This is a genomic window from Actinomadura gamaensis, assembly GCF_042652125.1.
GTDB lineage: Bacteria > Actinomycetota > Actinomycetes > Streptosporangiales > Streptosporangiaceae > Spirillospora > Spirillospora gamaensis.
Genome location: NZ_JBHSIT010000008.1, coordinates 396,876 through 453,712, shown reverse-complemented (window position 1 = coordinate 453,712; position 56,837 = coordinate 396,876). Strand labels below are relative to the sequence as shown.

Annotated in this window: 51 protein-coding genes (2 of these 51 cut by a window edge); 20 read left to right on the top strand and 31 right to left on the bottom strand. The window is 72.8% G+C overall.

The window, feature by feature from the left end; translation table 11 throughout:
* The 11 genes from ACFPCY_RS27845 to ACFPCY_RS27795 all read right to left on the bottom strand — a co-directional run.
* Positions 1-262 carry the 5' portion of a type IV secretion system protein gene (locus ACFPCY_RS27845; protein ID WP_378259795.1) on the bottom strand. Its footprint begins 2,690 nt before the window's first position, so only the first 262 of its 2,952 coding nucleotides appear in the window; it begins with the start codon at positions 260-262; the stop codon falls past the left edge of the window.
* Positions 259-2,763, bottom strand: coding sequence for an ATP-binding protein (locus tag ACFPCY_RS27840; protein WP_378259794.1), 2,505 nt, complete (start codon positions 2,761-2,763; stop codon positions 259-261). Before ACFPCY_RS27840 ends, ACFPCY_RS27845 begins: the two co-directional genes overlap by 4 nt.
* A 52-nt stretch (positions 2,764-2,815) precedes the next feature.
* The gene (locus ACFPCY_RS27835) at positions 2,816-7,252 is read right to left on the bottom strand and encodes a TcpE family conjugal transfer membrane protein (RefSeq protein WP_378259793.1); all 4,437 of its coding nucleotides are present in this window, start codon (positions 7,250-7,252) and stop codon (positions 2,816-2,818) included.
* Between the two features lie 95 nt (positions 7,253-7,347).
* Positions 7,348-7,638 (bottom strand): hypothetical protein, encoded by a 291-nt coding sequence (locus ACFPCY_RS27830; protein WP_378259792.1) that lies wholly within the window; start codon positions 7,636-7,638, stop codon positions 7,348-7,350.
* 63 nt (positions 7,639-7,701) lie between these two features.
* A complete protein-coding gene (locus tag ACFPCY_RS27825; RefSeq protein ID WP_378259791.1) occupies positions 7,702-8,715 on the bottom strand; it encodes a conjugal transfer protein in 1,014 nt (337 codons plus the stop codon).
* Between the two features lie 627 nt (positions 8,716-9,342).
* A complete protein-coding gene (locus tag ACFPCY_RS27820) occupies positions 9,343-10,335 on the bottom strand; it encodes a hypothetical protein (RefSeq protein ID WP_378259790.1) in 993 nt (330 codons plus the stop codon).
* Positions 10,332-11,636 (bottom strand): MFS transporter, encoded by a 1,305-nt coding sequence (locus tag ACFPCY_RS27815; RefSeq protein WP_378259789.1) that lies wholly within the window; start codon positions 11,634-11,636, stop codon positions 10,332-10,334. Before ACFPCY_RS27815 ends, ACFPCY_RS27820 begins: the two co-directional genes overlap by 4 nt.
* A gap of 77 nt (positions 11,637-11,713) precedes the next feature.
* Positions 11,714-12,649, bottom strand: a complete 936-nt coding sequence (locus tag ACFPCY_RS27810; protein WP_378259788.1) for an alkaline phosphatase family protein — start codon at positions 12,647-12,649, stop codon at positions 11,714-11,716.
* 227 nt (positions 12,650-12,876) lie between these two features.
* Positions 12,877-13,869 (bottom strand): helix-turn-helix transcriptional regulator, encoded by a 993-nt coding sequence (locus tag ACFPCY_RS27805; RefSeq protein ID WP_378259787.1) that lies wholly within the window; start codon positions 13,867-13,869, stop codon positions 12,877-12,879.
* Positions 13,870-14,273: 404 nt separating this feature from the next.
* The gene (gene ychF / locus ACFPCY_RS27800) at positions 14,274-15,365 is read right to left on the bottom strand and encodes a redox-regulated ATPase YchF (protein WP_378259786.1); all 1,092 of its coding nucleotides are present in this window, start codon (positions 15,363-15,365) and stop codon (positions 14,274-14,276) included.
* A gap of 115 nt (positions 15,366-15,480) precedes the next feature.
* Positions 15,481-16,452 carry an alpha/beta hydrolase gene (locus tag ACFPCY_RS27795; RefSeq protein ID WP_378259785.1) on the bottom strand — a complete coding sequence of 324 codons (972 nt, stop codon included), beginning with the start codon at positions 16,450-16,452 and terminating at the stop codon, positions 15,481-15,483.
* Positions 16,453-16,685: 233 nt separating this feature from the next.
* On the opposite strand from ACFPCY_RS27795, the gene ACFPCY_RS27790 reads away from it, so the two are divergent.
* Both ACFPCY_RS27790 and ACFPCY_RS27785 read left to right on the top strand, forming a co-directional pair.
* Entirely contained in the window at positions 16,686-18,029 is a 1,344-nt protein-coding gene (locus ACFPCY_RS27790) for a DNA recombination protein RmuC (protein WP_378259784.1), read from the top strand.
* A 56-nt stretch (positions 18,030-18,085) separates the two neighbouring features.
* Complete coding sequence (locus tag ACFPCY_RS27785) at positions 18,086-18,625, top strand: DUF6542 domain-containing protein (RefSeq protein WP_378259783.1); 540 nt, start codon at positions 18,086-18,088, stop codon at positions 18,623-18,625.
* 379 nt (positions 18,626-19,004) lie between these two features.
* Here the strand turns inward: ACFPCY_RS27785 and ACFPCY_RS27780 are convergent, their stop codons facing one another.
* Complete coding sequence (locus ACFPCY_RS27780) at positions 19,005-19,964, bottom strand: 4-hydroxy-3-methylbut-2-enyl diphosphate reductase (protein ID WP_378259782.1); 960 nt, start codon at positions 19,962-19,964, stop codon at positions 19,005-19,007.
* A 307-nt stretch (positions 19,965-20,271) separates the two neighbouring features.
* Between ACFPCY_RS27780 and ACFPCY_RS27775 the strand changes: the two genes are divergently transcribed.
* Positions 20,272-21,153: a DUF8129 domain-containing protein gene (locus tag ACFPCY_RS27775; RefSeq protein WP_378259781.1), complete on the top strand. Its 882-nt coding sequence runs from the start codon at positions 20,272-20,274 to the stop codon at positions 21,151-21,153.
* A 279-nt stretch (positions 21,154-21,432) separates the two neighbouring features.
* Here ACFPCY_RS27775 and ACFPCY_RS27770 read toward each other — a convergent pair whose 3' ends face one another.
* Complete coding sequence (locus ACFPCY_RS27770) at positions 21,433-22,395, bottom strand: ArsR/SmtB family transcription factor (RefSeq protein ID WP_378259780.1); 963 nt, start codon at positions 22,393-22,395, stop codon at positions 21,433-21,435.
* A gap of 56 nt (positions 22,396-22,451) precedes the next feature.
* Between ACFPCY_RS27770 and ACFPCY_RS27765 the strand changes: the two genes are divergently transcribed.
* Complete coding sequence (locus ACFPCY_RS27765) at positions 22,452-23,717, top strand: MFS transporter (RefSeq protein WP_378259779.1); 1,266 nt, start codon at positions 22,452-22,454, stop codon at positions 23,715-23,717.
* A gap of 247 nt (positions 23,718-23,964) precedes the next feature.
* Here ACFPCY_RS27765 and ACFPCY_RS27760 read toward each other — a convergent pair whose 3' ends face one another.
* Complete coding sequence (locus ACFPCY_RS27760; RefSeq protein WP_378259778.1) at positions 23,965-25,194, bottom strand: MFS transporter; 1,230 nt, start codon at positions 25,192-25,194, stop codon at positions 23,965-23,967.
* A gap of 47 nt (positions 25,195-25,241) precedes the next feature.
* Positions 25,242-25,679, bottom strand: a complete 438-nt coding sequence (locus ACFPCY_RS27755) for a MarR family winged helix-turn-helix transcriptional regulator (protein ID WP_378259777.1) — start codon at positions 25,677-25,679, stop codon at positions 25,242-25,244.
* 115 nt (positions 25,680-25,794) lie between these two features.
* On the opposite strand from ACFPCY_RS27755, the gene xseA reads away from it, so the two are divergent.
* Both xseA and ACFPCY_RS27745 read left to right on the top strand, forming a co-directional pair.
* On the top strand, positions 25,795-27,018 hold the full coding sequence (xseA, locus tag ACFPCY_RS27750) for an exodeoxyribonuclease VII large subunit (RefSeq protein ID WP_378259776.1): 1,224 nt from the start codon (positions 25,795-25,797) through the stop codon (positions 27,016-27,018).
* A 32-nt stretch (positions 27,019-27,050) separates the two neighbouring features.
* A complete protein-coding gene (locus ACFPCY_RS27745; protein ID WP_378259898.1) occupies positions 27,051-27,299 on the top strand; it encodes an exodeoxyribonuclease VII small subunit in 249 nt (82 codons plus the stop codon).
* 85 nt (positions 27,300-27,384) lie between these two features.
* On the opposite strand, the gene ACFPCY_RS27740 is transcribed toward ACFPCY_RS27745, so the two are convergent.
* Together ACFPCY_RS27740 and ACFPCY_RS27735 are read right to left on the bottom strand one after the other, a co-directional pair.
* Positions 27,385-27,981: a DUF4245 domain-containing protein gene (locus tag ACFPCY_RS27740; RefSeq protein WP_378259775.1), complete on the bottom strand. Its 597-nt coding sequence runs from the start codon at positions 27,979-27,981 to the stop codon at positions 27,385-27,387.
* Positions 27,982-28,340: 359 nt separating this feature from the next.
* The gene (locus tag ACFPCY_RS27735; RefSeq protein WP_378259774.1) at positions 28,341-28,961 is read right to left on the bottom strand and encodes a TetR/AcrR family transcriptional regulator; all 621 of its coding nucleotides are present in this window, start codon (positions 28,959-28,961) and stop codon (positions 28,341-28,343) included.
* Positions 28,962-29,101: 140 nt separating this feature from the next.
* Between ACFPCY_RS27735 and glpX the strand changes: the two genes are divergently transcribed.
* On the top strand, positions 29,102-30,136 hold the full coding sequence (gene glpX / locus ACFPCY_RS27730) for a class II fructose-bisphosphatase (RefSeq protein WP_378259773.1): 1,035 nt from the start codon (positions 29,102-29,104) through the stop codon (positions 30,134-30,136).
* A 169-nt stretch (positions 30,137-30,305) separates the two neighbouring features.
* Here the strand turns inward: glpX and ACFPCY_RS27725 are convergent, their stop codons facing one another.
* The gene (locus ACFPCY_RS27725) at positions 30,306-30,581 is read right to left on the bottom strand and encodes a hypothetical protein (protein WP_378259772.1); all 276 of its coding nucleotides are present in this window, start codon (positions 30,579-30,581) and stop codon (positions 30,306-30,308) included.
* A gap of 216 nt (positions 30,582-30,797) precedes the next feature.
* On the opposite strand from ACFPCY_RS27725, the gene ACFPCY_RS27720 reads away from it, so the two are divergent.
* A complete protein-coding gene (locus ACFPCY_RS27720) occupies positions 30,798-31,208 on the top strand; it encodes a DUF4260 family protein (RefSeq protein WP_378259771.1) in 411 nt (136 codons plus the stop codon).
* Positions 31,201-31,716, top strand: a complete 516-nt coding sequence (locus tag ACFPCY_RS27715; RefSeq protein ID WP_378259770.1) for a TetR/AcrR family transcriptional regulator — start codon at positions 31,201-31,203, stop codon at positions 31,714-31,716. Before ACFPCY_RS27720 ends, ACFPCY_RS27715 begins: the two co-directional genes overlap by 8 nt.
* Here ACFPCY_RS27715 and ACFPCY_RS27710 read toward each other — a convergent pair.
* Positions 31,698-32,663: an undecaprenyl-diphosphate phosphatase gene (locus ACFPCY_RS27710; RefSeq protein WP_378259769.1), complete on the bottom strand. Its 966-nt coding sequence runs from the start codon at positions 32,661-32,663 to the stop codon at positions 31,698-31,700. The two genes, ACFPCY_RS27715 and ACFPCY_RS27710, sit on opposite strands and share 19 nt — an antisense overlap.
* Before the next feature lie 116 nt (positions 32,664-32,779).
* Between ACFPCY_RS27710 and ACFPCY_RS27705 the strand changes: the two genes are divergently transcribed.
* Positions 32,780-33,325, top strand: coding sequence for a hypothetical protein (locus ACFPCY_RS27705; protein WP_378259768.1), 546 nt, complete (start codon positions 32,780-32,782; stop codon positions 33,323-33,325).
* A gap of 99 nt (positions 33,326-33,424) precedes the next feature.
* Positions 33,425-34,771: an SMI1/KNR4 family protein gene (locus tag ACFPCY_RS27700; protein WP_378259767.1), complete on the top strand. Its 1,347-nt coding sequence runs from the start codon at positions 33,425-33,427 to the stop codon at positions 34,769-34,771.
* On the opposite strand, the gene ACFPCY_RS27695 is transcribed toward ACFPCY_RS27700, so the two are convergent.
* Entirely contained in the window at positions 34,740-35,498 is a 759-nt protein-coding gene (locus ACFPCY_RS27695) for a DUF1707 SHOCT-like domain-containing protein (protein WP_378259766.1), read from the bottom strand. The two genes, ACFPCY_RS27700 and ACFPCY_RS27695, sit on opposite strands and share 32 nt — an antisense overlap.
* Before the next feature lie 194 nt (positions 35,499-35,692).
* Here ACFPCY_RS27695 and ACFPCY_RS27690 point away from each other — a divergent pair, with 194 nt between their 5' ends.
* The gene (locus ACFPCY_RS27690) at positions 35,693-36,943 is read left to right on the top strand and encodes an MFS transporter (protein WP_378259765.1); all 1,251 of its coding nucleotides are present in this window, start codon (positions 35,693-35,695) and stop codon (positions 36,941-36,943) included.
* Positions 36,944-37,178: 235 nt separating this feature from the next.
* Here the strand turns inward: ACFPCY_RS27690 and ACFPCY_RS27685 are convergent, their stop codons facing one another.
* Both ACFPCY_RS27685 and ACFPCY_RS27680 read right to left on the bottom strand, forming a co-directional pair.
* Positions 37,179-37,412, bottom strand: coding sequence for a hypothetical protein (locus tag ACFPCY_RS27685; protein WP_378259764.1), 234 nt, complete (start codon positions 37,410-37,412; stop codon positions 37,179-37,181).
* Between the two features lie 96 nt (positions 37,413-37,508).
* A complete protein-coding gene (locus ACFPCY_RS27680) occupies positions 37,509-39,110 on the bottom strand; it encodes an aminotransferase-like domain-containing protein (protein ID WP_378259763.1) in 1,602 nt (533 codons plus the stop codon).
* Between the two features lie 71 nt (positions 39,111-39,181).
* Between ACFPCY_RS27680 and ACFPCY_RS27675 the strand changes: the two genes are divergently transcribed.
* The 6 genes from ACFPCY_RS27675 to ACFPCY_RS27650 all read left to right on the top strand — a co-directional run bounded on the left by ACFPCY_RS27675 (position 39,182) and on the right by ACFPCY_RS27650 (position 46,221).
* Positions 39,182-40,090 (top strand): DMT family transporter, encoded by a 909-nt coding sequence (locus ACFPCY_RS27675; protein WP_378259762.1) that lies wholly within the window; start codon positions 39,182-39,184, stop codon positions 40,088-40,090.
* A gap of 44 nt (positions 40,091-40,134) precedes the next feature.
* Positions 40,135-41,775, top strand: coding sequence for a fumarate hydratase (locus ACFPCY_RS27670; RefSeq protein WP_378259761.1), 1,641 nt, complete (start codon positions 40,135-40,137; stop codon positions 41,773-41,775).
* 342 nt (positions 41,776-42,117) lie between these two features.
* Complete coding sequence (locus tag ACFPCY_RS27665; protein WP_378259760.1) at positions 42,118-43,428, top strand: serine/threonine-protein kinase; 1,311 nt, start codon at positions 42,118-42,120, stop codon at positions 43,426-43,428.
* 111 nt (positions 43,429-43,539) lie between these two features.
* On the top strand, positions 43,540-44,931 hold the full coding sequence (locus ACFPCY_RS27660) for a class II fumarate hydratase (protein ID WP_378259759.1): 1,392 nt from the start codon (positions 43,540-43,542) through the stop codon (positions 44,929-44,931).
* A gap of 116 nt (positions 44,932-45,047) precedes the next feature.
* A complete protein-coding gene (locus tag ACFPCY_RS27655; protein ID WP_378259758.1) occupies positions 45,048-45,371 on the top strand; it encodes a hypothetical protein in 324 nt (107 codons plus the stop codon).
* 256 nt (positions 45,372-45,627) lie between these two features.
* Positions 45,628-46,221 (top strand): lytic polysaccharide monooxygenase auxiliary activity family 9 protein, encoded by a 594-nt coding sequence (locus ACFPCY_RS27650; RefSeq protein ID WP_378259757.1) that lies wholly within the window; start codon positions 45,628-45,630, stop codon positions 46,219-46,221.
* A gap of 733 nt (positions 46,222-46,954) precedes the next feature.
* Here ACFPCY_RS27650 and ACFPCY_RS27645 read toward each other — a convergent pair.
* On the bottom strand, positions 46,955-47,290 hold the full coding sequence (locus tag ACFPCY_RS27645) for a hypothetical protein (RefSeq protein ID WP_378259756.1): 336 nt from the start codon (positions 47,288-47,290) through the stop codon (positions 46,955-46,957).
* 270 nt (positions 47,291-47,560) lie between these two features.
* On the opposite strand from ACFPCY_RS27645, the gene ACFPCY_RS27640 reads away from it, so the two are divergent.
* Positions 47,561-48,109, top strand: coding sequence for an NUDIX domain-containing protein (locus ACFPCY_RS27640; protein WP_378259755.1), 549 nt, complete (start codon positions 47,561-47,563; stop codon positions 48,107-48,109).
* 105 nt (positions 48,110-48,214) lie between these two features.
* Here ACFPCY_RS27640 and ACFPCY_RS27635 read toward each other — a convergent pair whose 3' ends face one another.
* The 8 genes from ACFPCY_RS27635 to ACFPCY_RS27600 form a co-directional block, all read right to left on the bottom strand.
* Positions 48,215-48,856, bottom strand: a complete 642-nt coding sequence (locus tag ACFPCY_RS27635; protein ID WP_378259754.1) for a hypothetical protein — start codon at positions 48,854-48,856, stop codon at positions 48,215-48,217.
* A 140-nt stretch (positions 48,857-48,996) separates the two neighbouring features.
* Positions 48,997-49,614, bottom strand: coding sequence for an aggregation-promoting factor C-terminal-like domain-containing protein (locus ACFPCY_RS27630; protein WP_378259753.1), 618 nt, complete (start codon positions 49,612-49,614; stop codon positions 48,997-48,999).
* 235 nt (positions 49,615-49,849) lie between these two features.
* Positions 49,850-50,299 (bottom strand): aggregation-promoting factor C-terminal-like domain-containing protein, encoded by a 450-nt coding sequence (locus ACFPCY_RS27625; protein ID WP_378259752.1) that lies wholly within the window; start codon positions 50,297-50,299, stop codon positions 49,850-49,852.
* A 431-nt stretch (positions 50,300-50,730) separates the two neighbouring features.
* Positions 50,731-51,990: an aggregation-promoting factor C-terminal-like domain-containing protein gene (locus ACFPCY_RS27620; RefSeq protein ID WP_378259751.1), complete on the bottom strand. Its 1,260-nt coding sequence runs from the start codon at positions 51,988-51,990 to the stop codon at positions 50,731-50,733.
* Between the two features lie 451 nt (positions 51,991-52,441).
* Positions 52,442-53,839 (bottom strand): PhoH family protein, encoded by a 1,398-nt coding sequence (locus tag ACFPCY_RS27615; RefSeq protein ID WP_378259750.1) that lies wholly within the window; start codon positions 53,837-53,839, stop codon positions 52,442-52,444.
* A gap of 132 nt (positions 53,840-53,971) precedes the next feature.
* On the bottom strand, positions 53,972-54,844 hold the full coding sequence (locus ACFPCY_RS27610) for an isoprenyl transferase (protein WP_378259749.1): 873 nt from the start codon (positions 54,842-54,844) through the stop codon (positions 53,972-53,974).
* Between the two features lie 45 nt (positions 54,845-54,889).
* A complete protein-coding gene (locus ACFPCY_RS27605) occupies positions 54,890-55,507 on the bottom strand; it encodes a hypothetical protein (protein WP_378259748.1) in 618 nt (205 codons plus the stop codon).
* A 249-nt stretch (positions 55,508-55,756) separates the two neighbouring features.
* Positions 55,757-56,278, bottom strand: a complete 522-nt coding sequence (locus tag ACFPCY_RS27600) for a hypothetical protein (protein WP_378259747.1) — start codon at positions 56,276-56,278, stop codon at positions 55,757-55,759.
* Positions 56,279-56,393: 115 nt separating this feature from the next.
* On the opposite strand from ACFPCY_RS27600, the gene ACFPCY_RS27595 reads away from it, so the two are divergent.
* A protein-coding gene (locus ACFPCY_RS27595; protein WP_378259746.1) for an MFS transporter crosses the window boundary here: on the top strand, positions 56,394-56,837 show its 5' end (the start). The gene runs 1,068 nt beyond the window's last position; 444 of the gene's 1,512 nt are visible here — the first part of the coding sequence; its start codon is at positions 56,394-56,396; the stop codon falls past the right edge of the window.

Sequence of the window (56,837 nt, the reverse complement as noted above, 5' to 3'; positions counted from 1 at the left end):
TGATCATCCCGTCCGCCCCGGCCCCATACTGCTCCGGCGCCGGACTGTCGGAGGGACGGCAGGGGTCTCCGCCGAACGGTCCCGCGCTCGCGATCGGGGTGAGCCCGAACATGAACAGCGCCAGGACGAGCGTCAGCAGCGACGCCCGGCGCGGGCCGCGCCGGCGCCTGCCGTTCTTCCGGCCGAGATCGAGCCCCTTCGCGGGGCTCTGCTGGATGGGGAGGCGGGAGGGGCCGGGGGGGCGGGGGGGGCGGGCGGTCATGGGGCGGCCTCCTCGGTGTGGGCCCCCGCGGTGGTCAGGTCGGTCGAGCCGGGGTGTTGCCGGGTCGGGTTGGTGTCGAGCCAGGCGCGGAGCTCCGGGGAGACGAGGTCGACGCCGATGCGGCCGGCGCGGCCGTCGAGGTCGCGGAAGACGCACTCGCCGTTCCCGAGGTTGCGCAGGACGGCCTTGTGCTCGTCGGACGGCTCCACCCCCAGCAGGGCCATCACATTCTCGACCTCGACGCGCTCGGTCGAGCGGAAGGAGAACACCGAGGACAGGCAGTTGGTCACCTGCTCATTCAAGAGGTCTCCGGCGTTCTGCGAGACCAGGATCAACGCAGTGTTGCGAGAACGACCCATTCGCGAGACTTCCGGCACCAACTTCGCACCTTCCGGTGTCGATGTGATGGCCCACGCCTCGTCCAGGAAGATGGCCTTCGGGAGGCGGCGGTCGAGGCCGTGCATCAGGCGGCGCGCGAACTGGGAGACCAGGTACATGAGCGCCACCGAGAGGCGCTGCTCGTAGGAGTAGTCCTCGCGGCTGATCGACACGTCCGGGAGGGTGAGGCCGCCGAGGGTGAAGACGGTCGTCCAGCCCTCGGTGTCGATGCGCTCACCGCCGGACGGGTCGAAGCAGAGCCGCGCGAGGCGCATCTCCGACATCGACCGCAGCACGGCGCCGAGGTTCTTGGACGCCGGGTCGGGGGCGGACTCCAGGTGGTCCACGACCTTGCCGAGGGACGGCCGCTCGGCGTTCGCGACCGCGCCGACCGCCTGGATCATCGCGGACTCGCGCTCCTCCGACATGCGCGGCAGGAGCAGGCGGAGGGTCTCGGTCGCCATCGTCTTCTTCGCGGCCAGGTCGTCCCCGAAGGAGAACGGGTCGAGCAGGCCGGGCGCGGCGGAGCCGAGGGGCAGCGTGCGCGCCTTGCGTCCGCGCGCCTTCAGCAGCTGGACGAGGGACTCGGCGTCGCCCTTCGGGTCGATCGCGGCGACCGTCACCCCGCGCAGCGCCATCTGGTAGATCAGCAGCAGCGCGAGGGTGGTCTTGCCGCCGCCGGGCTCGCCGGTGATCGCGACGGCGGTCGGACGGTTCCGGGCCGCCGCGACCAGCGGGTCGAAGTGGACGATCGACCGCGCGCGACCCAGCGTCTCGCCGATGTACGGGCCGATCCAGCCCTCGTTCGCGTCGTCCGGACGGTCGCCGAGGTCGACCGTCGCGGTCGGCATCCCGCCCGCGATCGTGCGGAGCGGCTGCCGCTGCGCGTACGCGTTCAGCCGGATGCGGTCGCCGGGCAGCGACTCGCTGAACAGGCTGAACTGGTCGCCGGTCGAGTTGACGACGTCGATGCCGATGTCGCGGTAGTGCTCGACCACGGTGTCGACGCGCTGCGCGAGGAGTTCCGCTGTCGGCGCCGACACGATCAGCCGGTGCCAGCCGTACACGAACGGCAGGCGCTCCTTGGTGATGCCGTGCTCCAGCATGCGCGCCGCGTCGATCTGCTCGGCGAGCGCGATGGGCGCCTCGGCGCCGGCCTCGCGGATGTGCTGGTCCATGTCGCGCGCGTGCGCGAGCTTGCGCGAGACGTCCTTGGACGCTTTCGCGGGCGGGATCAGCTTCATCCGCGCGCTGATCTCGACCGGGAAGGACAGCGCGTCCGCGTAGTGGAACCAGGGCTCGCCGTCCGGGAAGGGCATCAGGTCGGGGAACCGCGCGAACGACAGGTACGCGACGAACGACTCGGCGGTCGCGCCCACGCCCGCGCCGTTGAAGTTCGGCTGCTCCATGCGCAGGTACGAGCGGCCGTTGTGGATCGCTCCCTCCACCAGCGCCTCGATCTCGCCGCGTCCCCACGTCCGGCGCTGGACGGCCGACGGCGGCGGATCGGTCAGCGACCCCGTCACCGCGTGCTGGAACAGCCACGCGACCTCGGTGGACGTCGCGTGCCGGGCGTACAGCGCCGAGCCGCCGAGCGCGCGGCCGATGCGCTCGGCCTGCTCGGTCCAGCGCGCGATCTCCTTGGCGTCGATCGCGTCGTCCTCGATGCCGAGCACCGACTCGCTGCGCTTGTAGAAGTTCAGCAGCTGCGCGATCGCGCCGCCGGACAGCTGCGCGCCCATGCCGCGCGGGCCGAGCCGCACGCCGAGGTAGATCTCCTTGGTCCAGAAGACCTTCGCCCAGACGTGCCGGTAGGTCTCCTCCAGGTACTCCGCCCAGCCGGGGCCGCCGTCGGACGTCCGGTCCAGCGCGCGCGCCCACTCCGCCGCCGGGTAGGTGCGGTGCGCGATGCGCAGGTGGATCTCCGCGTCCTGCATGCGGATGCCCGCGAGCGCGATGGTGATGTTCGTGGCGAGGGCCTCGCGCTCCTCGCCGGTGGTGAACTCGTACGACACGGTGGGCAGCCGGAAGTACGCCCACGCGGCCGTGTCGGTCAGCAGCACCCGGTCGTCGAAGTAGCGGACGGGAAGCCGGGTCGACCGCGCCTTCGTCATCCGGCTCATCGCTCGTGCCTCCGGTCCGGTCGCGCTCGTCCGGCCGGACCTGGCTCGGGGCTCATCGGGCGGCCTCCTGCTCCTGCTGCTGCTCGGTGTAACGCTCGGGCACCACGGCGAACCCACCGGCGACCACACCGGCGAGGGCGAGATAGGCACGCCGCGTCGGCGCCCGCAACGCCTTCAGCTCGTTGCGGGGCGCACGGTCCATGCTGAGGTGATCGTCCCACGGGATGCGGACGAGCGCGCGGCAACGCCCTCGCGCGACGGCCTCGGCTTGTTCAACATCATCCATGCTGCGGCGGCTCACCCCGTTGATCACCGTCACCGCCCGCCGGCGCAGGTCGGCGTAGCCGTGGCCGTCCAGCCACTCGTAGGTCATCGCGACCGCGCGCGGGGCGTCCGCGCTGGCCGGCGCGACGAGGACGACCTGGTCGGCGTACGGCAGGACGCGCGCGACGACGGCGGCGGCGGCGTCCAGCAGGGTCACCGAGTAGAACCGGTCGATGGTGCGGATCGCGAGGGCGTAGTCGCGGTCGTCCAGCGCCTGCAGCGGGTTCTTCCCGGCCGCGATGACGTCGAGCCCCGACTTGGCCTGCGAGGTGTACCGGCGCATCGCGGTCAGGCTGCCGATCTGGTCGGCGCGCGTGATGAGCCCGGTCAGCGTCTCGTTGGTCTCGCTGCGCGTCCTGCGCGCGAGCGCGCCCGGCCCCGGGTTGACGTCCACGGCCACGACCGGCTCGCCGTTGTGCTGCGCGAACGTGTGCCCGAGCATCAGCGCCGTCACCGTCTGCCCCGCGCCGCCCGTGCAGCCGAGGACGACGATGTGCCGCGACCCCTGGAACGGCTGCTGGAGACGCTGCTCGTACTCGGCGTCCGCGTCCGCGTGCCCGCCGCCGACGGCGTGGAACAGCCTGCGCAGCCCGCCGCTGGTGAGCTCGTGCTCCGGATCGGGCGGCGTGATGGCGGGCTCCGGCGCGCGCGGCGCCTCGGGAGGCGGCGGCAACGGCCGCGGCCGCACCGGCGAAGCGGGCCCCGACCGCCCCGCCCCGACCGGCGGCGCGTCCTGCGCACCCGACGCCCCCTGCGAGTACCCCGCAGCCTGCCCGGACGAGGGCCCCTGCCCCGTCCTGGTCTGCCCGTACGGCGTAACCTGCCCGGCAACCGCGGCCTGACCGGACGCCGCCGCCTGACCGTGCGGCGCGGCCTGACCGTGCGGCGCGGCCTGACCGGACGGCGCGGCCTGACCGGACGGCGCGGCCTGACCGGACGCCACAGGCTGGCCGGACGGCGCGGCCTGGGGAGACGGGTCGGCCTGACCGTGCGGCGCGGGCCGGCCAGACGGCGCGGGGTCCGGGTTCGGCGGCGGAGCGGGCGGCGGCACGTCCTGCCGCTGCACCGGCGGCCACGGCGCGGGCCGCGACAGCTCCTCCGACCAGGGCCGGGGTTCGCGCGCCCGGACCGGCCGCCACTCCCCCTCGCCCTGCACGCCGTCAGCCCGCTCACCTTGCGCGCCGTCAGCCCGTTCGACGTCCCCGGCTTCCGGCACGGCCTGCCCGAACGCGCCAGGCACCGTCCGCTCCGGCTGCGGTTCCGTCCGGCGGACGATGTTGCCGCGCGCGACGAGCTTGTCCCCCTCTTCAGGGACGGCCCGCGGCGTCAGTTCCTGACCGTCCGCGACCTCCTGCTGCGGAATGTCAGGCCGAGTAGCAGCCGCCTCGCGTGGTTCATCCTTCCGCTGTCCACCAAACGAAACAGGAACCCCCTGAGCACCGCCATCACCCCGCGCACCAGCCGCGCCCTCACCCGAGTGCGCAGGGACGCGAGCACCCGCCTGAGTGCGCAACTCAGGCGCCTCCGGCGTGCCCGTACTCTGCGCAGACACGTCACCACGCGCGCCGGGCTGGGCCTCGCTCCCAGGCGCGACAGGCCGCCAAGGCGTGGCAGGACGCGCGGTCGGCGCGGCCCCCTCCACACCACCCCTGCCCTGCACCCCACGCTCCTGCGCGGCAGCCCGTGCACTCTCCACAGACGCGTCGCTCTGCGCGTCCGCGGTGTCCTCATGCGTGTGCGCGGCGGGGCGTGCACTCTGCGCGGACGCGTCGCTGTGCGCGTCCGTCGCACCCTCGTGCGGGTGCGCGGCAGGGCGTCCAGGCTGCGCGGAAGCGGAGGCACCCGCGGTGGGTTGCGGCTCATCAGCGCGCTGCGGCACCTGCGCAGACTCCTGCGCGCGCGAAGCGCTGGGCCGCGCGGAAGAATCACCGCGCACCTCGCTCCAACGTGCTGCGGCACGCACCTGCTCAGGCGAGCCCTCATCTGCGGACGCGGCAGGGCGCACCGGCTCGGGCGTGCTCTCGGACGAGGACGCGGCAGGGCGACCAGTCTGCGCGGGCGCCGGGGTACCTGTGGTGGGTTGCGGCTCATGAGAATGCTGCGGCGCCTGCGCGAACTCCTGCGCACGCGAAGTACTGGCCTGCGCGGAAGCATCACCGCGCCCCTCACCCTGCACCTCGCTCCACCGCGCCACGGCGCGCACCTGCTCGGTCGCGCCGTCGTGCGAGGGCGCGGCGGGGCGTGCGCTCTGCGCGTCCGCGGCGCTCTGCGCGCCCGCGTCGCTCTGCGCGTCCGCGGCGTCCTCGTGCGGGTGCGCGGGCTGTGCGGAGGCCTGACCGCCTGGCACGGGCTGTGGCCCCCACGGCCGTTGCGGCACCTGCTCGGGGGCTGGGACGCTGGAGGCAGGGCGCGCGGTAGACGCGGACGCTTCCGCGCTGGCGGCGGTCTGCTGCTCGCGCGGCTGCGGGGCCGGGCGTGCGCTTGGCGTGGACGTGTCGCCGCGCGCCTCGGGGTGTGCCTCGCTCCAACGCGCGGGGGCGCCCGCTACCTGGTCAGGCGTGTCGGCGGGCTGCGCCTCTTGCGGGTGCGCGGCGCGATGCGCGCTTTGCGCGGACGCGTCGCCGGGCACGGCGGGCTGGGCCTCGTTCCAATGCGCGGCGGGGCGCTCGGTGTGCTCGGGCGTGACCTCGCCCGCGGTGGGCTGCGGCTCCTGCGGGTACGCGGTAGGGCGGGCGCTTGGCGCGGGGGCCTCGCTGCGCGCGGCGGGCTGGCGCTCGTTCCAACGCGCGGCGGCGCGTCCAGACTGCTCGGGCGCGTTCTCGCCTGCGGCGGGCTGCGGCTCCTGCGGGTGCGCAGCAGGGGGTGCGCTTTGTGCGGACGCGTCGCTGGGCACGGCGGGCTGCGGCTCGTGCGGGTGCGCGTTCTGTGCGAGGGCAGAGGGCGTGCTGGCCTGCGCGGGGGGCTCGCTGCCCGAGGTGGGCTGGGTGGCGGCGGGGGGTGTGGTCTCGCCTGCGGCCGGCTCCGGGGTGGGGTGGGGGGTGGACGGGGCGGGCGCGGGGGGCGGGAGTTGGGGGATGTCGGGACGGGTCGGGGGTGGGGGTTGGGCGGACGTAGGTTGGACGGGGATGTCGGGCCGGGTGGACGGGGCGGGGGTGGACGGGCGGCGGGGGCGGCCGAACGTGGACGGGGGGCCGTCCACGTTTCGGGGGATGCCCGGTTCCCGCTCGGGCGTGGCGTCCGGGGACGGCTCCCCGGTGGGCGAGGGCTCGGTTTCGGACGGACCGTAGGGAAGGTTCTTGGTGATGCTCGTCCAGAAGTCGGCGGGGGCGCCGGGGCGGCGGACGCCGGAGGCGAGGGCGCGCTTGCCGGAGCCTCGGGCGGGCGTCTCCGGCGCGGGCGGGGCCTCCTGGTGGAACGTCGCGCCCGCGACGTGCACGTCGGTGCCCAGGGTTTCGGGGGCGGGCTGTGGGAGTGGCTGCGGCTCGGGGAGGGCTTCGGCTCGGGAGTGGGTCTCCACGAGCGGCAGGGCCTCGGGCCCGGAGTGGGTTTCGGTTCGGGAGGGGGTTTCGGTCAGGGGTGGGGCCTCGGCCGGGGAGGCGACCTCGCCCAGGGGGAGCGCCTCGGGCACGGGGATCTCCGCCGCCGGCGCCTCGTACTCCGCCAGGGACGGCGCCTGCGACGGGACGCGGTCGACGGCCAGTCCGGCGGGGAGCGCGACCGGGGTGGGCGCGGGCTCCTCGATGCGGGTCTTGCGGGCACGCCGGGCGGCCTTCGTGGCGACGCGTTCGGCGACGGCGTCGCCGCGCCGCCAGACGCGGGCCACGACGATGACCTCGCGCGGTTCGCGGATCGGGGTGAGGCGGCACCAGGTGCGCGGCTCGGCGAGGTAGCGGGTGTGCGAGAGCAGCAGTTCGGTGAGCCGCTTGCCCTCGATCACCGGACGCGTCGCGAGCCAGGTCAGGACGCCGGGCGGGACGATGTACAGGACGTGCCAGGGCGTCTTGAACGGGACGCCGACCAGCCGCAGCATCAGGATCCAGGGGATGAAGACCCCGGCGAACACGCCGATCTGGACGAGCGGCAGCGGCATGGGCAGCCGCAGGTCGTACAGCTTGTACAGCCGCTTCTCGATGCGCCAGATGTTCGTGTACGTGGGTAGATCCACGCCCCTACTCCCCTTTTGCTGCGCCGGGCACGGTGTCGCCTGCCGGGTCCCGGACGGTGCGGGACCCCTGGACCTCGGTAACCGTCCTCGCGGGACTAGGTCAGGTTCACCCCCAGCGCCTTCGCGATCGCCTTGGCCGTGGTCTCGATGATGTTCGGCACGTAGAAGACCACGCCGATCGCGATCGCCAGCACGATGAACTGGACGAAGCGGGTGATCTCCCGGGTGAACAGAAAGAAGATGGCGACAATGGAGACGATCACCAGAAAGAGCGGACCGAAGATCTGGCGCAGCCAGTCGGCGAGCTGATCGGTTCTGAGCTGGTCGTTGTTCGCGGGCGCCGCCAGAATCTGGTCGGGAATCGACGCCATGAGGTGGTGCAGCATCGACTGACTACCTTCCTGGTTCGGCCGGGGTCGGAACTGGTGTGAGGGTCACTTCGGGGGCTTTCATGATGCGTTCGGTTGGGCCGTGCCGCGAATGTCGTGCACGTACCAGGTGCCGTTCTTCTTCACCATGGACAGGTCGTAGGTCTGGTCGAGCTCGCCGCCGACGGCGCCGCCGCTGGCGGGCATCTGCCAGCCGACGGTGACGGTGACGGTGCGGCTGTCGGCCGGCCCCTTGGGCGCGATGACCTCTCTGACCTGCACGAAGGTGACCGAGTCGGCGAGCCCTCGGATCGGGGGACCGTCCGAGAAGCGCTGCAGCGCGGCCTGGTCGCCGTGCGCGTAGGCGGGGAAGAAGGCGGCCATGACCGAGCCGAGCTCGGTCTCGAGGGCGCTGTCGCGGTCGCGCACTCCGGCCTGCGGAAGGCCGGCCTTGGCGGGCGGGGGAAGCAGCGCCGGGCGCGCGGAGACGACCATCGCGCCGTTCTTGGCGTACACCGGGACGGCGAGCCGGAACCACTTGCCCTGCGCGCCCGCGAGAACGGTCACGATGGCGTCGTTGGCGTCGCGGACGTCCACTCCCGCGACCTGGACCGACTGCACCTGCAACTGGCCGACGTTGTTCCAGCCGAATTGCGCGGACGCGCCGTCCGGCACGAAGGCCTGCAATTGCTGCGCGCGCGCGTCCGCGGTGCGCGGATCGTAGTTCAGGTAGACGTTGGCGAACTGGAGCGCGAACGCCCCGGCGGCGGTGGTCGGGAAGCCGCTGCCGGACGCGCCGGACCCGCCGCCGGACGAGGTGTCCTTGGCGGTGAACCGCTCGAACGGCGCGCGCACGCCGTTCACCACGATGACGACGATCAGGGCCCAGAGCACGGCGCGGCCGAGCCAGACCCACCAGCGGCCGCCGGAGCCGCCCCAGCGTCCGCCCCGCGCCGGGCCGCCGCCGCGCCGGGGACGGCGGCCGGAGGTCGCCTCCCACGGGTCGTCGGCCGGTCCGAGGGCGTGCTCGGACAGTCCGGCGTCGTCGACGCCGACGGGCTGGTGGCCGTCTCTCACGGCCGACCTGCGAGCCATCCTGCCTCCGCTCGCGCCTCCCCTCGGACGGCGCGCTCTGTGTGTGCCTGACCCTGCCGATGTGGGCCATTCCGAACCCACCTCGGGCCCAGCGTAACCACGAGCGTCAATTGTTCCAGCGCATCGCGGTGAAGCACAGTCCCGGCACGCGGTTGTGGATAATGCAATCCACCTCAGCAGGAACGGGGAAGATTGCCAAACGGTGACGATCCCGTATCGCCGACTCCGAACGGCGCGCGAGGACCCGTTTCGGACAAGCACCCCGGTACGGGAGGTGCTTGGTTACCCTCGGGCATCCCGCCACGAAATCTCTTTGCGGAAAACCCGGCACCGTGTCCGTTACGCGACAGAGCGCACCGGAGGGCTGTTCGGAGGCACGCTTCGCGCGCCCGCGCGACGCGTCCCGCACGCGCCCCGAAGGTCCCCGCTACGGACGGCTTTGGACCGTTACTCCCCAGATCAGCCGCAGGACGACGGTTTGGCTAGACCTTGCGCACCCCGCCCGTCCGAGCTGTCCCCGCGGCCTCGCCGTCGTCACCTCCGAGGCAGGAAGACCACGCCGGTTCAGCCTGCTCAGTTCAGGAGGGCCGGGGATCCTGCTCAGCTCAGGGAGGCCGGGGAGGCTCCTCAGTTCAGGGAGGCCGGGGAGTAGGCGTCGTGCAGCAGGAGGGCCGGACGGCCGGTGCCGTCCGCCGCGACCGTCCAGACGTCGGAGCGTCCGCGTCCGCGCGCGATCGCGTAGGCCACGGAGTGGTCGTCGAGCCAGGCCGCCTGGTCGTCCACGGAACGCGTTTCGGCGAGCGGCGTCTCGCGCATCGTGGCGAGATCCAGGACGGACAACCGCCATCCCCGCGACGGGTCACCGCCCAGCGCCGACTTGAACGCGATGCGCGTGCCGTCCGGCGAGAGCGAGGGGCACTCGACGTTGTCCCGGATCGTCCGGATCGTCCGGGCGAACAGATCGCCTTCGACGAGGTAGCGTCGTCCGCCGGTGGACATCGTCGCGTAGAAGCGCCGGTCGTCGCGGGCGAACGTGACGCCCCAGAAGTTGGCGTCGGGCACGCGACGCCGGACGCCGCCGACGGTGATCGCCCAGTCCTCCAGCGTCGGGACGAGCTGCTGCGTGCGGGTGTCGAGGATGCCGACGCGCGTGGAGAAGCGTCCGCCGTTGTACGAATCGCCAGTGACGAAGACCGTCCAGGCGACCAGGCGTCCGCTGGGCGAGACGCGGGCGCGGTTGGGGATCCCGACCAGCGGGATCGTGCGCCGTTCGCGCAGCGCGGCGTCCAGCACGACGAGCTGGTACGTGGTGAATCCTTTGGCGAGGCGCAGGCACAGGCCCGTCCCGTTGGCCGCGTAGAACCGCTCGCACGACAGCCCGCCCAGGGCGGGCCGCAAGCTGGCGAGCGAGGTTCGCCTGTCGGGTGTCGCCGTCCGTGCGGAGAGCAGCCTTCCTCGACTTTCAGGAGACGAGCTGAGCGCGACGAGTCGCGGCCCCCGCGCGAGGGACAATGGCGCGTCCCCTACAGCGCGTCCGTCCCGCATAGCGGAGGCGATGGAGAACACGGCGATGACGGTCAGGACGACCGTCCCGACGACTGCGACCAGCGCGCGCTTCACCCGACCTCTCCTGCTGGGTTCTGACGTGTCGTCTCGGTCGGGGAGCGGCTGCCGGAGAGCAGCAGGGCGGTCGCGCCCACGGCGACGACCACCACCACGGCCGCGCCACGAGTCGCGGTAGGCGCGCCCCACAGACTCCACGCCACGCCGAAGCCCACCGACGACAACAGATAGGCGACGGCCTGGCCGCTCTGCACGAGCGCCAGCCCGGTCGTGCGCACCGGTGCCGGGACGGCCGGTCCGGTCAACGCCATCAGCACGCCATCGGTCGCGGCGTAGTATCCGCCGTACAAGACCAGCGCGAGGACGGTCCATCCCATCCCGCCGAACGGTCCCGACAGCAACAGGTACACGACGAACAGCGCGACGTATCCGCCGAGTACGACGGGTAGGCGTCCGATGCGATCGGCCAGCATCCCGAACGGCGCGGCGAGAACGAGATAGGCGAGGTTGGTCCCTACGGCGAGCACCGGAAACCACGCCGCAGCGATGCCCTGCCCACGCATCAGCATCAGATACACGAATCCGTCCCCGACGGTGGACAGCCCCAACAGGAACGCAGCGCACGTCAGCCGACGCACAGCAGCAACACGCAACAGCCCTGCCGCAGCCCCAAGCGAAACCGTCCCGTCCCCTCCCGAGACACGCGCGGACGGCGCGCGCGAGCGAACCGGCCCGGAGTCGCGCACGGTCAGGAAAAGCAGGAGAACGCCTGCGGACGCTATGCAGAAGCTCGTCGTGAACAGGGCGTCGAACGTCCGCGGAGTGGCCGCGCCCATGAGCGTGAGCAGGCCGAGCGCGACGAGCGGCCCGGCGAACGCGCCCGCGCTGTCCATCGCGCGGTGGACGCCGAAGGCGCGGCCGAGCCTCGCCTCGGGCGTCGCGGCGGTGATCATCGCGTCCCGGGGCGCGGTGCGCAGTCCCTTGCCGAGCCGGTCCGCGACGATCACCGCGCCGATCCCCGGCACGGACGCGCCCGCCGCCACGAGCCCCAGTTTCGCGACGGCGGACACGCCGTAACCGACGCCCGCGACTCCTTTCCGGCGGTCCGTCCGGTCGGCGACGTAACCGCCGACGACCCGCAGCAGTGCGGTCGCGCCGGTGTACAGGCCGTCCATCACGCCGTAGACGACCGGTCCCATCTGGAGGGTGAGGACGAGGTACAGCGGCAGCACCGCCGTGACCATCTCGGACGAGACGTCCGTGACGAGGCTGACCGCGCCGAGCGCGAGGACGGTCGGTCCGACCGCCGCGCCCGCCCGCGGATCCACCCGCCGCAGGCCGATCGTGGACAGGTACATGCGCCCTCCCGCGCGTGGGACGACCGGTGGCCGGTGCTAGGCGCCGACCGGCCACCGGTCGGGTCGGGGACGGCGGGTCAGCCGGTCGTCCAGAAATCCGTCAACGGCGTGCGGCTCGCGGCCGTGCCGAGGGCGGGGAGGCCGTACATGTCCTCCAGCGTGCGCAGCAGCGTGTAGTGGTCGATCTGCGTGCCCGAGCCGTAACCCGCCTTGACGTACTGTCCGGTGAAGGTGGTGTAGATCTGGTTGACGGACGTGAAGTCGTCCTCGTCGAAGGTGGTGACGAGCAGGCTGTTGTGGCTCCGCGCCCACCGGGCGTAGGCGTCGAGGTTGTTCTTCAGCCAGGTGTCGCCCGTGCTGATCGAGCAGTCGTGCATGTCGTCGCACATGTTCGGGATCACGAACGACAGCGTCGGCAGCTTCGTGTAGTCGCTCGGGAACGAGGAGAACGGCACGTTGTAGGACGCGCCGCTCACGGTCGGGAAACTCGCCCAGGGCGCGTGCTTGCGCGCGTACTTCCCGCTGGTGCACCCGGTGTAGCCGGCGCTCGGGAGGCTCTCGGAGTAGCCCTTGAACGTCAGGCCCGCGTTCACGAGCTGCTGGCCGAGGTTGTCGCCGGTCAGGTTCGTGCACGTGTCGCCGGTGACCCCGTGCTGCGAACCGGAGAACAGGCCGATGTAGTTCGGCTGGCTCGGGTGCGTGAGCCCGAACGAGTTGGTGGACAGCGTCCCCTGCTGGGCGAGCGAGTTCAGGTACGGCGCGCTGGAGCTGCCCTTGACGCTGCTGTAGTTCTTGTTCTCGAACATCACCACGATCACGTGGTCGGGCCGGTGCGCGGCGGACACGGTGCCCTTCGCGGCGCCGGCACGGGCACCGGACGCGGGCGCGACGGCCGCCGCGGGTTCGGCGGTGGCCCGCGGGCTCGCCGAGCCCGTGGACGCCACCACGGCCGTCGCCGCGGCCGCGGTCGCCGCGGCGGTGATCGTCAGCGCCGCCAGTCGGGTCGGACGCATCGGGGGACCTCCTGCGGGGAGCGGGGGCGGGAGCCCCAGATCTAACCCGCCGTCTCGCCCGCCGGTGTCCACCCCCCGCCACTGACGAGAATGCGCTCCCCGCACCCCCGCCCACACCCCGCCCTTCGGCACCCCCACTCGCGCCGAACCTCACGCACCTCGCGCAAGCCACGACTCACACGCCCGGCCCGTCCCAACGCGCGCGCGTGCGGTGGATCGAGTGTGGGTCAGAGCCAGCCGTTGCGGGCGGCGTGGAGGGCCAGTTGGAAACGGCTCAGCGATCCGGCGCGGGTGTTGAGCTGTTCGAGGTGGCGGGAGAGGGTGCGGCGGCTGACGCCGAGGAGTTCGGCGATCGTCTCGTCCGTGACGCCGGTCGCGAGCAGTTCGAGGATGCGGCGCTGCGTCGGGTTCAGCGTCGCGGGCACGCGGTCGTTGAGGTGCATGGGCAGCGCCACCCGCCAGGACGTCTCGAACAGTCCGGTCAGCGCCGACAGCAGGCTGGACGGGTGGACGAGCAGCAGCGAGTCGTTCACCTCGGCCTCGACGAACGACATGGACACCAGGGCGAGGCGTCCGTCGAAGATGGTCAGCTTCACCGGGACGGCGGGCAGCACGCGCGCCTGCTCGCCGGCGGCGACGCAGGGCCGGATGTTGACGCCGTAGTAGGCGGGGTCCTGGACGGCGGGCTTGGAGTAGACGACGCGGTACTCCACTCCCCTGCCGAGGTTCTCGATCTCGACCGGGTTCGCGCTGCGCCGGGTGTGGTACGGCGGGGAGTCGAAGCGGAGGACGGTGTGCTCCACCGCCTCCTCGATGTTCCAGATGCGCTCGGTGATCGCCGATCCGGTGACGACCTCGACGAGGTCGTGGGTGGCCTGCGGGCTGACCGAGCGCCGGTAGTCGCGGTAGGCGTTGACGGCGGCGAGGTGGGCCTCGCGGAGCTCGGCCGTCCGGGCGTGCGCGAGATGCTCCAGCGCGAGGGACGGATCGACCGGCGCGTGCTCGTCCGCGTCCGTCCCGGCGGCGGTGACGAGGCCGAGCGCGCGCAGCTCGCCGAGCCGCCGGGACACGTCTGGAAGCTCGTCCGGGCCGAGGCCGAGCTCCTTGGCCAGCCGGGCGGCGTCGCCCGGTCCGGTCGCGAGGAGCGCCAGGTACGTCTCGGCCTGCGGGCGGGAGAGCCCGAGCCGGCACAGCTGGGTGGACAGGTCCGCGTCGTTCATCACGACACCTCCGGTGGGGGCTGCCGGAAGGCGCCGGCGGCCGGAGGGGCTTACGGCCGGCGGCTCCCGCACATCGTGACACGCCCGTCCCTTACGTGACAGAGGTGACGGGCGATCCGACATCGTCACCGCCGGACGGACGCCTTCAAAGCGCCCTTCCTCGCCAGTGGCCGCGGCGCGCCACCACGAGCGGAACGGCCGGAGTACACCTGTTCCGCCTGGACTCTCGCCCCGGAGCGCGCACGGCAGCGCGCCTCCCACGGCCGCGGGACGGCCCTCCCCCCGCCCCCGGCCGGGCGGCCGGCCCCTGCCCGCTCCAGGGGTCGGCCGCCACCTGGCTAAAAACCCGCCAACCGCCCCGGAACCCGACACCCGGCCCGGAGTCTGCGGACGCTTAGGAGGGATCAGACGTTGAAGCGGAACTCGACGACGTCGCCGTCCTGCATGACGTAGTCCTTGCCCTCCATGCGGACCTTGCCCTGGTTGCGGGCCTCGGCGAGGGTGCCGGCGGCGACGAGGTCGTCGAAGGAGACGATCTCGGCCTTGATGAAGCCGCGCTGGAAGTCGGTGTGGATGACCCCGGCCGCCTCGGGCGCGGTGGCGCCCTTGCGGATCGTCCAGGCGCGGGTCTCCTTGGGGCCGGCCGTCAGGTAGGTCTGGAGGCCGAGGGTGTCGAAGCCGATCCGGACGAGCTGCGACAGGCCGGACTCCTCCTGGCCCATGCCCTGGAGCAGTTCGAGGGCCTCGTCGTCGGGCAGCTCGATCAGCTCGGCCTCGATCTTGGCGTCCAGGAAGATCGCCTCGGCGGGCGCGACCAGCTCGCGGAGCCGGGTGCGGATCGCCTCGTCGGCGAGCTCCTCCTCGTCCAGGTTGAAGACGTAGAGGAACGGCTTGGCGGTGAGCAGGTGCAGCTCGCGCAGCAGGGTGAGGTCGATGCCCGCCTTGTCCGCGCCCGCGAAGAGGGTGACGCCCTCGTTCAGGATCTTCTGCGCGGCCTGGACGGCCTCGACGACCGCGAGCTGCTCCTTGTCCTTCTTGGTGCGCGCCTCCTTCTCCAGGCGCGGCAGGGCCTTCTCGATCGTCTGGAGGTCGGCGAGGATCAGCTCGGTGTTGATCGTCTCGATGTCGCGGGACGGCGCGACGTCGCCGTCCACGTGCGTGACGTCCGGGTCCTCGAAAGCGCGGATGACCTGGCAGATCGCGTTGGTCTCGCGGATGTTGGCGAGGAACTTGTTGCCCAGGCCCTGGCCCTCGGACGCGCCCTTGACGATGCCCGCGATGTCCACGAACTCCATCGTGGCCGGGATGATCTTGGCCGAGCCGTGGATCTCCGCCAGCTTCTCCAGCCGGGGGTCCGGCACCCCGACCACGCCGACGTTGGGCTCGATGGTCGCGAACGGGTAGTTCGCGGCCAGCGCGTCGTTCTTGGTCAGCGCGTTGAACAGGGTGGACTTGCCGACGTTGGGCAGCCCGACGATTCCGATGGAGAGGCTCACGGGCGTCAAGTTTATGGGCCCGGACGGACGCTCGGTTACGCGCCCGCGTCCGTCCCGCGTAGGACGGGTACACGGACGCGAAACCCCGACCGAATCCATGGGCGCGCTGGACGCGTCAGGCTTCGGCGTTGGCCAGGAACTCGGCGATGTGGCGGAAGGCGGCCTTACCCTCCGGCACGTACTCGCAGAACACCGGGAAGACGTGCACGAGGCCCTTCCACTCCTGGTAGACGCCGTTCACGCCTGCGGCCTTGGCTCGCTCGTACGCCTCGCGCGTGTCGTCCCGGAGGATCTCGGTACCGGACGCCACGAACAGCATCGGCGGCAGGCCCGTGAGGTCCGCGCGCGCAGGAGCGTGGAGGGGGTCGTCCTCGGCCTTGCCGTTGCAGTAGTCCCGCCCCAGCGCGGCGAGCTTCTTGGCGGGGATCAGGTAGTCGGTGCGGGCGTTGGAGCGGTGGGAGTCGGCCGAGCACAGAAGGTCCACCCAGGGCGAGAGGCATACGGCCGCCTTCGGCAGCGGCAGTTCGCGCTGCTTCAGCGCTAGCAGCAGGGCCAGGGTGAGGTGGCCACCGGCCGAATCTCCGCCGACGACGATGTTTTCAGGGCTGTAGCCGCGTCCGAGGAGGAATTCGTAGGCGGTGACCGCGTCTTCCAGGGCGTCGGCGGGGGTGTGCTTGGGCGCGAGCCTGTAGTCGAGCGCGAGGACGACCCGTCCCGTGGCCGCCGACAAGCGCCAGTTGAACGGACGGTACAGACGCGGTCCGCCGAAGAAGTAACCACCGCCGTGCAGGTAAAGGAAGACCTTGTCTTCATCGGGCGCGCCTGCGCGTACCCATTCCGCCGTGCATGCGCCTAGGTGCTGCGGCTCGATCGCCACTCCGCGCGGGAGGCGCTGGGCGTATCCGAGGAGTCGCGTAGCACGCTGCACGCGCAACAGACCGGCGTCGCCGGCTGGGCTGAACTCCCAGAACGTCCGTCCGATCGCGCGGATGAACAGGTTCGCCACCCGCGCCTGGAAGGTCGGCGGGCCGCCCGGCTCCAGCGAGAGGACGCGGGCGATGCGCCGCTCGGCCCGCGTCGTGGCCACCGGACGGATCGTCCGCCGCGCGGAAGCGGACGCAACGGAGGCGGCGGGGGCAGAGGTGCCAGAGGCGGAGTCGGGGGCGGGACCGGCGGCGGACGGCATGGCGGCGGCTCCTCGCGGGGGCGGTCGGGGTTCTAAGTACACAATGAGTCTAATAGTCCGGACATGGCGGACGGCTCGCCGGGAACCCGGCGCGTCGCGCTCGCCCGCGCACGTTCCGCTGCCACGATTGACGGATGGATCTCGCGCTGCTCGCCGGCCTGCTCATCGGGGCCGCCTTCGGCGCGGTGGTCGGGTACGCCCTCGCCACCGGCCGCCAGGGGGCGCTGATCGCCCGCGCCAAGGCGGCCGAGGAGAAGCTCGCCTACGCCGAGGAGCGCATGGCCGAGCACTTCGAGAACCTGTCGGCGAAGGCGCTCGACGCGTCCAACCAGCGGTTCCTGGAACTGGCCGACGCCCGGCTCAAGGTCGCCGGGGCCGAGGCGGCGGGCGAGCTCGACCGGCGCAAGCAGGCCGTCGAGCACCTGGTCGCGCCGCTCCGCGAGACCCTCGCCAAGGTCGAGGAGCAGCTCCGCGAGGTCGAGACCGGACGCCGCGAGTCGCACGCGATGCTCGCCAAGCAGGTCGAGTTCGTCCGGCAGAGCGGCGACCAGCTCCGCGCCGAGACCCGCACCCTCGTGCGCGCGCTCCAGCGTCCCGAGGCGCGCGGGCGCTGGGGCGAGCTCCAGCTCCGCCGCGTGGTCGAGCTGGCCGGGATGACCCACCACTGCGACTTCGACGAGCAGGCGAGCGCCACCACCGAGGACGGCGTCGTCCGGCCGGATCTGGTCGTCCGGCTCGCGGGCGGCAAGAACATCGTGGTCGACAGCAAGGTGTCGCTCGCCGCGTACCTGGAGGCCGCGTCCACGGGCGACGCGTCCGCCGAGCGCGACCGCCTCGACGCGCACGCCCGCCACATCCGCGACCACGTGGACCGGCTCGCGGCCAAGAGCTACTGGCAGGCGTTCAGTCCCGCGCCGGAGTTCGTGGTCCTGTTCGTCCCCGGCGAGGCGTTCCTCGCGCCCGCGCTCGACCGCGACCCCGGGCTGCTGGAGTACGCGATGCGGCGGCGCGTCCACATCGCCACCCCGACGACGCTGATCACCATGCTGCGCACGGCGTCCTACGCGTGGCAGCAGGAGGCCCTCTCCCGCAACGCGCGCGCCGTGTTCGACCTCGGCAAGGAGCTGTACGAGCGGCTCGGCACGATGGGCCGCCACGTGGACGAGCTGGGCCGTTCCCTCACCGGGGCCGTCCGCGCCTACAACCGGACGGTCGGCTCGCTCGAGACCCGCGTCCTGGTGTCGGCGCGGAAGCTGAACGAGCTGGGCGTCGTCGAGGACAAGCTGGAGGCCCCCGCGCCCGTCGAGGACAGCCCGCGCCCGCTGTCGGCCGCCGAGCTCACCGACGGTGGACCCCATCGAAACGATCTTCTTGAGGAGACGCGCGCGCACGAGCGAGCCGACCCGGCCGCGGAAGCGGTAGGTTTCGGCGGACGGGCCATCCCTGATCAGACCGATCGGCGTGAGAGGTGGCAATGAGTACTTCGACGGTTCGTGCGGCGCCGGACGGCCCCGCCCCCGCGCCAGGAGGTCCAGTGCGCCAGAACGCCTCCGCGCGGCGGTCGTCCCGGCCGTCCCGGTCGTCCGCCCCGGCCGCCGGTCCGGTCACGCTCACCGGCCGCGGCGGCGTCGCGCTCATCCTCGCCGCCTCGCTGCTCGGCGCGCTGCTGTCCCGCTGGGCCGGGGTGTCGCTGCTGGCCGGGGGCCTGTTCGTCGCGGGCTGCGTGCTCGCCGCGCTGCTCACCCGGCCCGCCGACCTGCCGACGCTGGTCGTCAGCCCGCCGCTGGCCTGCTTCGCCGCCACCGTCGTCGGCGAGCTCACCACCGACGACGGGCCGCTCACCCGGACCTTGTCGCTCGGCCTGCTCGCCGCGCTCGCCGCGATCGCGCCGTGGCTGTTCCTCGGCACGCTGCTGGCGATCGTCATCGCGATCCCGCGCGGGCTGACCCGCGCCTTCGGCGACCTGCGCGCGCGCCTGGCCCGCGGCCGGACCCTCGCCGAGGACGACGACGTCAACCCCGTCCGCTGGGAGGAGCCGGCGAACCGCCCCCTCCCCCACGGCGACGTCGACTGAATCAGCCCCGGCGTCCCACAGCGGCTCGAGGTCCACACGACGGCCCGGCGCTCCACGATGGCCCGGCGTCCACACGACGGCCCGGCGTCCACACGACGGCCCGGCGTCCACACGACGGCCCGGCGTCCACACGACGGCCCGGCGTCCACACGACGGCCCGGCGTCCACACGACGGCCCGGCGTCCACACGATGGCCCGGCGCTCGCTCCACGGGACGACCCCGCGACGACCGCAACCGGCGCGAGTGCGTGACCGATGACGCGGTGACGACGCCGACGGCGAGTCACCGCGTCATCGATCGCGAAGCGATGCCGCACTCGCACGAGCATCCGGGCCGAGGGGCGAGCCGCCAGGCGAGCCCCTCGGCCCGGATGCTCAATCAAGCACTGCGCAGGTCCTTGCGGAGCTCGTGCGGGAGGGCGAAGCGCATGCTCTCCTGGACCGACTCGATCTCCTCGACCTCGCCGTACCCGCGCTCGGCGAGCCACGCGAGGACGCCGCTCACCAGCTCCTCGGGCACGGACGCGCCGGACGTGACGCCGACCGTGCCGACGCCCTCCAGCCACGCCTCGTCGATCTGCTCGGGGTAGTCGACCAGCCGGGCGTCGTCCGCGCCGTGCTCCTTGGCGACCTCCACCAGCCGCACCGAGTTGGACGAGTTGGTCGAGCCGACGACGATCACCAGGTCGGAGCGCGCGGCCATCTGCTTCACCGCGACCTGCCGGTTCTGCGTGGCGTAGCAGATGTCGTCGGACGGCGGGTCCATGAGCTTGGGGAAGCGCTCGCGCAGCTTCTCGACCGTCGCGATCGTCTCGTCCACCGACAGCGTGGTCTGGGACAGCCAGGCGACCTTCTCCGGGTCGCGGACGGTCACGTTGGCGACGTCGTCCGGGCCGTCCACCAGGTGGATGTGGTCGGGGGCCTCGCCGGTGGTGCCGATGACCTCCTCGTGCCCCTCGTGCCCGATGAGCAGGATGTCGAAGTCGTCCTTGGCGAACCGGACGGCCTCCTTGTGGACCTTGGTCACCAGCGGGCACGTCGCGTCGATGGTGCGCAGGCTCAGCCCGCGCGCCTCCTCGTGCACCACGGGGGCGACGCCGTGCGCGGAGAACACCACGATCGCGCCCTCGGGGACCTCCTCGGTCTCGTCCACGAAGATCGCGCCGCGCTCCTCGAGCGTCCGGACGACGTGCACGTTGTGCACGATCTGCTTGCGCACGTAGATCGGCGCCCCGTACTTCTCCAGGGCGATCTCGACCGTCTGGACGGCCCGGTCGACGCCGGCGCAGTAACCGCGCGGTTTGGCGAGCAGGACACGGCGCTGGCTGGTGGAGGTCATGCCCCTATCGTACGAGCCGTCCCAGCCGTCCCGGACCGCGTGCGCGCGAGCCGGACGCGCCCCCGCGACACGACTCTCACCCCCGCGCCGGACGGCCCGGCCGCGCGCCCCGGCCGGCGCGCCCGGCCCGGCCCCGGATCCCCATGTGAAGCCCGCGCTGTGACCCAACGCACGGCCTTTTTGGACGGAAATCCATTAAGCCGGGGTGACCGTTATCGCACCCATGCGGCAGAGTTGGGATGGACAGACGGTGTACACCCGACCGGTCCCGGCCCGGCCGGCTGGGGCAGCAGGAGGAGTGACAACGATGACGAGATCGCCGCGACGCCTCAAGGAGCAGGTCAAGGACACCGTCGGCGAGCAGGTCCGCGACCTTCCGCTGCACGCCGTCCGGCTGGCGATGTTCGGCGTCGGCCGCGCCCTGCTGCTGAGCGACCGCGTGACCCGGGACTACAAGGAGATCACCGAGGGCGGCGGGGTCAAGCCCGTGCTCGGCCGCCTCCGCCACGACGTCCAGCACACCGCGGTGTCGGTGGTCGGCACGGTCGTGGAGCGCGTCCGCGGCGGCGAGCCGGAGCCCGAGCCCGAGGCGCGCCCGTCCCGCAGCCGCACCCGCGCGACGGGCTCCCGCCCGACGAGCCCGCGCGCGACGACGCGTCCGGCCGAGCGCGACAAGGAGATCTCGGTCGGCAAGCCCGCCGCGTCCCGTCCCGCCCCGAAGCCCGACGCGCAGCCGGAGCCGAAGGCCGCCGCCAAGCCCGAGCCGAAGCCGACCCCGAAGCCCGAGCCGAAGGCCGCCGCCAAGCCGGAGCCGAAGCCTGCGCCGAAGTCGGTCGCCGCGGTCGAGTCCGCCGCCAAGCCGGAGCTGAAGCCGTCCGCCAAGCCGGAACTGAAGCCCGCCGCCGCGGACGAGCCCGTCGCGAAGCCCGCTCCGAAGCCCGCTCCGGAGGCGACCGCCAAGCCGAAGCCGGCCGAGCCCGCCAAGCCCGCCGCGACGTCCAAGTCCGGCGCGGAACTGCCCGTCCCGGACTATGACACCGCGACGCTCCCGCAGCTCCGCGCGCGCCTGCGCGGCCTCACGGTCGACCAGGTCAAGCTGCTGCGCGAGTACGAGCGCGAGCACGAGGCCCGCCCCGACATCATCCGCATGTACGAGAACCGCATCGCCAAGCTCAACGGCTCCCACTGACCGAGCCCACCGTCCTGGAGGCCCGTCCGATCCCTTCGGACGGGCCTCCACGCGTCCCACCCGCTAACCCCCGTCCCCCGCCCGCAGCCCCACGAGCCCGCCCGCACGCCAGCGCCCCCCTCGCGCGGCAGCAGACGCTCGCACGTTGGCGGACCACGCACGTTGGCGGACCCTCGCACGCCAGCGCCCCGCGGTTGGTGACAGACACTCGCGCCACGCGCGTTCGGAGACGCTTGGGCGTTGGCGGGGGCGTCGGGGGTGGGAAGGTCCTTTGCGGGGTCAGCGGATGAGTTGGTCGCCGAGGGGGCTGCGCATGTAGAGGACGGAGCGGCCGGCGCGGGTGCGGTTGAGGAGGCCGGCGGCGTGCAGGGCGGTCAGGTGGCGGCTGACGGCGCCGGGGGTGACGTCGAGGCGGCGGGCCAGCTCGGTGGTCGTGGACGGCGCGGCCAGCATGACCAGCAGGCGCGCGCGGGGCGCGCCGATCAGCTCGACGAGCGCGCCGGGGCCCTCGGGCTCGGCGTGGTCCCAGAGGGCGCCCCGGCCGCGCGCCGGATAGGTGATCAGCGGCGGCTCGTAGTCGTCGATCATGCTGACGGCGCCGCGCAGGAACAGGCACGGGACGAGGACGAGGCCGCGCCCCGCCACCTCCACGACGCGCTCGGGCGCGAGCCCGGACGGGACGGCGAGCCGGACGAGTCCTTCGGTCCAGGTGATCCGGTCGTCCAGCTCGGCGAAGAGCGCCGCCGCGCCGCCGAAGGTGAGCCGCCGCGCGCGGTGGGCCAGGTCCGCCTCCAGGACGGCCCGCATCCGTGCCCAGTAGGGCTCGATGCAGGCGTCCCAGTAGGCCTCGAACGCCGCGCACATCCGGTCGAGGACGGCCGCCGGGTCGCCGGACAGCACGGGCGGGACCGGGACGTGCCGGTACGCGAGGGCGATGTCGCGCCGGACGACCTCCGGCGGCGTCCGGCGCAGGACGGCGAGGTCGTCGGCGATCTCGGTGACGATGCCGTTCGGGCGCGGCGTCAGGAAGTCGGGCAGCCAGCCGTGCGGCGCGAACAGGACGTCCAGCAGTTCGACGTCGAGGCGCGCGTACGCGGCGGCGGTCTCCCGCACCCAGGGCAGGTGCTCGGGGTGCTTGGCGGGGAACACGCGCGGCCGGACGCTGAAGACGAGCTCGAACAGCGGCGACATCCCGAAGGACGTCTCCGCCAGGTCCTGGACGCCCAGCCGGAACTCGAACATTGACCCATAGCGTAAATCCATTCCGTGCGGCGGGGCGCGGCGCTGGGATGGACGGCATGACGACGTCCTCCCCCCGGCCGCCGAGCATGGGCGGCCTGGCGCGGCACCCGGTGATCCGCGTGCTGTCCGCGGCGATGCTGGTCAACACGCTCGGCAACGGCCTGTTCATGACCACGAGCGCCCTCCTGTTCACCCGCGCGGTCGGCATGTCGCCGTCGCAGGTCGGCGTCGCGCTGGCGCTGGGCGGGGTGTTCGGCATCGTGGCGGGCGTCCCGATGGGACGGCTCGCCGACCGGTTCGGGGCGCGGCCGACGGTGGTGGCGCTGCTCGGCCTGGAGGGGGTGCTCATCCTCGGCTACACGCAGGTGCACTCATTCTGGGCGGCGGTGCCCCTGATCTGCGCCGTCACGTTCCTGGACCGGGGTGCGAGCGCGGTGCGGAACGCGCTGGTCGCGCACGCGCTGCCCGCCGAGCTGCGGATGCCCGGCCGCGCCTTCCTGCGGATGATGACCAACGCGGGGGTCGGTGTCGGCGCGGCCCTCGCGTCCCTGGCGCTGGTCGTGGACACGCCGTCCGCCTACCGGACGGTCGTGGTCCTGGACGCGGTGACGTTCGTGCTGGCCGCGCTGCTGCTCCTGAAGGTGCCCGGCGCGCGGCCGAGCCGGGAGGCGGCGGCGTCGCGCGGCGGTTTCGGCGCGCTGACCGACGTGCCGTACCTGGTGATCACGGTGCTGGCCGGGGTGCTGGTGCTCCAGCAGGGCATCCTGGAGGTCGGCGTCCCGCTGTGGGTGACGCGCGAGACGCACGCGCCGCGCCTGCTCGTGTCGGTCTGCCTCGTCCTGAACACGGCCATGGTCATCGCGCTCCAGGTGCGGCTGACCCGCGGCGTCGAGGACACCGCGCGCGCCGCCCGCGCCTGCCTGCGCGCCGGGACGCTCATGGCGGTCGGATGCGTCCTGTTCGGCCTGGCGAAGGGCCCCGACCCGTGGACGGCCTCGATCCTCGTCCTGGGCGCCCTGGCGCTCCAGACGATCGGCGAGGTGCTGTGCGCGGCGGGCACGTGGGCGCTCAGCTACGAGCTGGCCGACGAGCGGGCGCACGGCGTCTACCAGGGCGTCTTCAACAGCGGCTTCGCCGCCGGAGTGTTGCTCGGCCCGCTCGTCGTCACGCAGACGGCGCTCCGGTACGGCATGACGGGCTGGCTGATCTTCGGCGCGGTCTTCCTCGCGGCCGGCGCCGTCCTCGTCCCCGTGACCCGCTGGGCCGCCGCCAACCGTCCGGCCTGGGAGGACGCCCCCCAGAAGCAGCAAGCGGTCGCCTGACGGAAGCCCCGTCCAGGCAATCCCGGGCGAACCGGCGCCCCACCCGCACCAGGCAAGGCCCAGCCAACCGGCGCCCCACCCGCACCAGGCCAGGCCCGGGCGACCGGTGCCGCGCCCGGACGAGGCAAGGCCCGGGCGAAGCGGTGCCGCGCCTGGACGAGGCGAGAGCGGCCCCGGGGAACCGGGGCCGCTCTCGTGGCACGCAGGGGCCGCGCGGGGGGCCGGTCCCTGCGTGGTCCGGGGAGCCCTACGCCTCGGCGGCGACGGGCTCGTCCTGGAAGGCGTGGTCGATGTCGACGCGCTCCAGCGGCGCGAGGTGCCGGCGCCGGACGACCAGGATCCCGATCGCGACGGCGCAGCAGACCGCGCCGACGTAGTACGGGGTCGCGTCGCTGAACCGCTCGGCGAGCTTGCTGCCGAAGTAGGGCGCGAGCGCGCCGCCGAGCCAGCGGACGAAGTTGTAGCCCGCGGACGCCACCGGACGGGGGTTGTCGGAGACCTCCATGGCCGCCTCGGTGAACGCGGTGTTGTTCAGCCCGATCGGGATGCCGGACAGGATCGTGCAGACGATGATCCCCGCGTGCCCGGACAGGGCCAGGCCGAGCTGGAAAACGATCAGCAGGACCAGCGCGAGGTGCATGACCCGGACGGTCCCGATGCGCCGCTGGAGGGCGGGCGCGCCGAACACCGAGGCCAGCGCGACCATCACGCCCCAGCCGAAGAACACCAGGCCGATGCCGTGCGCGTTCATGTGCAGGACGAACGGCGTCCAGGCGAGGACGGTGAAGAACGCGTAGTTGTAGAACAGCGCGGTGAACGCGGTGGTGGAGAGCCCGCCGTGGCGGAGGGCGCGGATCGGCGCGGACAGCGGGGTCTTCTGGGCGGGCTTCGGCGTCGGCTTCAGCAGCGTGGTGATGAGGAGGAATCCCACCGCCATCAGGACGGCCGTCCCGAAGAAGGGGAAGCGCCAGTTCATGTCGCCCAAGAGCGCGCCCACGAGCGGGCCGAGCGAGATGCCGATGCCGAGCGCGGCCTCGTAGAGGATGATGGCCGACTCCGCGCCGCCGGACGCCGCGCCGACGATGACGGCGAGGGCGGTCGCGACGAACAGCGCGTTGCCGAGCCCCCAGCCCGCGCGGAACCCGACGAGCTGCCCGACGGTGTCGGACGTCCCGGCGAGCGCGGCGAACGCCACGACGAGGACGAGCCCGATCATCAGCGTCCGCTTGCCGCCGATCCGGCTGGACACCCAGCCGGTGACGAGCATCGCGACGGCGGTGATCAGGAAGTAGCTGGTGAACAGCAGCGACACCTGGCTCGGCGTCGCCTCCAGGTTCTTGGCGATGGCGGGGAGGATCGGGTCGACCAGGCCGATGCCCATGAAGGCGACCACGGCGGCGAAGGCCGTGGCCCACACCGACATGGGCTGCCGGAGAAGGCCGGGCTTGGCCGCAGCCTCCGCTGGCTGTGCGTGCATGGAACCTACCTTTCGCAGGGGCCCGCCCCTCCCCGCCCGGTCGCCGGTCAGGCGGCGGGCGGACGGTCGGGGTCGGCGAAGAGCCGGCCGAGCAGGGGCAGGGCGGCGGTCAGGGTCTCCCGCTCCGGCTCGGACAGCTCGGCGAACCGTTCGACGAGGAGCCCGATGCGGCGCTCCCGGGTGCGGTGGAGCTGGACGCTCCCCTCCCGGGTGAGCCGGGCCGTGACGACGCGGGCGTCGGAGGCGTCCCGGCCGCGGGCGACCATGCCGTCCCGCTCCAGCCGGTTGACCAGCGCGGTCATGGTCGGGAGCTTGACGCCGTGCTCGGCGGCCAGCTCGGTCATCCGGCGCGGCCCGCCCTCCAGCGAGCCGAGCACCGACGCCTGCTGGCTGGTGACGGGCTGGTCGGCGTTCACGCGGCGCATCATCAGCACCATCTCGCGGAGCCGTGCGTTGAGCTGCTCGGCGAGCTCGCGGTCGGACATCGGTCTCTCCTCGATTACTTAGCCATGCTAACTTAGCTTGCCTAACTTTTCAACCCGCGCGTCCACGGGCGCCGACCCGCATCGTGCCGGGTCACGCACCGCCTAGGCTGCCGACATGGCGATGGACACCTCGGCCGAGTCCCCCGTTCCGGTCCGGACCGTGCTGCAAGCGGTCGGCGGCTGGATCGGACGGCTCGGCCGGATCTGGGTCGAGGGGCAGATCACCGAGCTCAACGCGCGGGGCGGCACGGTTTACGTCACGCTGCGCGATCCCGTGGCGAACATGTCGGTGCCGGTCGTCGGACGCCGCGAGACCTTCGCCGCCGCCGGGCCCGCCGTGACCGACGGCGCCCGCGTCGTGATCCACTGCAAGCCGGACTTCTGGGTCAACCGCGGGCGGTTCTCGCTCAGCGCCCTGGAGGTCCGCCCGGTCGGCGTCGGCGAGCTGCTCGCCCGGCTCGAACGGCTCAAGCAGCTGCTGGCGTCCGAGGGGCTGTTCCGGGCCGAGCGCAAGCGCCCGCTGCCCTTCCTGCCCGGCCGGATCGGGCTGATCTGCGGCCGCGACTCCGACGCCGAGCACGACGTGCTCCAGAACGCCCGCCGCCGCTGGCCCGCCGTCGAGTTCACCGTGCGCAACACCGCGGTGCAGGGCAACAGCGCCGTCCCGCAGATCCTGGACGCCCTGCGCGAGCTCGACGCCGACCCGGGCGTCGAGGTGATCGTGATCGCCCGCGGCGGCGGCTCCATGGAGGACCTGCTGCCCTTCTCGGACGAGGCGCTCGTCCGGGCCGTCTCCGCCGCCCGCACCCCCGTCGTCAGCGCGATCGGGCACGAGCAGGACAGCCCGATCCTCGACCTGGTCGCCGACCTGCGCGCCTCCACGCCGACCGACGCGGCCAAGCGGGTCGTCCCGGACGTCCGGGAGCAGCTGCAGCTCGTCCGGCAGCTCCGCGACCGCGGACGGCGCGTCCTGGTGGGCGGGGTCGAGCGCGAGCTGCACTGGCTGTCGGCGATGCGCTCGCGGCCCGCCCTTGCCGATCCCGTCCGGGAGATCGAACGGCAGTCCGAGCATGTCGAGGCTTTGCGCGACCGCACCCGGCGCTGCCTCTCGTCCGCGCTGGACCGGGCGCACGACCAGCTCTCCCACACGCGCGCGCGTCTGCTGGCCCTCTCCCCCGCGGCGACGCTGGCCCGCGGCTACGCGATCGTCCAGCGGGAGGACGACGGGGTCGTGCGCGAGGCGTCGTCCGTCGCCGAGGGCCAGGCCCTGACCGTCCGGCTGGCCGAGGGCCGCCTGGGCGTCACCGTCACCGACCGGCACCTCCCGGACGGCGACTGAGGTCGCCGGGACAGCCCCGGACTGGGCCTAGGCTGGTCGGCGTGCCGGAGAAGACTGAGCAGAGCTACGAGCAGGCGCGGGACGAGCTGACCGAGGTCGTCCGCAAGCTGGAGGCGGGCGGCCTCACGCTGGAGGAGTCCCTCGCCCTGTGGGAACGCGGCGAGAAGCTGGCCGCCGTCTGCGAGGAGTGGCTGGAGGGCGCCCGCGCCCGCCTGACCGCCGCGATGAACGCCGAGACGGCCGGAAAGGACGACGCGTCCGACCCGGCGGCCCCGTTCTAGCTTCAGGTTCGGCCGCGGCCCGCTCGGCGTGTCGCGGGGCGGCGGCCCGCCGTCAGGAGCCGTGTCGCGGGGCGGCGGCCCGCCGTCAGGAGCGCTGGGTCGGGGCGGGGCTGACGACCGCGGTGTCGTTCTTGTCCAGCGGCTTCAGGGACGCGGCGAGGACGGCCAGCTCGTCGTAGGACGCGGTGCCCGTCACGACGATGCTCACACCGTCCTTCAGCGTGCGGGCGAGCGAGTTGGCCTTCTTGTCGCGGCGGTAGTAGGTGTCCCAGGTGACGCCGTCCACGACCTTCGTCCCGAGCGCGGCCTTGCTGTTGGTCATGCGGGGGACGTAGTCCTTGGCCTTCTCGTTGCTCTCCTCCAGGGCGGCGTACTGCCCGGACGGCGTGACGAAGCCGAGGTGCCACGCGACCGGCCGGCCCTTCTCGCCGAGGCCGTGCAGCCGCGCGCTGGTCGCCCGCCACGTCGCCGGCAGGCCCTTCGGCCCCCAGGCCTGGTACGGACCGTTGTGCGCGAGCGCCCACTCCTGCGAGCGGTAGTCGATCGTCGGGAGCAGCTCCTTGTCCGAGCGGGGCGTGATCAGGAAGATCACGCCGACCAGGAGCAGGCAGGCCGCGATCGCGGTCGCGAAGCCGCCGAGGCCGCTGGTCAGGCGCTTGTAGAGGCCCGGCGCGACCTGCACCGTCCCCCGCTCACCCGCAGCGGTCCCAGCCCCGGCTCCGGCCCGCGTTCCGGTCCCGCCCTCAACGCCGGTCCCGCCCTCAGCCCCGGCCGCAGCGCCGGCCCCGCGCTCAGCCCGGGCCTCAGCGCCGGTCCCGGCCTCAGCCCGGGCCTCAGCGCCGGTCCCGGCCTCAGCCCGGGCCTCAGCGCCGGTCCCGGTCCCGGCCTCGTCCTCGGACGCGGACGGCGGCAAAGCATCCGGTTCCGGGCGTGCGGCATCGGACGCGTCGCCTCCCGGACGCGCCCCGGACGGGCGCGGCTGCTCGGACGTCGTCGTCGGGGCGGGGCTCTCGTCGCTCACCCCACCAGGATCCCGCACGGTCAGCGCTGCTCCGTACGGGGGCTCCCGATAGTGCCCACGATGGCCATGATGTCGTCGGCGAGCCGCCGGGACGCCTCGGCGTCGTCGCTCAGCGACACCTCCGACACCGCGCCCGCCATCGCGCCGGTCAGGACGACGACCAGCGCCTCGTCCACCCCGCCGTCGGCGGTGTGGAACAGCGCGGCGTTGCGGCGCGCCCACTTGTTCAGCCGCTGCCGCATGACCCGGTCGAAGCCGGGCGGGCCGTCGCCGGAGATGAACAGGCGGGAGACGTCGCGCTCCTCGATGCAGCCGTCGAGGTACGCGCCCGCGCCCGCGATGAACTGCCGCATCGGATCGGACTCGCCCGCCTCGCGGACCGCGTTGATCGCCTTGCGGGTGCGCTCCTGCTGCCGTCCCTGGAACTCCTCGAACAGCGTGAGGTACAGGTCGGCCTTGCCGTTGAAGTGGTGGTAGAGGCTGCCGACGCTGGCCCCGGCCTTCGCGACGATGTCGGTGACCGCTGCCTGGGCGAAGCCCGCCTCGCAGAACACGTCCCGCGCCGCCGCCAGCAGGGCTCCGCGCGTCGCCGCGCCCCGGTCCGAGGTCCGCGGCGGGGTCGTGTCGATGTCGCTGCTCATGAGCATAGAGGTTACGCCGGACGATCCCTGGAGACGATCCCGACCGCGGCGTCCGTCCGCTCTGGTCTGGTCCAATTTGGCCGCCGGAGCGGGCCGCACGGAGAATCCGGATGAGCCATCGACCGAAAGGGCGTCTCGCCATGTCCGACGACACCACCGTCTCGTCCCCCCTCGTCACCGAGCCCGCCGCCCCGGACCGCAACCTGGCGCTGGAGCTGGCGCGGGTGACCGAGGCGGCCGCGATGGCCGCCGCGCGCTGGGTCGGGCGCGGGGACAAGAACGGCGCCGACGGGGCCGCGGTCAACGCCATGCGGCAGCTGATCAACACCGTGTCCATGAGCGGCGTGGTCGTGATCGGCGAGGGCGAGAAGGACAACGCCCCGATGCTCTACAACGGCGAGCAGGTCGGGGACGGCTCGGGCGCCGAGTGCGACGTGGCCGTCGACCCGGTGGACGGCACCCGCCTCACCGCGCTCGGCATGAACAACGCGATCGCCGTCCTGGCGGTCGCGCCGCGCGGCTCGATGTACGACCCGTCCGCGGTGTTCTACATGGAGAAGCTGGTCACCGGCGCCGAGGCCGCCGACTCGGTGGACATCGAGCGCCCGATCGCCGACAACATCCGCGCCGTGGCCCGGGCGAAGGGCTCCTCGGTGGACGACGTGACGGTCGTCATCCTGGACCGCCCGCGCCACGAGGGCATCGTCAAGGAGGTCCGCGAGACCGGCGCGCGCATCAAGTTCATCCTGGACGGCGATGTCGCGGGCGCGATCATGGCGGCCCGCGAGGGCACCGGCGTGGACCTGCTGCTCGGCGTCGGCGGCACCCCCGAGGGCATCATCGCCGCCTGCGCGATCAAGGCCCTCGGCGGCGTCATCCAGGGCCGCCTGTGGCCGAAGGACGACGCCGAGCGCGGCCGGGCGATCGACGCGGGCCACGACCTGGACCGCGTGCTGACCACCGACGACCTCGTCGCGTCCGACGACGTGTTCTTCGCCGCGACGGGCATCACCGACGGCGAGCTCGTCGACGGCGTCCGGTACCGCAAGGGCCGCGCGATGACCCACTCCCTCGTCATGCGCTCCCGCAGCGGGACGATCCGGACCATCCACAGCGAGCACCAGCTCAGCAAGCTGCGCGCCTACAGCGCCATCAACTTCGACTCCGCCGTCTGATCGAGAGTTCTTCCGCACTTTCCCGTGAGCCCGGCGCCCCCGCGCCGGGCTCACGCCCGTCACGGCCCCGACCGGCGGAGCAGATCGGCGGCTGCGTCGCGGAGCATGTCGTTGGATCGGCGCAGATATCGGCGATCAGTGCGGCGGCGTCCCTGTTGCTGCCCGCCGCCTAACCGGCAGCGCACTCGGCGCGAATTCGGTCCTGGACGGCCGTCGGGAGCGCCTTCACCTGCGTGTCCTTGTTCTCGAGGTAGACCGGGTTCTTCACGATCTTGCGGCGCACCTTGGCCGGCAGCTTCGCGACGACCTGCTCGACGGTGAGTTCCCTGACCTTCGCGTAGTCGCACCGCACGGGCACCGCCCCGGCGGGCCGAGCGGTCGCCGCACCTCCGCCGACCGCCAGGGCACAGGTGGCAGCGGCGACTCCCAGCGCACGAATCCTCATCCCAGCACTCCCCCGATTCGAGAACACGACAACGCCCGGAGAACTACCCGTGCGAACGATTCAACTACCCTCGGTGACGAGATGCGTCCCAGGAGGCGCACGTCAGGCCAGGCCGACGCCGGGCCGGGCGGACGGCCGGCCCGGCGGACGGCCCGCCTTGACGGCTAACAGCGTTAGCCTTAGAGTCTGGCTAACGCTGTTAGCCAAGGAGGCGTCATGGTGGGTCAGAGCGCGACGGTGGGCCGGGGGATCTCCGGGTGGCGGGTGGCCGCTCGGGCCGGGTGGGGAGCCTTGACGGTCTTCTACGGGGCGTTCGTCGGGGTCGAAGTGTGGAACCACGGGGTGCTCGCGCTAATCGCGGCCTTCGTCTTCTTCATCGCGCCGGACTTCACCATGTTCATCGACGCGCGGCGGGGTGGGGGCGGACGGCTCGGGCCGCGCGCGGTGCCGTTCTACAACGCGGCGCACCGGGCCGTGATCCCGCTCGCGTTGGCCGTCGTCTACAGCGTCTCGGCGATCGAGGCACCCGCCCTGTTCGCCGGGCTGCTCGGGTGGCTGGGGCACATCGCGATGGACCGGACGTTCGGGTACGGACTTCGCGCCGCGGACGGGTCGCGGCGTGGCTGAGCGGGCGCGGCAGATCGTCGAGGCCGCTCGGGAACTGCTGGAAAAAGAGGGCGCGGACGCGCTGACCATGCGGCGCATCGCCGATCGGCTCGGGATTCGCGCGCCGTCGCTGTACAAGCACTTCCCGGACAAGCAGGCCGTCGAGCTCGAGCTGATCGCGCAGGGGTTGCAGGAGCAGGCCGAGGCACTAATGGCGGCGACGGAAGACGAGCAGCCGCTTGTCGCCCTCGGCGCGGCTTACCGGGCTTACGCGCTGGCGCATCCGCATCTTTACCGGCTGATGACGGCCGGGCCGCTTCCGCGGCATCTGCTGCCGGACGGTCTGGAGGCCCGAGCCGCGCTGCCGCTGGTCAGGATCGTCCCGGACGAGCATCGCGCGCGGGCGCTGTGGGCGTTCGCGCACGGGATGGTCATCCTGGAGCTGGACGGCCGGTTCCCGCCGGACGCCGATCTCGACGGCGCCTGGCGGGTCGGCCTCGCGGCGTTCGCTCAGGTGGCGGCCAGGTAGGCCGCGCTGAGCAGGCCCGCCGCGCCGCAGTAGATCGCGAAGGGCGTCAGCGTTCGGGTCTCGAAGTACTTCACCAGGAACCGGACGGCCAGGTACGCGGCCACGGCGGCGGCGACGCTGCCCGCGAGGATCTGGCCGTGGATGCCCTTCCCCTCCGGCCCGGTCAGTTCCGGCAGCTTCAGCACGCCCGCCGCGAGGATGACCGGCGTGGCCAGCAGGAACGAGAACCGCGCGGCGTCCTCGTGGGAGAGGCCACGGGTCAGGCCCGCGACCATCGTCGCGCCCGAGCGGCTGATGCCGGGCAGCAGCGCGAGGATCTCGGCCGCGCCGATCATGAGCGCCTCCCACCAGCCCAGGCGGGACAGCCGCCGGTCGGACGCGACGTCCGGGTCCTCGATGACCGGGAGGTCGACGCGGGTCGCGCGGCTGGAGGCGTCCCGAGCGGGCGTGACCGGGGCCTGGGCCGGGGCGGCGGGGACCGCCGTGGACGGGGCCTTGCGCCTCAGCCGTTCCCCGAGGAACAGCAGCAGGCCGTTCGCGGCCAGGAAGAGGGCCGCCGGCATCGGCTTGCCGAGGACGGTCCGGAACACGTGGTCCAGCGCGAGCCCGGCCGCGCCGACCGGGACGGTCGCGACGATCAGCAGCCAGGCGAGGCGCTGGTCGGACGTCTCGACGCGCCGGTCCTTCAGCGAGGTGGCGAAGCCGGCGACGATCCGGATCCAGTCCCGCCAGAAGAAGACGACCAGCGCCAGCGCCGTGGCCACGTGCAGGCCGACCAGGAACGCCAGGTACGGGGACTGCGACGCGGAGACGTCCAGGTCCCGCGCCCAGCGCCCGCCGACCAGCGCGGGGATCAGCACGCTGTGCCCCAGGCTCGACACCGGGAACAGCTCGGTCACCCCTTGGAACAGCCCGACCACGATGGCCTCGGGATACGTCAGCGACATGCCCGAAGCCAAGCACCGCGCCCGAGGGCTTTCCAGCGGAACAGGCGAACTCCGGATGAACACCACGGCCGCCGTGTCGGCACGGTCGGCCGCGCGGAACGTGCCACGATCGGCGGGTGGACGAGCGGACCCCGGACGCGGACGCCAGCGGCTCCGCCGGCGCGATCGATCCCGAGACCCGGGTCGAGATCATGGCCGAGCGGCTCAAGGAGCGGATCTACGCGACGATCACGATGGTCGCGGTCCTGGTCGGCCTCGCCCTCGGCGGGCACGCCGGGCCCGCGGGGGCGGCGCTGTCGGTGGCCGGGACGGCGGTCGGGCTGTGGCTCGCCACGCTGGTCGCCGACGCCCAGAGCGCGTCCGCCGTGCACGGCCGCCGCCACTCGCGCTTCGCGGTGCTGCGTTCGCTGTACGTCAGCAGTCCGCTGCTGCTGTCCGCGGTGAGCCCCCTGCTGCTGATCGGTGTGTCGGGTCTGGGCCTCGTCAAGCTGAACACCGCTCTGTGGACGGCCACCGGCCTGAACGTCCTGTCGCTGTTCCTGTGGGGGTTCGTCAGCGGACGCCGCATGGGCGACCGCCTCGTCACGGCCCTGGTCGCGGGCCTTTCGGACACCGCGATCGGCGCGGTCGTCGTCGCGGTCAAGGTCCTCGCCGGCCACTGATCCGAAAAGGTCGGACGAGTCGGGCACAATCGCCCTCCACGTGATCTTCGAATCCGCACCGTTCGATCCGCACCGTTCGATCCGCACCGGAGGCCGACCATGCCCGCGCTCGACGACTTCGCCACCTGGGAGCCCCTGCTGAGGCTCATGCGTGCGGCCCTCGACGCCCCGGAGGGCCGGGCCACCGGGTCGATCGGGCCGGGGGCCTGGAGCGTCCCGGTGAAACGGCCGCCCATGTCCCCCGGCCGGGCCATGCTGGTCGAGGACATGCAGGACGAGATGGACGCCGTGCGGCGCGTCCAGGAGGCGCTCGGCGGCATGGGCGAGATCTCGTTCGTCGCCGATTTCGAGGCGTCCGGGCGGACCGTCCTGCGCCTGATCAACCCGACGGCCTCCGCGCGGCCGGGCATCGGGAACGCGGGCCCGGACGCGGTCGTCCTCGTGGACGGCGCCGTCCCGGAGCCCTGGCGCCGCCTCCCCGAACCGGCCCCGGACGCCGCACCCTCCCCCACGGCGGACGCGGCGCTGCTGGAGCGGACGCTCCGCGAGCGGCTCCCCGACGCGATTCCCGCGACGGACGAGGAGATCGCCGCCGCCGAGGCGCGGCTCGGCATCGCCCTGCCCGAGGAGCTCAAGGCGGTCTACCGCGTCACCCGGTCGCGGTGGAGCGACTTCGACGGCGACTACGAGGCGATGAACCGCCACGTCAGCGCCGTTTGCGCGGAGCTTTACCCGCTGGACTCGCTCTACATCGCGGACGCGGCGTCCCGTCCGGCCCTGTGGCAGTTCGCCGCCACCGAGGCGGTCGTCACGAGGCCGGACTCGGCAGTGCAGGGGCTGGTCGGATCGCCGGGCTGGATCGCGTTCGGGGAGAACGGCGGCGGTGACGTCTTCGCGATCGACCTCACGCCCGGCCCGGCCGGGTTCGCGGGTCAGGTGATCTTCCTGAGCCACGAGGAGAACATCGGCGCGGAGCCGGTCGCCGACTCGCTCACCGACATGATCGTCCACGGGCGGGAACCCGACTGGAGCCGGACGGCGGACGCGACTCCGGAGGTCGCCTACGTCAACGTCCGGAGCATTCCGAGCGTCGAGGCCGCCGCGCATCCCGACCTGGAGGTGCTGAGCATCGGCGTCTGGGAGGACGAACCGGTCAGCCTCGCCCCGCTCTTCGGCTGCCCGAAACTGCGGACGCTGGCCGCCTATCCCGACACGCTCGCCGACCCGCTGGAGATCACCCGCCTGACCGGCCTGGAGTACCTCGCGCTGCCGGTGGCGTACTGGCGCGTCCTGCTCGACGCGGACGCGGTGCCGCGGAGCCTGCTCGCGGCGGGCTTCGAGGGCTACACCGACGACCCGCTGGAACGGGTGGAAATCGCCAACCGGCTGCTCGCGCTGTTCGCCGGGCCGCAGATCACTCAGACCGTCGTCGAAGGCGTCCTCTAACGCCTCGCCCGCCGAATCCGCGTTCGCTGGAGCCGCTGCGCCCGTCGCGCCCGCCGAATCCGCCGCGCCCGTCGCGTTCACCGAGTCCGCTGCGCGTGCGGTCGTCGCCGGCGCCGAAGCGGTCGCGGGCCCGGTCGCCTCGGGGGTTCAGCCGGGCGCGGGCACGGTCGCGCAGGGTGCGCTTCGGGGCGCGGGCGGACACCGAACCGAAGATCATCGTGCCCGCGATCTCCACGGTCGGGCCGTCCGCCTCCGGACGGGTCCGCAGGTCGCGGGTGCTGAGCGCGCTGCGGCCGGTGACGGTGACGTGCACGCCGTCCGGGACGAGCAGCCGGACGCGCCCCGCCACCAGCAGCGAGTCGAGGACGATGTGGCGGCGCTGCAGGACCGCCTCGCGCAGGTCGAGCTCCACCGTGCCGAACAGCGCGACCAGCGGCAGCTTCACCGGGACGACCCACCGGCCCTCCCGCCGGGTGCGGCCGAACAGCACCGACACCGGACGGTCGTCCACCAGGATCGGCTGGGACTCCTCGGGGCTCAGGTCGGTGGTGAGGCCGGTCAGCTCGCCCAGCGTGCGGGCGGCGTAGGCGAGCGACGTGCGCTCGGAGTGCTCCTCCAGCGTGATCCGGCCGTCGGCGAGCGCCTCGCCGAGGACCGCGACCACGCGCTCCCGGTCGGCGTCGGACGCGCGCAGATCGCGCACGCGCGGCGGGCGGCTGCTGTCCACCCCGCCAGGGTAACCGCCCGTCCCGCCCGGTCCGAGGTCCGACACCATCGGTCCGGAATCGTCGTCTGTGGCCGAAGAGCAACCTTTTCGCTATGTTCGCGGGCGTTGACCGCCGAGCGTCCGGCTCTCTACCCTCATTTGAAACTCTTTCATGTTTTTCGGCCGCCCGGATTCGCGGTTGGGAAGGGGCGGATATGACCACGCAGACCGCCGCGGCGGGAGCCGTCACCGGCCGGGACCGCCAGGCCCGGAGCGCCGCGTACGCCGCGTTCGCCGTCCAGGGGCTGTGCTTCGCCACCCTCGTCGGACGCGTCAACCAGCTCCGCGACGCGCACCACATGACCGACGACCAGATCAACATTCTGGTGCTGTGCGTGCCGATCATCGCGGGCGTCGGCAGCGCGGTCGCGGCGCCGCTGATGGGCCGGTTCGGCAGCGGGCCGGTGCTGCGCGTCGCCCAGCCGCTGGTCTGCCTGTCCGTCCTCGCCGTCGGCCTCACCGGCCACGCGAACCTGCCGCTCTACATCCTCATCGCGCTGTTCGGCCTCGCCGTCGGCGCGGTGGACGCGTCGATGAACGCGCAGGCCGTCCGGGCCGAGCGCGCCTACGGGGTCAGCATCCTCACCGGCTTCCACGCGCTGTGGAGCGCCGCCGCCGGGCTCGGCGCGGTCTGGGCGTGGGCCGCCAACGAGTACGTCTTCCACGACTCGCTGACCAAGTCGCTGGCCGTCGGGTTCGCGATCCCGGCCGTCCTCGGCATCGCGGTCTCCGCCGCGACCGGGAACCGGCTCTACCGGCGCGCCGAGGAGGCCGCGAGCGTCGCCGCGGACGCGATGAAGTCGGCCGCCAAGCTCGTCCCGTGGCGTCCGGTGCTGATCATCGGCATCGCGATGGCCTGCTTCTACATCGCCGACTCGATGCTGTCGAACTTCGGCACCCTGTTCTTCGACAAGGACCTGCACAGCAAGTCCGTCGCGCCGCTCGGCCTCGCCGCCTACCAGGTCATGATGGTCGCGAGCCGCGCCGTCGCCGACTTCGGCGTCCGGCGGTTCGGCGCGACGCTCGTCGTCCGCGTCGGGACGGTCGTCGGCGCGCTCGGGCTGCTGCTGGTCGTCGCCGCGCAGAACGCCCCGATGGCCATCGCCGGCTTCGCCGTCACCGGCCTCGGCCTGTGCGTGGTCGCGCCGATCTCCTTCTCGGCGGCGGGCAAGGTGGACGCGAGCGGCCTCGGCATCGCGGTCGCCCGCGTGAACATCTTCAACTACGTCGGCTTCGTGGTCGGCGCGGTGATCGTCCTGATCGTCCAGCCGATGTCGAGCTACCAGACCAGCTACGCCGTCCCGGCCGTGCTCGCCGTCGTGATCATCGCCCTGGCCCGCGGCTTCGAGCCCGCCGACGCCGAGGGCGCCCCCGCCCCCGTCGCCGCCGAACGCCCGGTCGCCTGACGCCGGCCACGCTTCGGCGTCCCGCTCCGCGCCCGTCGCGCCCGCACCCCCGCTCCGGGCGCGACGGGCGCGGTCACGTCCCGCTGCGAACGGCTCGGCGCAGCACGTCCGGACGCGCACGGCCCCCGGCGGACGTCCGGACGCGCACGGCTCGCACGGGACGTCCGGACGCGCGCGGACGAGCAAGGCTCCCGCACGTGGGGTGCGGGAGCCTTCGTCGTCAGCGGCGTGCGGGTCAGACCTCTTCGCTGACGGCCATGACCGCTTTCTCACCCTCTTCGCGCGCCTCGTCCGGCGTCATGTCCTGCACGGCGCGGTCGAGGGCCGTGAGCGTCGCGTCGATCGCTGCGCGGGCGGTGACCGCGTTCTCCTGCGCGCGGTCGAGGTCGCCGAGGCCGATCAGGTCGAACGACACCTGCGCGTCGTGGACGGCCATCTTCAGCTGCCGTGCGGCCTCGTCCAGAGACATCCGTACCTCCTATGGCGGGAACCCCGTATCTACCCGCCAGCCCCGCCCGTAACCGTCCTGCCAGCCCTTTCACCCGCCGGACGAAGGTCATTCAGGTCACTCTCGGGCATTCTCCACCGCATCGCCGAGCACCCGCGCGGCCTCCTCCAGCCGGGCCTCGCTGAGGGCCGCATACCCGAGGACGAGCGCCGGACGCTCCCGGCCCGCGCTCCACATCTCCCGCGCACCCGAGACCCGCACGCCGGACGCCGCCGCGGACTCGATCACGGCGTCCTCGGACGTCCCGGGCGGCAGTTCCAGATACAGGTGGACGCCCGCCGAGATGCCCTGGACCACCGCGCCCCGGACGTGCTCGTGGAGCGCCGCGACCAGCGCGTCCCGCCGGAGCCGGTAGCGCCGCCGCATCGCCCGCAGGTGCCGGTCGTACGCGCCGTCCGCCAGGAAGCGGGCGAAGGCGTGCTGATCCAGGACGGGCCCGCCGAGATCGCTCAGCTCGCGGTGCTCGCGCAGGTCGGCGGCCAGCCACGGCGGCGCGACGGCCCAGCCGAGCCGCATCCCGGGCGCCAGCGCCTTGCTCACCGACCCCAGCAGGACGGTCCGCTCGGGCGCGACGCCCTGGAGGCACCCCACCGGATCGCCGTCGTAGCGGAACTCGGCGTCGTAGTCGTCCTCGACGATCACCGCGTCGGCGGCGCGGGCCCAGTCCACCAGCGCCGCGCGGCGCTCGGGCGCGAGGACGACGCCGGTCGGGTACTGGTGCGCCGGGGTGACCAGCACGGCGGACGCCCCGGACCGGGCGAGCGCGGCCACGTCCAGGCCCTTCGCGTCCACCGGGACCCGGACGATCCGCGCGCCGGTCGCGGCGAGCATCGGCAACTGCCGGTCGCTGGTCGGATCCTCCACGGCGAGCGTGCGGAGCCCGGCGGCGACCAGCGCCCGGACGGCCGAGGACAGCCCGAGCGCCACCCCGTTCATGATCACGACCTGCCCGGCGTCCGCGTGCGCCGCCCGGACCCGCCCGAGGTACGCCGCCAGCTCGGCCCGCAACTCCGGCACGCCGCCCGGATCGGGATACGTCAGCGCCCGGTGCGGCACCGCCTGCAACGCCGCCCGGTAAGCCGCCAGCCAGCGAGAACGCGGAAACGCCGCCAGATCCGGACGCCCCGGCGTCAGATCGAACCGCACCCCCGGCACGGCCACCTCGCCCCGCCCGTCCAGCCCCCCGACCACTCGCCCCAGCCCCCGCCCCTCCTCCCCTGGCATCCGCCCCGCAGCCCAACCCCCCACGCCGGACGTCCGCGCCCCGGCCAGCCCCTCCGCACCAGACGCCCCCGCCTTCGCCCCGCCCTCCGCACCAGACGCCCGCGCCCCGGCCCCGCCCTCCGCGCCAGACGTCTGCGCCTCGGCCCCGCCCTCCGCGCCGGGCGGGGCCGAGGGGTGGGGGGCCGGGCGGGCGTTGGGGGCCACTCGGGTGCCGTCGCCTCGGCGGGCGACCAGGAAGCCCTCGGCGATCAGTTGTTCGTAGGCGGTGACGACCACGCCTCGGGAGACGCCCAGGTCACGGGCCAGGTCGCGGCTGGACGGGAGGCGGGTGCCCGCGACGAGGCGTCCGGCCCGGATCGCGTCGCGGCAGCCCGCGGCCAGTTGCGCCGCCAGGTTCCCGGCCGCGCGGTCGAGGGCGAGATGCAGGTCGGTCACGGTTTGGTCCTCGAAACGGTACGGAGATTGGCCCTGTCTGGCAGACCAAGGCGCTCCTAGCGTTCCATCCCATGACCTTTTCGGCCACCACTCGCGGCGCGGCGCAGGCCGCGTTCGCGATGTCCCTCGTCGGGTCGCTGACCGCCGTGTCCGCGACGATCGCCGACTACCCGGTGCTGGGCGGCCAGGCCGTCCGGTACGCGGGCGCGGCGCTGATCCTTTTCGCGATCGCCCGGTCGGCCGACCGCCGGTCGGGGCGCGCGCCCGTCCGGCCGTCCCGGCGCGATCTGCTGTTCCTCGCGGCGCTCGCGGCGACCGGGCTGGCGGCGTTCAACGTGTTCATCATCCTCGCGACGCACGACACGAGCCCCGCGACGATCGGGACGGTCGTGGCGACCGTCCCGATCGTGCTGGCGCTGGTCGGGCCGCTGCTGTCCGGACGGCGGCCGAGCGCGTCGATCGTGCTGGCGGCGTGCGTGGTGGCGTCCGGGGCCGGGCTGGCGAACGGGCTCGGCGGCGGGACGGTGCGCGGCCTGCTCCTCTCGCTCGGCGCGCTCGGCGGCGAGGTCTGCTTCTCGCTGCTCGCCGTGCCCGTCCTGCCGCGCCTGGGGCCGCTGCGGGTGTCGGCGTGGTCGGCGGCGCTGGCGTCCCCGATGCTGCTCGTCGCGGGCCTGGCCACCGACGGGACGCACGTCCTGCGCGCGCCGACGGGCGCCGAGCTCGCGGGCCTGCTGTACCTCAGCGTCGTCGTGACCTGCGTCGCGTTCCTGCTCTGGTACGACGCGCTGGGCTTGATGGGAGCCGACCGGGCCGGGCTGTTCGCCGGGATGATCCCGGTGAGCGCCGTCCTGACGACCGTGCTCCTCGGCATCGCGACGCCGCGTCCGGCGGAGGTCGCCGGGGCCGCGCTGGTGGCGGTCGGAGTGGGCCTCGGGCTGCGTCCGACACGCCGTCCGGAGGCCCGGTTGAACACGGCGTAACCTGTAGGGCGGCCCCCAACCGGACACCCTCACGAGGATCTTCGATGCCTGAGTTCTCCTACACCGACCTGCTCCCCACCGGTCCGGACGAGACCGAGTACCGGCTGCTGACCAGCGACGGCGTCTCGACGCTGGAGGCCGGCGGCCGGACGTTCCTCCAGGTCGAGCCGGAGGCTCTGCGGCTGCTCACCGAGACCGCCATGCGCGACATCGCGCACCTGCTGCGGCCCGCGCACCTCGCGCAGCTCCGCAAGATCCTGGACGACCCGGAGGCGTCCCCCAACGACCGGTTCGTGGCCCTGGACCTGCTGAAGAACGCGGGCATCGCGTCGGGCGGCGTCCTGCCCATGTGCCAGGACACCGGGACCGCGATCGTCATGGGCAAGCGCGGGCAGAACGTCCTGACGTCCGGGCGGGACGAGGAGGCCATCTCGCGCGGCGTGTACGACGCGTACACCAAGCTGAACCTGCGCTACTCGCAGATGGCGCCGGTCAGCATGTGGGACGAGAAGAACACCGGCAGCAACCTGCCCGCGCAGATCGAGCTGTACGCGACCGACGGCGACGCCTACAAGTTCCTGTTCATGGCGAAGGGCGGCGGCAGCGCGAACAAGTCGTTCCTGTTCCAGGAGACCAAGGCCGTCCTGAACCCGAAGCGGATGATGGCGTTCCTGGAGGAGAAGATCCGCTCGCTGGGCACCGCCGCGTGCCCGCCGTACCACCTGGCGATCGTCGTGGGCGGGACGTCCGCCGAGTACGCGCTGAAGACCGCCAAGTACGCGTCCGCGCACTACCTGGACGGGCTGCCCACCGAGGGCTCCCCGCTCGGCCACGGCTTCCGGGACGTGGAGCTGGAGGCTCAAGTGTTCGAGCTGACGCAGAAGCTCGGGATCGGCGCGCAGTTCGGCGGCAAGTACTTCTGCCACGACGTCCGGGTGGTCCGGCTGCCGCGGCACGGCGCGTCCTGCCCGGTCGCGATCGCCGTCTCGTGCAGCGCCGACCGGCAGGCCCTCGGCAAGATCACCGCGGAGGGCGTGTTCCTGGAGCGGCTGGAGACCGACCCGGCCCGCTACCTCCCGGAGACGACCGACGAGCACCTCTCGGACGACGTCGTCCGGATCGACCTGAACCGTCCAATGGACGAGATCCGCGCCGAGCTGACCAAGTACCCGGTCAAGACGCGGCTGTCGCTCACCGGCCCGCTCGTCGTCGCGCGCGACATCGCGCACGCGAAGATCAAGGAGCGGCTGGACGCGGGCGAGCCGATGCCGCAGTACCTGCGCGACCACGCCGTCTACTACGCGGGCCCGGCCAAGACGCCCGAGGGCTACGCGTCCGGCTCGTTCGGCCCCACCACGGCCGGACGCATGGACTCCTACGTCGAGCAGTTCCAGGCCGCGGGCGGCTCCCTGGTCATGCTCGCCAAGGGCAACCGCTCCCAGCAGGTCACCGACGCCTGCAAGGCGCACGGCGGCTTCTACCTCGGCTCCATCGGCGGCCCCGCCGCCCGCCTCGCCCAGGACTGCATCAAGAAGGTCGAGGTCCTGGAGTACCCCGAGCTGGGCATGGAGGCCGTCTGGAAGATCGAGGTCGAGGACTTCCCCGCCTTCATCGTCGTCGACGACAAGGGCGAGGACTTCTTCGCCGACACCACCGGCCCCGTCCTCACCATCGGCCGCCGCTGACTTTCGTCCGGGTGGCCGCCGAGCCGGTCGGCCACCCGCACGCACGGCGGCCGGCCTTTTCCGCAGGCCACGCGGGGCTTCTGGTGAGGCGTCCGACGCGTTCACCAAGGTCTGGCCGACGCGTTCACCGACGTCCGGACGACGCGTTCGCCGAGGGCCGGACGACGCGTTCGCCGAGGTTTCGCCAGAGGTTCACGCGACTCGGCGGACCTGGGGTGATCTCGGGACGCGCGGGGACGCGACCGGGCGAAGGTGACGGACGGGATACATATCGGCGGAAAATCCAAGTTGGTGCCGAGGTGTAGCCGCTGGGAAGCTGGTCACTCCGGTATCTTTTCGGCCATGTCTCAGTCAGAGCGCCTCGTGCTGGCGACGCGCTACCGGCTGGTCTCGGAAATCGGTCAAGGCGCCAACGGAACCGTCTGGAGAGGCCACGACGACCTCCTCGATCGCGCGGTGGCGATCAAGGAGCTGCGGCTGCCCGCGGACCTCTCCGAGGACGACCGGGTGGTGTTCTACCGCCGGACGCTGCGCGAGGCGCGCGCCCCGGCGCAGTTGCGCTCGACCTCGATCGTCGAGGTCTACGACGTGGTCATCGAGCAGGGCCGCCCGTGGATCGTGATGGAGCTGATCGAGTCCCCCAGCCTGGAGGACCTGATCGAGCGCGACGGGCCGCTCCCGCCCGAGCGCGTGGCGCACATCGGGCGCCAGCTCCTCACCGCCCTGGAGGAGGCGCACCGCTCGGGCATCGTCCACCGCGACCTCAAACCGTCCAACGTGCTGCTGGACGGCGACCGGGTGGTGCTCACCGACTTCGGCCTGGCGTTCTCGTCCGGCTCGGTGAAGCTCACCAAGACCGGTCACTTCATGGGCTCGCCCGCCTACGTCGCGCCGGAGGTCGCCGCCGGGGAGAAGGCGACGCCCCGCTCCGACCTGTGGTCGCTCGGCGCGACCCTGTACGCCGCGGTCGAGGGGAAGCCGCCCTTCGAGCGCGAGAACGTGATGGCGACGCTGAGCGCCCTCGCGAACGAACCCCCGCCGCCCCCGCTGCGCGCCGGGCCGCTGGCCCCGGTGATCGACGGCCTGCTGGTCAAGAACCCGACCCGCCGGCTCACCCACGCCCGCGCCGCGGACCGCCTGGAGCGCGCGCTCAACGGGCCGCGCTCGGCCCGCCGCGCCGTCCCCGCCGCGCCCCGCTACCGGCTCATGATCGTCATCGCGCTGGTCGGCGCGACCGTCGCGTCCTGCGGGATCGGGGCGACCGCGCTCATCGTCGGGATGATGAGGGAGAAGCCCGGCCCGTCCCCGACCCAGCCGCCGCCGAAGACCGACGGCTCGGGCGAGCCCGGCACCGGCACGCCGTCCGGCGCGCAGACCGCGACGCTCCTCGTGCGCGCGCGGGGGGACGGCTGCAAGATCTTCGTCTCCGTGCCCGGCTCGCGGCTGACCGTCCTGACGGACGAGACGCTCGCCAAGGGCGACGCCCGCAAGTACGACCAGCCGAAGCTGACCGCCGTCCTCGCGAACTCGGCGGCCTGCGACGTGTGGATCAACGGCGAGCACAAACCCGAGGGGCGTCCCGGCGAGCGCCGCACCTACACCGTGGACCGGTCCCCCACCGGCGGCACCGCCGACTCCGGCACCGGAGGCTGACCGGCCCGGGTGTCTTCTCGATCACTTCCGGGAATGGACGGGCCGCCGCGTCCGCTGCGAACTGACGAGAGCTAACGTCGGAGGACGGCGCACAGCGGAGGTGGCTTTTCCATGGACTACCGGATCGAACACGACTCCATGGGCGAGGTTCGGGTCCCGGCGGACGCGAAGTGGCGCGCGCAGACGCAGCGTGCGGTGGAGAACTTCCCGATCTCCGGCCGCCGGCTGTCGCCGGAGCACATCGCGGCGCTCGGCCAGATCAAGGCCGCCGCGGCGCGCGTGAACGCCGAGCTGGGCGTCCTGGACAAGGACGTGGCCGAGGCGATCCGCGAGGCCGCGCTGGAGGTCGCCGACGGCAAGTGGGACGACCAGTTCCCGGTCGACGTGTTCCAGACCGGGTCCGGGACGTCGTCCAACATGAACGCGAACGAGGTCGTCGCGACGCTCGCCTCCGAGCGGCTCGGACGCGACGTCCACCCGAACGACCACGTGAACGCGTCGCAGTCGTCGAACGACGTGTTCCCGTCGTCCATCCACATCGCCGCGACGAGCGCGGTCCTGAACGACCTGATCCCCGCGCTGCGGCATCTGGAGGCGTCGCTCGCGCGCAAGCGGGACGAGTTCGCCGACGTCGTGAAGTCGGGACGCACGCACCTCATGGACGCGACGCCCGTCACCCTCGGCCAGGAGTTCGGCGGCTACGCGGCGCAGATCCGGTACGGCGTGGAGCGCCTGGAGGCCGCCCTCCCCCGCCTCGCCGAGCTGCCCCTCGGCGGCACGGCCGTCGGCACCGGCATCAACACCCCGCCCCGGTTCGCCGCCCGCGTGATCGAGGAGATCGCCGCCGCGACCGGCCTGCCGCTCACCGAGGCCCGCGACCACTTCGAGGCCCAGGGCGCCCGGGACGGCCTGGTCGAGACGTCCGGCGAGCTGAAGACCATCGCGGTCTCGCTCACCAAGATCGCCAACGATCTGCGCTGGATGGGCTCCGGCCCGCGCGCCGGGCTCGCCGAGATCCGCCTGCCCGACCTCCAGCCCGGCTCGTCCATCATGCCCGGCAAGGTCAACCCGGTGATCCCCGAGGCCGTCACCCAGGTCGCCGCCCAGGTCATCGGCAACGACGCCGCGATCACGTTCGGCGGCGCGTCCGGCAACTTCGAGCTGAACGTCATGCTCCCGATGCTGGCCCGGAACCTCCTGGAGTCGATCACGCTCCTGGCGAGCGTCTCGCGCCTGCTCGCCGACCGCGCCGTGGACGGCATCGAGGCCGACGCCGACCGCGCCCGCGAGTACGCCGAGTCGTCCCCGTCCATCGTGACCCCGCTGAACCGCTACATCGGCTACGAGGAGGCCGCGAAGGTGGCCAAGCAGGCCCTCGCCGAACGCAGGACGATCCGCCAGGTCGTCCTGGAGCGCGGCTACGTGGACGACGGCAAGCTCACCGAAGCCCAGCTCGACGCGGCCCTGGACGTCCTCTCCATGGCCCGTCCACACCAGAAGTAGCCGCCGCGGCGCCTCCTCCTGCGGGAGTTATCCACAGCCGGCGCATCGGGTTGTGATCAGTGACCGCGCTCCCGGATGATCGTCACGTCAACCATCAGTGACGAAGGGAACACGTCATGTATCTCGCCCAGATCGCGACGCTCGTCGCGACCGCCCTCGCCCTCCTCGGCGTCGTCTTCCGCCAGATGGGCCTGGTCCGCGCCGAGCTCAACGCCCGCATCGAGAGCGTCGGCAAGGAGGTCCACGGCACGCGCGCCGAACTCGACGCGAAGATCGACGGTACGAATGCCCGCATCGAGGGCCTGCGCGCCGAGATGGCGGCCAAGTTCGACGGGCTGCGCAGTGAGCTGCTCGCGACGATGCAGCCCATGGCCAGGCTTCTCGAACGCCTCGATCAGGATTCGCGTGATCACCTCAAGACTTACCACAATCCCGGATAGCCCTCGGCGCCTGGGAGTCTGCAAGCGAGGTCGGCGCGAAAGTGAAAGGAGTGGTGGGTCGTTCGGGAGTTTCAAGACCGCCGGAGAGCGGGACGAGCCCGGAAAATGCGGGTCTTGACAGAGGAGTGGGCGGAGTTAGTCTCCGAGTCATTAGGAAGGTTTCCTATGAGTTGATTCCGGTGCCCGCTCCCGTCCGGCACCGCGGTCGGCTCGCCCGCCCTCCAGGTCTCATCACCTCCCGCCAAGGAGCAGCAGGATGCCCCGCAAATCCGTGCTCGCCGTGGGCGCCGCCACGGCCGTCGTCCTCCCCGTCCTCTTCGCGTCCCCGGCGTTCTCGCACGGGTACACCATCTCGCCGCCGAGCCGCAGCTACCTGTGCGGCACCGAACAGGTTCCCGACTGCGACCAGGTCGAGTGGGACCCGGACGGGATCGAGGGACCGAAGGGCTTCCCGGCGGGCGGTCCGCCCGACGGGCAGATCTGCGGCGCCGCCGACGATCGCTGGACACCGCTCGACGACCAGCGCGGCGGCACCGGCTGGCCCACGACGAAGGTGACGAGCGGCCAGAAGCTGGACATCGTCTGGCAGTTCACCGCCCGGCATTCCACCACCTCGTTCCGCTACTTCCTCACCAAGGACGGCTGGGACCCCACCCAGCCCCTCACCCGCCAGGCGCTCGACCTGACGCCGTTCCTGAGGCAGAACTACCGGGGCGCGCTGCCGGCCAACCCCACGACGCACAGCGGCACGCTCCCCCAGCGCCACGGTCACCACATGCTCCTGTCCGTCTGGGACATCGCGGACACCGGCAACGCGTTCTACCAGTGCGCGGACCTCGATTTCGGCTGACCGGCGCCCGTCGCCCCCGGCCCGCCTGCGCTCACCGGCATGGCCGGGGCCAGGCGGGCCCGAGATCGGCGAAGACAGGATGCTGACGCTGGCAAAGCGCGATCCGACGTCCACGGTCTACGTCCCACGGCCCGCAGTCCACGGTCGCGATCCAAGGTCGCGATCCAAGGCTCGCGATCCAAGGCTCGCGATCCAAGGCTCGCGGTCCGAGGCTCGCGGTCCGAGATCGCGACCCACGGTCGCGAGCCAAGGCGCGCGGGCCGAGGTTTGCGGGCCGAGGTTCACGGCCCGAGACTGGGCGTTCGCGGCCCGAGATGCGGGGTTCGCGGTCCGAGGTTCGCGTTTGAGGTCTACGGTCCGAGGTTCGCGGTCTGAAATTCGCGGTCTGGGGTTCACGGTTCGGGTTCGCAGTCCTTCGCGGTCCTTCGCGGTCCGAGGTTTGCGGGCCGGGGTGCGCGGTCTGGGGGCTTACGGTCCGAGGTTCGCGCGGTTCGAGATTACAAGTTCGCGGTTCACGGTTCAGGTTCGCGGTCCGGGGGCCGGGGGCTTTTCGCCGACGCTCTCGATGTGCGCGTCCGTCACGCGCGAAGGATCGGGGTCGGGGGTGGAGCCGTCAGCCTCGGGGGTTCGGGTGTGGGCCCTGTGGAGGGAGCCGGGCGGAGGGGAGACCGTTCCATCAGGGGTGCGGAACGGAGGCTCCGGCAGGGGCCGGCGCGCCGTGCGCGGTGCGGGGCTAGCCCGGGTGGTGGTGCATCTTGAAGTGGTCGCGGGAGTCCTGCTCCAGGCGCTCGAGCAGCCGGACGACCGGCTGCATGGTGGCGAGGAGTTCCTCGCACTGGCCGTCGAACCGGGCGGCCATCTCGCCGCGCAGTCCGTCGATGCGGGCGTTGGCGCCGTCGACCTTGGCCTCGATCTTCGCGTCGAGTTCGGCGTGGATGGCGTGGACCTCTTTGCCGACGCTCTCGATGCGGGCGCTGAGTTCCGCGCGCACCAGGCCCATCTGGCGGAAGATTACGCCCAGTAGTGCTAGCACCGTCGCGACGAGCGGCGCGAGCTGGGACAAATGCATGATCGCATTCCCTTCGTCACTGACTGTTACCATAACGATCGTCCGGGAACCCGGCCTTTGATCACAAGCCGATGCCGAGGCGACGGAGAACTATGTCCTGGAGGTCTGTCGTGCATTTCCCCAGGCCGGAGCGTTGGGCAGGCCCCCTCTGAGCGGCGCCCCGGCGGGTCTCCGCATCCCGTCGCGACGCCATTGCGCCGTTGAACCGCACCCCCGCGCCATAAGGGCGTTCGTCCACCCGGGACCTGCCTGGCAGGGCATAACAGAGGCATGACACAAGCGGATCCGAGGCCGGTCGGCGACGACCCGGCGAGCGTGCGCGAGGTGGTCGTCCGGCGCAGCGCCCGCGTGCTCGCGGTGAACGACGGCAGGCTGGCCCTGCTCAGGCGCACCCGTCCGGGCATGCCCGTCTACTACGTGACTCCCGGCGGGAAGGTCGAGGAGGACGACGCGGACGTGGTGGCGGCGCTGCACCGGGAGGTGCGCGAGGAACTGGGCGGCGTCATCACCGATCCCGTCCAGGTGTTCCTGCTGACCGAGAGGATCGACGACGGGCCGGTGGACGGCGTCCGGCGCCTGAGGGTGCAGCACATCTTCGCCGCCGAACTCGTGAGCTACGACCTTTCCGCGCGCTCCGGGCCGGAGTTCACCGAACCGGAAATGGCGGTGAAAGGCACCTATGACCTGGAATGGGTTCCGCTCGTCCCCGAAAGGCTGGGCGCGATCCATCTGAGAGCACCGGAACTGGCCGAGTACGTCATCCGGAATTGCGCTGCGCTCGCCGCCGAAGCACGCCGCAGCGCCACGGGACGCCATTGACCGAGAAAGCGGAACGCCCCGTCGCGAAAGCAGAAGGCCCTGCCGAGAAAGCGGAACGCCCCGCCGGGAGGGCGGGGCGTTCCGCTTCGCGGACCGTGATCGGGTTCACGCGTGGGCGCCCTTGGGGCGGCGCAGCAGTCCGATCGCCGTGCCCAGGAGCCACCAGCTGAAGACCGCGCCCATGAGGGCGGTGGTGCCCCAGCCGTTGGCGGCGTAGAAGTGGGCGGGCGTGTTGCCGAAGAACAGGGACGGCATGAAGGCGAGGTTGACCAGCGCGAGTCCGCAGGTCAGGAGGCCCGCCCAGCGCGGGAGGACGGACGTCCGCAGGATGGCGTAGCCGACCGAGCCGAGGAACATCGCGAGGAGCATCCGGCCGATGGTCCCGTACAGGATGTAGGTGCCGTCGACCGTGACGGTCGGGTCGATCGGATGGTCGGAGGCGATCACCGCCCCGGCCTCCAGCCCGGACGAGACGAGCGTGACGACGCCGTAGGCGAGGCCCGCGGCCCCGGCGAACCGGCCGATCCAGGCGTTGTGCGGGCTGGCGTGGATGACCAGTTCCCGGAAGGACATCGCGAAGGCGAGGACGAATCCGAGCCCCAGCACCCCGATGAGCAACCGGCTCAGGACATTGGACGCGGGCGGCGCGCCGTCGTAGACGAAATAGAGCGGGACTTCCAGGAGCAGTGCCGCCGCGGCGGCGAGTCCGGCGCTTCCGGTGAGGCGGCGGGCGAGGGCGGAGTTCATCGCTTTTCCCATCATCTCGTGTGGCGGAACGCTTTGAATTCTTCGCCTTTCGAGATCCCCGGCCAGTGGGGCTGGGTGCCCCTCCATAGGGGGCTTGGCTCCCCGTTCACGAGGTGGGCATCGGCCCCGGACGCCGGAGGTCAGTACCAGCTCGTGGCCTGCCAGTGGGCCCACGCGCCGCACGGGCTCCCGTAGCGTCCCCGGATGTAGCGCAGGCCCCACTTGATCTGCGTCCGCGCGTTGGACTGCCAGCCGGGGCCCGCGGCGGACATCTTGGAGCCCGGCAGGGCCTGCGGGATGCCGTAGGCCCCGGACGGGCTGTGCGCGCGCTCGTTCCAGTGGCTCTCGCGCGTCCAGAGCCGCTCCAGGCAGCGGTACTGGCGGTCGGAACGCCAGCCGAACCCGCCCATCAGCCCGCGCGCCAGCGCCTGGTTGCGCTCCGCCCGGCGCATGAGCCCGTCGCGCAGCATCAGGACATGCTCGCTCCGGCGCAGGCTCGTGTGGAAGGCGGCGCCGGTGGCGCGCTCGGCCGCGGAGAGGGTGCTCTTCACCGGGTCGGCGAGTAGCGGCGCGGCGACCAGCGCCGCAGCGGTGCCGACCGCGGCCAGGCGGACCGCACCGCGAACCCGACCGCCGAGCCCACCGGGGCCACGGCTCAGCAGCACGCGGGCGGCCTGGGCGCGGCTCGGGAGGGCGCGGGCGGGCGCGGGGCGGTCCGGGCGGGTGCGCATGTCGTCGGTGTTTCGGTGAGTGGACACGGGTCGTAGCGTGCTCCGGCGTCCGGCCGCGACGCCGGGAGATTCCGGAGCTCCCGGCCGGGCTTTTACCGATCCATGGACGTCCGCTTCCCGAGCGGACGGACAAAAGGGGACGGACCGGAGTCCGTCCCCTCGCGTCCACAGCGGGACATGTCACCCATGCGGGGCGTAGCCCCACGGATCAGACGTCACGATCGCCCATCGAAGGACATGCCGTCCGATCGGTGCGAAGCGGTTAGTACCACCCGCGCGCGTTGGAGTGGCCGAGCGCCCGGCACGGGGTGCCGTAGCGGCCCTTGATGTACCGCAGACCCCACTTGATCTGGGTCTGCGGGTTGGTCCGCCAGTCCTTGCCGGCGCTGCGCATCTTGCTTCCGGGCAGCGCCTGCGGGATGCCGTAGGCGCCGGACGGGCTGCCCGCCTTGTGATTCCAGTGGCTTTCCCGATTCCAGAGTTTCACCAGGCAGTTGTACTGCCGGGTGGACCACCCGCGCTTGGCGACCATGCGCTTCGCGATCGCCTTGTTGCGCTGGGCCCGGGTGGGCTTCTTCGCCGCGGCCTTGACGGTGACGGTGGCCTTCGTCGGGGCCGCCGCCTCGGCGGGGACGGTCTCGGCGAGCACGCCGAACGTCAGGGACGCCGCGAGGACGAGCGTGGCGGAGCGCCGGAGGGGCTTGACAGCCAAAGCAGACCTTTCGTCGTGCCGGACGGACCGGTCGGTCCGGCGGAGGGCCACCTCGGACGGGCGCTGCCCCGTCCGTGCGGACGGGACGACCGGGCGCCGGGGCGTCGGGGGGACGCGATGGCCGTGCGGAGGGAACCGTCCCCGGTGGGGGAACGGCTCGCACGTGCTGCCGAGGTGAGAGACCGATCCTTCGGACGTCGGATCGGCGTGGTGGGCGCGGAACTTGCGCGCCGAGGGGCCCTCCCCTCCGTTGGCCGGGGAGGGCGTCCCTCACGCGGACGGCCGTCCAGACGGGCCGTCCGATATCTGTGGAGTTAGACCGGCCGCGAGGCCGGGGGCGGTCCGGCCCGCGAGGGGGCCGTCCCGGGGTGGGCGGCCTCGCGGAGAGGCCGGCCCGGCCGGGCGGCCCGCAGGGGCCGTCCGGAGGTCGGTCAGTACCAGCCGGTGGACTGGCTGTGCGCCCAGGCGCCGCAGGGGGTGCCGTAGCGGTCCTTGATGTAGCCGAGGCCCCACTTGATCTGGGTCGTGGCGTTGTTGCGCCAGTCGGGGCCCGCGCTGGCCATCTTGGAGCCGGGCAGCGCCTGCGGGATGCCGTAGGCGCCGGACGAGTTGGCGGCGTGGGTGTTCCAGCCGCTCTCGCGGTTCCAGAGCTTCACCAGGCAGCCGAACTGGCCGGAGCCGGAGAAGCCGTAGCTGCCGAGCAGGCCCTTGGCGATCTGCTGGGCCTGGCCCGCGGGCACCGGGTCGCCGCTCGGCCCGTTGTCGCCGCCTCCGCCGCCGCCGTTGCCGGACGCGTCGGCGGTCTTGCTCGGCGTCGGCACCGGCTTGCCCTTCGGCATCAGCTTGGCCGGGTCGGAGTCGTCGCGGGCGGCGCGGGACGCGCGGTCCATCGCGAGCTTCTTGCGCTGCGCCTCCAGCTGCACCGGGTCCATCGCGGGCACCGCGGCGTTGTTCGCGCCGGACGCGACGGTGGTCTTGCCGGCGTCCTTGGACTTGGCCGGGGCGGAGTCGGAGCCGGTGAGGGCGAACGCGGCGGCGGCACCGCCGCCGATCACCACGGCCGCGCCCGCCGCGACGGCGGCGATCTTCACGCCGGTGCGCGCGAACGGGCCGCCGGACGCGCCGGACCCGGAGCCCGGACGGCGCCCCGCGCCACCGCGCGTCCGGCGCGGACGCCGCGGCTCGCTCGGGGCGGGCTGGTCGCTGGAGAGGATCTCGGTGGCCCCCGCGAACCCGCCGGCACCGGCGAACTCGGGCGCTCCGGCGAAGCCGGACTCGACGGGGGGAAGCTCGCCGGTGTCGCCCGCGACGCCGGCGCCGGGCACGCGGGCCGCGCCCGCCACCTTCACGTCGTCGTCCTGGGGCGCCGAGGCGGCGGCCGGGCCGAAGGCCTTGACCGCGTCGAAGGGCTCGGGGGCACCGAAGGGCTGAGGCGAACCGAGGGTCTCGGGGGCGCCGAGGGTCTCGGGAGCGCTGAAGGGCTCAGAGGCGCTGAAAGGCTCAGGGGCGCCGAAGGGCTCGGGCGCGCCGAACGCGCCGGGCGGCTGGGAGGCGGCGGGCTCGGCACCGTGGGGGGCCGCGGCCGACCCGAACTCCGGCTGGGCGGCGGGCGGCGTGGGGCCGTCCTGTCCCAGGGGGTCGGAGTTGTGTCGATCGTCTCGCCAAGAGGAGCCGGAACGGTCTCCGGACAAGGCGGTCCTTCCGACGGTCGTTCCGCGCATGGACGCGCGGACGAGGCTTTCACCCCTGGGCCGTCGCGGGACCCCGCCGACGGCGGCGGCCCCGGCCCGGAGCGGCGGCGGGACGGGGACGGGTCAGGGGATCGTCCCGGCGTCCGCACTCCGCTCGGGGGTGCTTACGGGGACTCACAATGCCCGACGGGATCGGGTGCTTCGCAACCAAATCGAGATGGATGGTCTTTGTGGGACGGTTGTCAACTCGTCCCCGGAATGGCCCAATGCGCGACGGGACCTGGGATTCCTTATCCCGGCCTTAGGTTCTGTGACCTTCATCACACATACACAGCGTGATGTTTAATGATCACGATGCGTGAAGAAAAGTAAGCGCCCCGATGACCTTCGGGCCGCCGGGGCGCTCACCACTCGTCGCTTTATCGTCACATTCCGCTGATATTCGGGGTCGTCACACCCCGACGTCGCCGAGCATGTCGGTCACGAGGGCGGCGATCGGCGACCGCTCCGAACGGGTCAGCGTCACGTGCGCGAAGAGCGGATGGCCCTTCAACCGTTCCACGACGGCCGCGACGCCGTCGTGCCGTCCGACGCGGAGGTTGTCCCGCTGCGCCACGTCGTGCGTGAGGACGACGCGGGAGCCCGCCCCGATCCGGGACAGCACGGTCAGCAGGACGCCTCGTTCGAGCGACTGCGCCTCGTCCACGATCACGAACGCGTCGTGCAGCGACCGGCCGCGGATGTGCGTGAGCGGCAGCACCTCCAGCATCCCCCGGTCGAGCACCTCCTCGATCACCTCCGGCGTGGTGACCGCCGAGAGCGTGTCATAGACGGCCTGCGCCCACGGCGACATCTTGTCGTTCTCGGTGCCGGGCAGGTAGCCGAGCTCCTGCCCGCCGACCGCGTACAGCGGCCGGAACACCACGACCTTGCGGTGCGCCCGGCGCTCCAGGACGGCCTCCAGCCCCGCGCAGAGCGCGAGCGCGGACTTGCCCGTCCCCGCCCGTCCGCCCAGCGAGACGATGCCGACGCTCTCGTCCATCAGCAGGTCCAGCGCGACCCGCTGCTCGGCGGACCGGCCGCGCAGCCCGAACACCTCGCGGTCGCCGCGCACCAGCCGCACCGACTTGTCCGGCGCGATCCTGGCCAGCGCCGAACCGCGCTCCGACAGCAGCCGCAGCCCGGTGTGGCAGGGCAGGTCGCGGGCCTCCTCAAGGTCGGAGCGGCCCCCGTCGTACAGCTCCTCGACGGCCGCGGCCGGGACCTCGATCTCGCGCATCCCGGTCCAGCCGGACTCCACCACCGCGAGCTCGGCGCGGTACTCCTCGGCCGCCAGCCCCACCGCCGACGCCTTGACCCGCATGGGCAGGTCCTTGGAGACGAGCACCACCTCGCGGCCCTCGCGGGCCAGCCAGCTCGCGACCGACAGGATCCGGGTGTCGTTGTCGCCGAGCCGGAACCCGTCCGGCAGGACGCTCGGGTCCGAGTGGTTCAGCTCCACCCGCAGGGTGCCGCCGAGGTCGCCGATGGGCAGCGCCTCGTCCAGCCGGCCGTGGGTGAGCCGCAGGTCGTCCAGCGTGCGCAGCGCCTGCCGGGCGAAGTAGCCGAGCTCGGGATGGTGCCGCTTGGCCTCCAGCTCGGAGATGACGACGATCGGAAGTACGACCTCGTGCTCGGCGAACCGGGTCATCGCCCCCGGGTCGGCGAGCAGGACGCTGGTGTCGAGGACGTACGTGCGCCGGTCCGGAGCGCCGTCACGGCCGCCGGAGGCTCCGGCGGCGGGGTCACGGTCGCCGGACTGGCCGGCGGGCTCGCCGGACTCGGGACGGCGCGGGAGGGTTGTGGCCACTCGATCTCCCTGATCGTGGGGGATGAACTCGTGGCGCGCGGGTCCGCCCCCATGGCACGTCGGAACCGTCCGCACGCGGGTGCGGACGGCGACGTGCCCGGGGCGGTGATCGCGGGGGTGGGGCTGCGACCGTCAGGAACCGTAGCGCCGGTGCCGCGCGGCGTAGGAGCGCAGAGCCCGCAGGTAGTCCACCTTGCGGAAGTCCGGCCAGTGGACCTCGCAGAAGTAGAACTCCGAGTGCGCGCTCTGCCACAGCATGAACCCGGACAGACGCTGCTCGCCCGAGGTGCGGATGACCAGGTCGGGGTCCGGTTGGCCGCGCGTGTAGAGATGCTCGGCGATGTGCTCGACGTCGAGGATCTCGGCGAGCTCCTCGATGCTGGTGCCCTTACCCGCCTGCTCGATGAGCAGTGAGCGCACCGCATCAGCGATCTCACGCCTACCTCCATACCCAACCGCGACGTTCACAATCAGGCCGGGACGGTCAGATGTCTCTTCTCCCGCCTTCTTAAGGACCAAAGCGGTCTTGTCGGGCAGCAGGTCGAGCGCGCCGACCGGTTTGACGTGGTATCCCTCGGCGGCCAGCCCCTCCACGGTGTTCTCGATGATGCGCAGCAGCGGCTCCAGCTCGCCCGCCGGGCGCGACAGGTTGTCGGTGGACAGCAGCCACAGCGTGACCACCTCCACGCCAGCCTCGGTGGACCAGCGCAGCAGGTCGCTGATCTTGTCGGCGCCGCGCTGGTGGCCGCGGTTCACGTCGTCCATGCCCATCGCGCGGGCCCAGCGGCGGTTGCCGTCGAGGATCACCCCGACGTGCCGGGGCACGACCTCGATCGGGATGTAGCGCTCGACGCGCCGCTCGTACAGGCGGTAGACCACCTCGCGGAAGGCGACGTAGGGCGTGCTGTGCCGGAGGGCGCCGATCAGGCCGTCCTCGGCCGGGGCCCGGCGGGGACGGTGCCTCCGGATGGCCCGGCTCGTCCCGGCCCTCCGCTCGTCCGCCATGTGTGGGCACCCCCTCGCGCGACCGTTCCTTGACGGAAACGACGCTCAATTATGGCCCACGGTTCGCCCCAGACGATCGGCCTCGGCGAGGAGATCGGCGAGGAACTCGGCGAGCTGCCCCGCCGTCAGGACGGCCCGGACGCCCCGCCCGCCCGCGCCCCACGCCTCGACGACGGCGCGCCGGGCGAGCCGCCAGCGGCCGTCCGGAGATCCTTGCGGGCCGACCCAGGAGGCGGACGTCCGCACGCAGCACCGCAACTCGCCCGTGCTGGCGAGGTCGCCGCGGTCGCGGTAGCGGAACGCGAACAGTTCCGGCTCGCTGCCGGTTCCCGGGCCGGGCGCCGGCGCCGCGGCGCCGCCGCAGGTCCCGAGGGCGCGGCTCCCGGCGGACGGCCCGGAGATCCAGCGCTCGCCGGCGGGATCGGGGAACCGGTCGTCCGGATCGGGCCAGGCGCCCGCCTGCGGCGAGCCGTCGGCGCGGGCGGCGGCGAGGCGGCGGTGGAGATCGGCGAGCGAGTGGCCGCAGCGCTCTCCGACGCGTCCGAACAGGTCGCCGTCGCGCCTCAGTTCGAGCGTGACCTCGTAGGCGAGGCCGCGCCGGTCCCGCGCCGCCACCGGCACGACCGCCAGCGCCGACCCGTCAAGGCAGCGAAGTCCTCCCACCCGATCACCCTAGGCAGGAGCCGCCCCAACCTCTCCCCACCGCCTAGCGAAGATCGGGCAAATCCCGGTCCGCCCCTTTGACCAGGCACTCCGCCACCCGGCGCCCTGTGGCCCGGCGGCCCTCCACCCGACGACGCATCGCCCGCCGGGCGTCCTTCATCCGGCGACGCGTCGTCCGGCAGTTCGGCGACCGGCGGTGCTTCGACAGGCGACCGCGTCGTCCGGCGAGTGGCGAACCAGCCGGTCGGCTCAGGCCTGGGGGCCTGCGGCGCGGGCGCGCTCCACGTGTTCCAGGGCGGTCCGCAGCTCGGTGAGCCAGGAGTCGGTGTTCTTGCCGACGAGCCGGACGCACCAGGCGAGGGCGTCGCTGCGGCTTCGCGCGACGCCCGCGTCCACGAGGGTGTCCAGGACGCGGCGCTCGGGCTGCCGCAGCCGGGTCATGACCGGCACCGAGAGGGTCGTGAACATCTCCCGGTGGTCGCCGCAGACCGCGCCCCAGGAGACCCGCCGCCCGAACCGGTGCTCGGCCTCGCGGGCGATGGCGACGCGCTGGTCGCGGGTGCTCTCGCGGAACTTCTGGACGTGCCCGGCGAGCATCTCGGCGCGCTCGGTGTCGGAGACGTCGGCGGCGGCGGCCGGTTCGGGCAGCCGCCCGACGACGCCGATCTCCTCCCGGTCCAGCACGATCTCGGGCGCGCCCTCGAACCAGTCGTCCGGCAGCCGCCCGGCGAACCAGCCGCGCACGGCCTCGATCGCTTCGCTCGTAGTCATGTAATCAAAATTACACCGGCGTCCGGAGCGACGCCAGGACGCCCGCCCATTGACAGTCGCCATCTTTTGATAGCTACTCTCATTTCATAGAGACCATCAAAGAGAGGCGGCTCTCATGGTGTCCGCGAAGGCACGGCGCTGGTCGGGGCTGGGCGCGCTCGCGCTCGCCCTGCTCGCGCTGGGGTTCGACCTGACGATCCTGAACGTGGCGCTGCCGACGCTCTCGGAGCGGTTGCACGCCGGAACGAGCCGGCTCCAGTGGATCGTGGACGCCTACGTCCTGGTCTTCGCCGCGCTCCTGCTCCCCGCCGGCCTGCTCGGCGACCGGTTCGGCCGCAAGCGGCTGCTGCTCGCCGGCCTGGCGCTGTTCGGCGCGGCCTCGCTCGCCGGGAGCCTCGTCACCGGCGCGGACGGCCTGATCGCCGCGCGCATGGTCATGGGCGTCGGCGCGGGCCTGGTGACGCCGCTGTCCATGTCGATGCTGCCCGCGATCTTCCCGCCGGAGGAGCGTACCCGCGCGGTCGCGGTCTGGTCCGGCGCGATGGCGCTCGGCCTGCCG

Coding starts and splice junctions, on each gene's coding strand:
- ACFPCY_RS27840 (WP_378259794.1), bottom strand. CDS start 2,763: ATGAGCCGGATGACGAAGGCGCGGTCGACCCGGCTTCCCGTCCGCTAC.
- ACFPCY_RS27830 (WP_378259792.1), bottom strand. CDS start 7,638: ATGCTGCACCACCTCATGGCGTCGATTCCCGACCAGATTCTGGCGGCG.
- ACFPCY_RS27825 (WP_378259791.1), bottom strand. CDS start 8,715: ATGGCTCGCAGGTCGGCCGTGAGAGACGGCCACCAGCCCGTCGGCGTC.
- ACFPCY_RS27815 (WP_378259789.1), bottom strand. CDS start 11,636: ATGTACCTGTCCACGATCGGCCTGCGGCGGGTGGATCCGCGGGCGGGC.
- ACFPCY_RS27810 (WP_378259788.1), bottom strand. CDS start 12,649: ATGCGTCCGACCCGACTGGCGGCGCTGACGATCACCGCCGCGGCGACC.
- ACFPCY_RS27805 (WP_378259787.1), bottom strand. CDS start 13,869: ATGAACGACGCGGACCTGTCCACCCAGCTGTGCCGGCTCGGGCTCTCC.
- ACFPCY_RS27790 (WP_378259784.1), top strand. CDS start 16,686: ATGGATCTCGCGCTGCTCGCCGGCCTGCTCATCGGGGCCGCCTTCGGC.
- ACFPCY_RS27780 (WP_378259782.1), bottom strand. CDS start 19,964: ATGACCTCCACCAGCCAGCGCCGTGTCCTGCTCGCCAAACCGCGCGGT.
- ACFPCY_RS27775 (WP_378259781.1), top strand. CDS start 20,272: ATGACGAGATCGCCGCGACGCCTCAAGGAGCAGGTCAAGGACACCGTC.
- ACFPCY_RS27770 (WP_378259780.1), bottom strand. CDS start 22,395: ATGTTCGAGTTCCGGCTGGGCGTCCAGGACCTGGCGGAGACGTCCTTC.
- ACFPCY_RS27765 (WP_378259779.1), top strand. CDS start 22,452: ATGACGACGTCCTCCCCCCGGCCGCCGAGCATGGGCGGCCTGGCGCGG.
- ACFPCY_RS27760 (WP_378259778.1), bottom strand. CDS start 25,194: ATGCACGCACAGCCAGCGGAGGCTGCGGCCAAGCCCGGCCTTCTCCGG.
- ACFPCY_RS27755 (WP_378259777.1), bottom strand. CDS start 25,679: ATGTCCGACCGCGAGCTCGCCGAGCAGCTCAACGCACGGCTCCGCGAG.
- xseA (WP_378259776.1), top strand. CDS start 25,795: ATGGCGATGGACACCTCGGCCGAGTCCCCCGTTCCGGTCCGGACCGTG.
- ACFPCY_RS27735 (WP_378259774.1), bottom strand. CDS start 28,961: ATGAGCAGCGACATCGACACGACCCCGCCGCGGACCTCGGACCGGGGC.
- glpX (WP_378259773.1), top strand. CDS start 29,102: ATGTCCGACGACACCACCGTCTCGTCCCCCCTCGTCACCGAGCCCGCC.
- ACFPCY_RS27725 (WP_378259772.1), bottom strand. CDS start 30,581: ATGAGGATTCGTGCGCTGGGAGTCGCCGCTGCCACCTGTGCCCTGGCG.
- ACFPCY_RS27720 (WP_378259771.1), top strand. CDS start 30,798: ATGGTGGGTCAGAGCGCGACGGTGGGCCGGGGGATCTCCGGGTGGCGG.
- ACFPCY_RS27710 (WP_378259769.1), bottom strand. CDS start 32,663: ATGTCGCTGACGTATCCCGAGGCCATCGTGGTCGGGCTGTTCCAAGGG.
- ACFPCY_RS27700 (WP_378259767.1), top strand. CDS start 33,425: ATGCCCGCGCTCGACGACTTCGCCACCTGGGAGCCCCTGCTGAGGCTC.
- ACFPCY_RS27690 (WP_378259765.1), top strand. CDS start 35,693: ATGACCACGCAGACCGCCGCGGCGGGAGCCGTCACCGGCCGGGACCGC.
- ACFPCY_RS27685 (WP_378259764.1), bottom strand. CDS start 37,412: ATGTCTCTGGACGAGGCCGCACGGCAGCTGAAGATGGCCGTCCACGAC.
- ACFPCY_RS27675 (WP_378259762.1), top strand. CDS start 39,182: ATGACCTTTTCGGCCACCACTCGCGGCGCGGCGCAGGCCGCGTTCGCG.
- ACFPCY_RS27670 (WP_378259761.1), top strand. CDS start 40,135: ATGCCTGAGTTCTCCTACACCGACCTGCTCCCCACCGGTCCGGACGAG.
- ACFPCY_RS27665 (WP_378259760.1), top strand. CDS start 42,118: ATGTCTCAGTCAGAGCGCCTCGTGCTGGCGACGCGCTACCGGCTGGTC.
- ACFPCY_RS27660 (WP_378259759.1), top strand. CDS start 43,540: ATGGACTACCGGATCGAACACGACTCCATGGGCGAGGTTCGGGTCCCG.
- ACFPCY_RS27655 (WP_378259758.1), top strand. CDS start 45,048: ATGTATCTCGCCCAGATCGCGACGCTCGTCGCGACCGCCCTCGCCCTC.
- ACFPCY_RS27650 (WP_378259757.1), top strand. CDS start 45,628: ATGCCCCGCAAATCCGTGCTCGCCGTGGGCGCCGCCACGGCCGTCGTC.
- ACFPCY_RS27645 (WP_378259756.1), bottom strand. CDS start 47,290: ATGCATTTGTCCCAGCTCGCGCCGCTCGTCGCGACGGTGCTAGCACTA.
- ACFPCY_RS27640 (WP_378259755.1), top strand. CDS start 47,561: ATGACACAAGCGGATCCGAGGCCGGTCGGCGACGACCCGGCGAGCGTG.
- ACFPCY_RS27635 (WP_378259754.1), bottom strand. CDS start 48,856: ATGAACTCCGCCCTCGCCCGCCGCCTCACCGGAAGCGCCGGACTCGCC.
- ACFPCY_RS27610 (WP_378259749.1), bottom strand. CDS start 54,844: ATGGCGGACGAGCGGAGGGCCGGGACGAGCCGGGCCATCCGGAGGCAC.
- ACFPCY_RS27600 (WP_378259747.1), bottom strand. CDS start 56,278: ATGACTACGAGCGAAGCGATCGAGGCCGTGCGCGGCTGGTTCGCCGGG.